We start from the raw sequence: 55,834 nt of genomic DNA, 5'->3' as shown, positions 1-55,834 counted from the left end.
CCGAACGCGGCGGTGAAACGGCCGATCACGGGGCCGCCGGGCCATTGGCGCTCCAGCTTCACCGTGGGAATCAGCACGTCCGCCGCGCCATATTGATCGAGCAGCAGCCGCCACCAATTGCGGTTGCGCCGTCCTGACTGTGCGACGTTGAGCAGCAGCGGATCGGCGCCGGTGCCCGTCGCGCGGACATAATCGATCGGGCCGGATCCGGTGCGGAACCGCGCCCAGGCCTTTTGCCATTCGGTGCGGTGCTCGAAGCTTTCGGGACGCCCGCCCGACCATTGCACGGGAATGACCAGCATCGGCAGCGAGCGCGCGACACCGCCGCTCACGCCGAGGATCTGACCGGCGCGCGCGCGATCGAACAACACGCCCAGCCGCGCGATATAACGGTTCGAGCTGATCTGCTCGTCCTCGACGACGATGCTCGACACCATCGAATCGAGCGTCCCGTCGGGCAGCGCCGGCGCGCCGGTGCCGGGATGATATTTCACCCAGAGTTCGCGCCAGGCCTTGCGCTGCGCCAGCCGCCAGCCGCCGAGTCGCGCGGCATCGGCGGTCTTGGCGTAGACATCGACCGTCACGCCCGGAACCTCCAGGCTGCCGCTGGTGTCGATGGGAATCACGCCGCGGTCGCCGCTCTCGATCTGCGCGAATACCGCCGCCGCGAGCCCGGCCAGCATGAGTAGCGCGAGGAGCAGCGGCAAGGGCTGATAAATGCGATTGGCGAGCGTCACGGCGCTCTTTTGGCGAGTTGAGGAACGAAATCCAAGTGGGATGGGATCGGTTTCGCAAATTCTTCGGTAAAAACCGGTTCCCACTTGCCCATGAAAATGCTGTAGGCGCGGCCCATGACCGATGAATCCTATACCTACGCCAAGGCAGGCGTTTCGATCGCCGCCGGCAATGCCCTCGTCAAAGCGATCGGTCCGCTCGCGCGATCGACACGCCGGCCCGGCGCCGACGCCGATCTTGGCGGCTTCGGCGGCTTTTTCGATCCCAAGGCGGCGGGTTACCGCGATCCGCTGCTGGTCGCGGCGAACGACGGTGTCGGCACCAAGCTAAAGCTTGCGATCGACAGCAGCCGGCATGACGGAGTCGGCGTCGATCTTGTCGCGATGTGCGCGAACGACCTGATCGTCCAGGGCGCTGAGCCGCTGTTCTTTCTCGATTATTATGCCTGCGGCCGGCTGGAAAGCGGCGTCGCCGAAACCGTGATCGCCTCGATCGCCGAAGGGTGCCGCCAGGCGGGCTGCGCGCTGATCGGCGGCGAGACCGCCGAAATGCCGGGCATGTATGCCGATGGCGATTATGACCTGGCCGGTTTCTGCGTCGGCGCGGTCGAGCGCGGCGAGGCCTTGACCGGCGACCGTGTCGCGGCGGGCCAGATTTTGCTGGGGCTCGCATCGTCCGGCGTACATTCCAACGGCTTCTCGCTGGTGCGCAGGCTGGCGGCGGACAAGGGCTGGAAGCTCGACCGCCCTGCCCTGTTCGACCACGAAACGCTGCTGATCGACGCGCTGATGGCGCCGACTCGTATCTATGTGCGTTCGCTGCTGCCCCAGATTCGCGCCGGCCGGATCGCCGCGCTCGCACATATCACCGGCGGCGGCCTGCTCGAGAATATCCCGCGCGTGTTGCCCGAGGGGCTGCACGCGCATGTCGATGTCGATGCCTGGGCGCAGCCGCGATTGATGGCGTTCCTGCAGGCGCAGGGCAATATCGAGCCAGAGGAAATGGCCCGCACCTTCAATTGCGGCGTCGGCATGGTCCTGGCCGTGGATGAAGCCGATGTGGCCGAATTGACCGAAGCGCTCGAAGAGGCCGGCGAAACCGTGCTGCGGATCGGCCGAATCGAGGCTGGCGAGCGTGGCTGCACCGTATCCGGCAGCGCCGAGACCTGGAGCGCGCGTGCCGACTGGACCGCGACTCACCATGGCTAAGGCGCGGATCGGCGTCCTGATTTCCGGGCGCGGATCGAACATGGCGGCGCTGGTCTATGCGGCGAAGCGCGCCGATTGCCCGTTCGAGATCGTGCTGGTCGCCGCCAACGATCCCGAGGCCGGCGGACTTGCGCTGGCCGAAGCCGAGGGCATCGCGACCTGGGCGCAGAGTCACAAGGGCATGAAGCGAGCGGAGTTCGATGCGCTGGTCGACGCCCAGCTTCGTGCCGCGCGCGTCGATTATGTGGCGCTGGCCGGCTATATGCGACTGCTGTCGCCAGAATTCGTTACGCGCTGGGCGGGGCGGATGCTCAACATCCACCCGTCGCTGCTGCCCAAATACAAGGGCCTCGACACGCACGAACGCGCGATCGAAGCGGGCGATCGAGTGACGGGCTGTTCGGTCCATGTCGTGACCGCCGAACTCGACGACGGCCCCGTGCTGGGCCAGACCGAAGTCGCGATCGTTGCCGGCGATACGCCCGACACGCTTGCCGGACGCGTGCTGATCGCCGAGCATCAGCTCTATTCGCGCGTGCTGGCCGATTTCGTGGCGCGCGAAACCACGCCCGAATGGATCGTCGCCAAGGTCGGCGAACTCGCGCTCGCGCTCCCCGAAACCGATGCACGCACCTCTCACGGTTCGCCGGGCTGGCGCGTGGGCGGCGACAAATCGGGCAAATTCTTCGCCTATGTCTCGATCCACCATCATGGCGAGGAGGCGATCGCGCTGCTCGTCAAGACGAGCGGACAGGACGAAATGGCGGCGCTGATCGAAGCCGAGCCCGATCTCTATTATCGTCCGGCCTATTATGGCGCGGCCGGCTGGATCGCGATCCGGCTCGATACCGGCGATACCGACTGGGACCATGTCGCCGAATGGCTGGACAAGAGCTGGCGCGCCGTCGCGCCCAAGCGGCTCACCAAATTGATGGATATCGCCGCGAGCTTCTGAACGAAAAAGGGCCGCCGGATGATCCGGCGGCCCTTCTTGCGTGTCCTCTGATTGAAGGATCAGCCGACGATTTCTTCGGGCTTGAAGAAATAGGCGATCTCGATCGCGGCATTCTCGTCGCTGTCAGAACCATGGACCGAATTGGCTTCGATCGACTCGGCCAGTTCCTTGCGGATCGTGCCGGGCTCGGCGTTCTCGGGGTTGGTGGCGCCCATGATGTCGCGGTTGCGCTGGACAGCATTCTCGCCCTCGAGCACCTGAACCACGACCGGGCCGGAGACCATGAAGCTGACCAGATCGTTGAAGAAGGGGCGTTCCTTGTGGACCGCGTAGAAACCCTCGGCCTGCTCCTGGGTCATCTGGATGCGCTTCGAAGCGACGACGCGCAGGCCGGCCTCCTCGAGCATCTTGGTGACCGCACCGGTCAGGTTGCGGCGGGTTGCGTCGGGTTTGATGATCGAAAAGGTGCGATTTGCGGCCATGGCCGTCACAGCTCCAATAGTCTGTAGGGTGGGAATGCGCGCCCCTTAGCCGCGAGCGCGCACAACCGCAAGCGCAGCCCTTGCACTCGATCTACGCCATCCGGCTCCATTTGCCGGCCTCATCCTGCACCCAATAGCGCCGCTCGACCCCGTCGCGGCCATTGAGCCCGCGCCAGGCCGCGCGCGCCGCATCGACCGATTCGGTATCGAAGAAGTGAAAAACGCGGTCGAATCCCAGAGCCTCGTCACGCCATGCCCCATCGGCCAGCGCGACATTCCGCGCCGCATTGGCGGCATCGACCGCACCCGAGATCAGGATCGGCTGGGCCGCATCATCATCCATGCCGGCACGCGCATGCGGCAGGAAGGACTCGGGCCGCGCCGTCCATAGCGCGGCGTCGATCCGGTTCTGCTGCGCCTCGTCCGCGGTCACCACCAGCAGGCGTGCGGCCGAATCGATCAGGCGCTGCGCGATCGCGGGCAGCACCTGTTCGACCGGCCGTCCACCGAGCTGGTAGAAATCGACCTGCATCAGCCTTCGAGCACTTCCGCGACGAAGCGGTCAAGCAGGCGCACGCCATAGCCGGTCGCACCCTTCTCCCAGGTCGGGCCGGCCTTGTCGGCCCACACCATGCCGGCGATGTCGAGATGCGCCCATTTGACACCGTCATCGACGAAGCGCTGGATGAACTGTGCCGCGGTGATCGATCCGGCGCCACGCGGGCCGACATTCTTCATGTCCGCGATAGGCGAGTCGATCAGCTTGTTGTAGGCATCGCCGAGCGGGAAGCGCCACAGCGGATCGCCCGCTGCCTTGCCCGCCGCGATCAGCTGATCGGCGAGACCATCGTCGTTCGCGAAGATGCCGCCATGCTCGTTGCCGAGCGAGATGATCATCGCCCCGGTCAGCGTGGCGAGATCGACGATCGTCCTGGGCGCATATTTGCTCTGCACCCAGGTGATGGCGTCGCACAATACCAGCCGGCCCTCGGCATCGGTATTGATCACCTCGATGGTCTGGCCCGACATCGAGGTGACGACGTCGCCCGGCCGCTGCGCCAGTCCGTCGGGCATATTCTCAACCAGCCCGCACACGCCGACGACATGCGCCTTGGCCTTGCGCAGCGCCAGCGCCTTCATCGCGCCCGCGACGGCCCCTGCACCGCCCATGTCCCATTTCATGTCTTCCATGCCCGCGGCGGGCTTGATCGAGATGCCGCCGGTGTCGAAGGTCACGCCCTTGCCCACGAATGCGGTCGGCTCTTTCTGTGCACCGTTCGTCCCGTCCCAGCGCAGGACCAGCAGTTGCGGCGCGCGCGCCGAGCCCTGCGCCACGCCCAGCAACGCACCCATGCCCAGCTTTTCCATGGCGGCGCGGTCGAGCACGTCGATCTCGACACCCAGATCGGCGAGATGCCGGCAGCGTTCGACGAAGCTTTCCGGATAGATGATGTTCGCGGGTTCCGACACCAGCGTACGCGTGAAGGCCACGCCCTCGGCCACCGCTTCCTGCGTGGCCCAGGCCGCTTCGGCGCCATCCGCCGCACCGACGATCACGACCTCGCCCAGCGTCGGCTTCGACTTTTCGGGCAGCCGCGTCCGGTACACGTCGTGGCGCCAGCTCCTGAGCACGGTGCCGAGCGCCAATGCCGCCGCATCCGACGCGCGCGACACGCTGCCCGACAGATCGACGACGAGTCGCGTTTCACCCGAGGTCAGCAGACGCGCCGCCAGCGCACCGCCGGCGCGCTCCCATGCGACGCTGTCGTCACGATCACCCAGCCCGAACAGCACGACGCGGCGGGCGCCCTGCCCCTCCGTCACCACCAGTTCGGCGGTCGCGCCGGCTTCCCCGTCGAAACGGGCGGCGGCAGCCGCCGCCTTGGCAAGCGCCACGCCCGCCGCATCGAGCCCCGGCAGAGCCGCCGGGAAATCGGCACCCTTGCGAATGGGGAGAGCCAGCGCGTGATCACCTTCGGGCTGGGCGGTGGCGAAACGGATGCGGATGGACATAGGGGCCTTTCGCTGAGGAACGATGATATGAAACGAAGTGCCTGTTAGGCCAGTCCGCCGCCGCTGGCAAAAGGCGAAGTGGCCGCACGGGGCGGCCCCGGTTGCAGCGGGCTTCGTCCGGTGCGATATGCGGCACCCTGTCGCCGGATTGTGGAGCCCAAGTGACGCGTAAGAGCCCGTTTGGAAATGCGCCTTTGGCGCATTGCTGCACCAGCCCACTCCCCCACCCGGCCTCCCAACGGCAGTATAGTCTGGGAGGCCGGGTGGGGGAGTGGGCTGGTGCAGCCTTGGAAATGTGCTCTTCCGCACATTTCCAAACCGGCGCCAAGTTCTTCCTGCTCTCGGCGACTTTGCCGTGCGCCTTGCTGGCTTCTCCGGCGAGCGCGCAGGATCTCAAGCCGCGACCGGTTTCCCCGCCACCATTGCCTGCCGCGGGCCAGACACCTGCCAATGACGAGGAGGTCACCTTCACGGCCGGCAATCTGGAATATGATTCCAACACGCAGATCGTGACCGCGAGCGGCGACGTGCGCATGTTCCGCGAAGGCAACCGGCTGCGTGCGGACAAGATCGTCTGGAATCGCGAGACCGGCAAGGTCGTGGCCGAAGGCAATGTCGCCGTGGTCAATCCGGGCGGCGACACCGCCTATGGCGACAAGGTGGACCTGACCGACACGCTGCGCGACGGCGTCGTCGAGAATCTGCTGGTGGTGCTGGACGAGGGCGGCCGGCTGGCCGCGGTCAAGGGATCGCGCAGCGGCGACATCTACACGCTCGACCGGGCGGCCTATTCCCCCTGCCCGATCACCGATGCCGAGGGCTGCCCGCGCGAACCGACCTGGAAGATCACCGCGGTCAACGTCACCTATGATGCCGGGCGCAAGCGCGTCCGCTACAAGGGCGCGCGGCTGGAACTGTTCGGCATGCCGCTCATTCCGCTGCCCGGCCTTACCCACAGCGTCGGCGATCAACCCTCGTCGGGCATTCTCGTGCCCGACATCCGATACGACCGGGTCAACGGCTTCGAGGTCGCGCTGCCCTATTATATGCGACTGGCCTCCGACCGCGATCTGACGCTGACCCCGCATGTCTATACCAACGCGCTGCCGATGATGGAGGCGCAGTTCCGCGCGCTCACCGATCTCGGCGCCTTTCAGATCACCGGATACGGCACATATGGGCGGCGCCAACCCATCCTGCCTGCCGTACCCGGAACCGCAGGGCAGAAGGACTTTCGCGGTTATCTCGACGTCAGCGGCAAGCTGCAATTCGATCCTTACTGGAGCCTGACCGGATCGGGACGACTGGCGAGCGACAAGACCTTCCTGCGGCGCTACGATATCACGCGCGAGGATCGACTGCGGTCGACGATCAACCTCGAACGCATCGATACCGACAGCTATTTCTCGATCGCCGGCTGGGCGACGCAGACCTTGCGCGCGGGCGGCGTACAGGGCCAGCAGCCGATCGCATTGCCCGTGATCGATTATCGCCAGCGGTTCCGCGAGGGGGTGCTGGGCGGGACCTTCGAGATCCAGGGCAACACGCTGTTCCTGACGCGCACCGCCGGCCAGGATACGCAACGCGCCTTTGCAAGCGCGCGCTGGGACCTCCGCAAGCTGACTCCTCTGGGCCAGGAGGTGACCTTCACCGCCTATGCGCGCAGCGACGCCTATCATACCGATGAAGTCCTCAGGACGGTGACGCCCGCCTATCGCGGCGATCCCGGCTGGTCGTTCCGGTCGGTCGCGTCGTTCGCGGTCGACGTCAAATGGCCGTTTGTCGGCGAAGCGTTCGGGGGCACCCAGCGGCTGACCCCGCGCGTGCAGTTCGTCGCCTCCCCCGTCGAAGGCAATCTCGCCATTCCCAACGAGGATGCGCGCGCCGTTGATCTGGAGGACAGCAACCTCTTCGCGATCAACCGTTTTCCGGGCTACGATCGCTATGAGGACGGCACACGTGTCACCTATGGCGTCGAATGGTCGCTCGACCGTCCGGGGCTTTCGATCAATACGATCGTCGGCCAGAGCTACCGCCTTTCAGCGCGCCCCGGCCTGTTTCCGGACGGCACGGGCCTGACCAATCGTACCTCCGATATCGTCGGGCGCACCACCGTCCGCTTCAAGCGTTTCGTCAGCCTGACGCATCGCTATCGGCTCGACAAGGACAGCCTGGCGATCCGTCGCAACGAGATCGACGCCACGATCGGCGGCCGCAACACCTATGCGATGATCGGCTATCTGCGACTCGACCGGAATATCGGCCCGCAGCTCGAGGATCTGCGCGATCGCGAGGAAATCCGGCTGGGCGGCCGCGTCCAGCTCGCCAAATACTGGTCGGTCTTCGGATCCACGACGATCGACCTGACGGGCGCGCGCGAAGACCCGCTGACCACAGCGGACGGATATGAGCCCGTCCGCCACCGTCTCGGCCTGTCCTATGAGGACGATTGCCTGGAACTCGGGGTGACGTGGCGGCGCGATTATGCGAACACCGGAGACGCGCGTCGCGGTAACACCTATCTGTTGCGGGTAGCTTTCAAGCAATTGGGCCTGTAAGCCCTAGTTCATGCGTCCATCTTTATGGACGTTGGCGGGATTCTTTGGAGATAGCCACAGGATGATGGCAGGTTTTTCCGGCATTGGGCGCATTGCGCGAGCCGGCCTTTTGCTTTCGGGCACGATCGCCACTGGCGTCGCCGTCGCCCAAACGGTGCGTGATGACGCGAGCGTGCCCAGCGCGCCGCTCAACGTGCCCGCAAATCCGCAATTCTTCGGAAAGACCGAGCCGAACGTCTACAAGGCGACCGCGCGCGTGAACGGCGAGGTCATCACCGCGACCGATGTCGACCAGCGGCTGGCGCTGGTGCTGCTCGCCAACCAGGGATCGAAGATTCCCGACGAGGAGAAGCAGCGGCTGCGCGTTCAGGTGCTGCGCAACCTGATCGACGAAACGCTCCAGATCCAGGAAGCCAAGGCGGCCGAGGTCGAAGTGAAGGCCGAGGAAGTGAATCAGCGCTATGCGGGGGTCGCGCAGAACTTCAAGCGCACACCCCAGCAGATGAGCGAATTCCTCAAGTCGAACGGCTCCTCGGAACGCTCGATCAAGCGCCAGATCGAAGGCGAACTGGCCTGGAATCGCGTGCTGGGTCGCAAGATCACGCCCTTCGTCAACGTCGCGCAGGAAGAGGTTCAGTCGATCATCGACCGGCTCAATGCCACCAAGGGCAGCGCCGAATATCATATGGGTGAGATTTATCTCTCCAGCACGCCTGAAACGCTCAACGAAACCGCGGCCAATGCGCAGCGGATCATGGAGCAGATCCAGCAGGGCGGCTCCTTTGCCGCCTATGCACGACAATTCTCCGAAGCCTCCACCGCCGCCGTCGGCGGCGATCTCGGCTGGCTTCGCGCCGAACAGCTGCCCGGGCCGCTGGCCGAGGCGTCGCAGCGCATGACGGTGGGGCAGGTCGCCGGGCCGATCCAGGTGCCTGGCGGCATCTCGATCCTCGTCAAGATCGACCAGCGCCAGGTGCTGACTGCCGACCCGCGCGATGCGGTGATGAGCCTGAAACAGGTCGCGATCAGCTTCCCCAAGGGCTCCACTCAAGCCCAGGCGACGCCGCAGGTCGAGAAATTCGCCGCCGCAACGCGCACGATCAGCGGTTGCGGCACGGTGCAGGCGACTGCGGCGCAGTTCGGCGCAGAAGTGGTCGACAATGATCAGGTGAAGGTTCGCGATCTTCCGCCGCAGCTTCAGGACATTCTGCTCAAGCTCCAGATCGGTCAGGCGACACCGCCATTCGGCTCGCTCGAGGAAGGCGTGCGCGTGCTGGTGCTGTGCGGACGCGATGATCCGCAGGTCGCGGGTGGCCCTTCGTTCGACGCGATCATGGCCCAACTCGAGGAAGAACGGATCAATCGGCGCGCGCGGCGCTATCTGCGCGATCTGAGGCGCGACGCGGTCGTCGATTATCAGTGAGGGGCGCGGCGGCGTGACCCCTCTCGCAATCTCGCTTGGCGATCCGGCAGGAATAGGCCCCGAAATCGCGGCCAAGGCCTGGGCCGAGCGCCAAGTATACGGTCTGCATCCCTTTTTCGTCGTCGGCGATGCACGTTCGGTGTGTGCGGTGTGGGACGGGCCGATCGAACGGATCAGCGACCCGGCGGAATCCGTCGCGGCGTTCGATCGCGGCCTGCCGCTGCTCAATATCGAGGACGGCGGAACGATCACCCCGGGCGTTCCCGATGTCGAAGGCGCCCGCTGCTCGCTCGATTCGCTCGAACTCGCATCCGGGCTCGCACGATCGGGGGCCGCCGGCGGACTGGTGACCGGCCCGGTTTCGAAGGCGCAACTCTACGCTATCGGCTTCACCCATCCAGGGCAGACGGAGTTCGTCGCCGAACGCTGCGGCATCGCCAAGGAAAATGCAGTGATGCTGCTGGCCGGACCGACGCTGAAGGTCGTGCCGATCACCACCCATCTGCCGCTGCGCGCGGTATCCGACCTCCTGTCGATCGACCTGATCGTGACGCGATCGGTCGCGACGGCCAAGGGGCTGGCCCGCAATTTCGGTATCGCAAGCCCGCGCCTCGCCTTTGCCGGCTTCAATCCGCATGCCGGGGAAAACGGCGCACTGGGCCGCGAGGAGATCGATATCCTGATCCCCGCGATCGAGCGATTGCGCGAATTGGGGATCGACGCACAGGGGCCGCTGGCCGCGGATACGATGTTCCATCCGCGCGCGCGCGCCGAATACGACGTCGCCATGTGCCTGTATCACGATCAGGCGTTGATCCCGCTCAAGACGCTGCATTTCGACGAGGGCGTCAACATGACGCTCGGCCTGCCCTTCGTCCGCACCTCGCCCGATCACGGCACCGCGTTCGCGATCGCCGGCAAGGACAAGGCCGAACCCGGCGCGATGATCGCGGCCATTAGGATGGCGGCGGAAGCGATGCGCCACCGCGAAGTCTCTTCCTTGTGACGGACCGGGCATGAGCGAATTACCGCCGCTGCGCACGGTGATCGCGCGGCACGGCCTGGATGCGAGCAAGGCCCTGGGCCAGAATTTCCTGCTCGACGAACAATTGCTCGATCGGATCGCGCGTATCCCCGGATCGCTGTCCGGCGAAACCGCCTATGAGGTCGGCCCCGGCCCCGGCGGACTGACGCGTGCGCTGATGCGCGCCGGTGCCGATGTCGTCGCCGTGGAACGTGACCGGCGCTGCATTCCGGCGCTGGCCGAACTCGAAACCTGGAAGCCGGGCGTGCTGCGCGTGATCGAAGGCGATGCGCTGGAGGTCGACGAGCCGAAGACCGTGCCCGGCGCCCATGTCGTCGCGAACCTGCCCTATAATGTCGGCACCGCGCTGCTGGTGCGCTGGCTGACCACGGCGGACTGGGCACCATGGTGGAAATCGCTGACGCTGATGTTCCAGAAGGAAGTCGCCGAGCGCGTCGTGGCGAAACCCGGCACCGGCGCCTATGGGCGATTGGCGGTGCTCAGCCAGTGGCGCAGCGACGCCAGGCTGGCGATGACGGTCCACCGCTCCGCCTTCACGCCCCCGCCCAAGGTAATGTCCGCCGTCGTCCATCTGACGCCGCGCGCGGCGCCGGCGGAGGTTTCGGTGAAAACACTGGAGGCACTGACTGCCGCGGCGTTCGGCCAAAGGCGCAAGATGCTGCGCCAGAGCGTGAAGGGGCTGCCGGGTGCGATCGAGGCGCTCGAAGCCGTCGGCATCGAACCGACGCGCCGTGCCGAGACATTGAGCGTGGAGGAATTCGTCGCCGTCGCGCATGCGATGCGGCGCTGAAGTTCCGTCGCGCGCCCCATCCTCCCCCCGTGAAGCGGCATGTTGGAGGGGAGTTGCAATGCCCCGTTGCTCGCCTGATTGTCGGAAGTCGCGGGACAAAGCCGCCCGATGGTGAGCGCGGCAGCGTATTTCCCCTCCACCACTGACCTTCGGTCAGCGGTCCCCTCCCCATCGAAGATGGCGAGGGGCCGGGAGACAATCACCCGGCATGCTTGCTGAAAATCCCGGACATCAATCCGCGAACGCCGGAACGACGGGTCACTCTATCTGGATATCAAAGCCTTCAGTTCGATTCCTTCGGCGTCACCACCGGCTTCGGCGTCACCGACTTGACCGTCAGCATCGTCGGCGCGGGCCCCTTTTCGATCGCGGCGGCAAGCTGGCTCTGTTCGGCGCAGCGCGTGACGCACAGCTTCTCGATCCGCGCCAGATTTTCTCGTGCCTTCTCGACAGCGCCCTTGGCGACCATCGCCTCGCCCTGGCCGGCAAGCGCGTTGAGATCGTTCGGATCGATCTTCAGCGCCTCACGGTAGAAGCGGATGGCCTTGCCGTTCAGATCCTGCTTCTTCGCGACACCGGCCAGCGCGACATAGGCCTGCCGATTGCGCGGATCCGCGACGAGCGCACTTTCGAGCGCGTCATTGGCGCCCTGAAGATTGCCGGCAGCGGCGAGTGCCTGGCCCTCTTGCAGCAAAGCAAGCGACTGCGGCGAAATCTCGGCATCGGGCCGTTGTCCGCTCACGGCGCTCGAAACGCAGGCAAGCACAAGGGCCAGAGCGCACGTCGCAGGCGTGTAACGCATGATCGTCTCCAATATCGGCGATCGGGTCATGGCTGGTCCGCCCGTCTCAGTCTCGCGACGAAAAATCCGTCGGTGCGATCCCTTGCGGGGGTTAGCATGACCCCATCGCCCCTCATCCGCCCAACATGGGGTATGGGGGTTTCTGCCGTCAAGCAGGAATGGCGGGAAAGCGCAGAAGCGACCTGATCCCGCCCCTCGGCGTCGATCAAGGAACACACGGCATAGACAAGCGATCCACCAGGCTTGAGCAACGGCACGGCAAGATCGACGATCCGTGCCTGCAACGCCGTGATCGCATCCAGCCGCTGGGGCGTGAGCCGCCAACGCGCCTCCGGATTGCGCCGCCAGGTGCCGCTGCCCGAACAGGGGGCATCGACAAGCACCACATCCGCCTGCCCGACCAGATCGGCCAATGCCGCACCTTCGCGTCCGCCATCGAGCAGCCGGCTCTCGATCTCCCCAGCACCCGCGCGCTCGGCACGCGGCATCAGGCGATCGAGCCGGGCCTTGACCACATCGCAGGCGATCAGCCGGCCGCGCTCTTCCATGTCCGCCGCCAGGGCGAGCGTCTTGCCGCCGGCTCCGGCGCACAGATCGATCACCGTCATGCCGGGTGACGCACGGCATGCCAGCGCGATGAGCTGGCTCCCTTCATCCTGAACTTCGACGGCGCCGGCTTGCCAGAGCGGATGCGCTTCCACGGCGAAACCTTCCGGAAGGCGGATCCCGTCCGGCGCGCGATCGGTCGCGACCGCCTCGGGAAGCGCCGCAAGCACCGCTTCCCGGTTCGACTTCAGACGATTGACGCGCAGGTCCAGCGGTGCGCGCTCAAGCAACGCCGCCAGTTCGGCGGGATCCGAGACAGCCAGGCGATCGACGAGCCAGCCCGGAACCGGCGTGGCGCCAGACATCGGTTCGTCCCGCCCGATCGGCGCCGGTCCGTGGGGGGAACCATCGAACAGCGCGTGATCGGCGACGCCAAGCACCGCCGCGCGACCGGTTTCGGGGCGCTCGCCCGAACGGCGGATCGCCGCATAGACCAGATCGCGCACCGCGCGCCGGTCCTTGGAGCCAGCATAGCGGCGCGACTTGAAATAGCGCGCGATCAGCGTATCCGCCGCCGCGCCGCCTTCACGCGCGGCGGCGACGATCTCGTCGAGCAGATCGATCGCGGCCTGGACTCTCGCCTGCGGTGTCATCCCGAATTCCGTTCGTCCCGAACGAAGTCGAGCGACGCCTGCGCAACCATGTCGCGACTTCGCTCGACACGAACGGGTTTATTGCCCGACCTTTTCCACTCTACCGCGTCGGATAGTTGGGCGCCTCGCGCGTGATGCTCACGTCATGGACATGGCTTTCGCGCAGGCCCGCATTGGTGATCCGCACGAAGCGTGCCCGGCTCTGCAGCTCTTCGATCGTCCTGGAACCCGTATAGCCCATCGCCGCCTTCACGCCGCCGACAAGCTGGTGGATCACGTCCTTGGCCGGGCCCTTGAACGGTACCTGGCCCTCGATGCCCTCGGGCACCAGCTTGAGCTGGTCCTTGATGTCCTGCTGGAAATAGCGATCGGCCGATCCGCGCGCCATCGCGCCCACCGAGCCCATGCCGCGATAGGATTTATAGACGCGCCCCTGATAGAGGAAGCTTTCGCCCGGCGCTTCCTCGGTGCCCGCGAGCAGCGATCCGACCATCACGCTCGACGCACCGCCCGCCAGGGCCTTGGCGATGTCCCCCGAGGTGCGCAGGCCGCCATCGGCAATCACCGGCACGCCCGATTTGGCGGCTTCTTCCGCCGATTCCATGACCGCGGTCAATTGCGGCACGCCGACGCCGGCGACGACGCGGGTGGTGCAGATCGATCCCGGGCCGATGCCCACCTTGATGCCGTCCGCCCCCGCGCCGATCAGCGCGCGCGTCGCCTCGGCGGTCGCGACATTGCCGGCGACGATCTGGACCGAGTTGGAAAGCCGCTTGATCCGCTCGACAGCGGCGGAGACCATTTTCGAATGGCCGTGCGCGGTATCGACGACGATCAGGTCGCACTCCGCATCGATCAGCGCTTCGGTGCGCTCGAACCCCTTGTCGCCCACCGTCGTCGCCGCCGCCACGCGCAGGCGGCCCGAGCCGTCCTTGGTCGCGTTGGGATAGGTCACCGCCTTTTCGATGTCCTTGACGGTGATCAGGCCGACGCAATGATAGGAATCGTCCACCACCAGCAGCTTTTCGATGCGGCGCTGGTGGAGCAGTCGGCGCGCTTCCTCCTGGCTGACACCCAGCTTCACCGTCGCCAGATTCTCGTGCGTCATCAGCTCGGACACCGGCTGATTGGGATTTTCGGCGAAACGCACGTCACGATGGGTCAGGATGCCGACCAGACGCCCTCCGGCTTCGACCACCGGAATGCCCGAGATGCGATGGCGCGCCATCAGGTCCTGCGCCTCGGCCAGCGGCCGATCGGGCGCGATGGTGATCGGGTTGACGACCATGCCCGATTCGAAGCGCTTCACCGCACGCACGGCGTCCGCCTGCTCCTCGACGCTCAGATTGCGATGGAGCACGCCGATGCCGCCGAGTTGCGCCATCACGATCGCCATATCGGCCTCGGTGACGGTATCCATCGCGGAAGACAGGATCGGGATATTGAGCCCGATATCGCGTGTGATCCGGGTCCGCGTGTCCGCCTGGCTGGGCAGGACGTCGGATTCGCCGGGGCGCAGCAGAACGTCGTCGAAAGTGAGGCCGAGGGCGATATCCATGGTCAGCAGCAGGCTCCGTCGCTGGGGCCGCCCGGAATACATTTCGCCCACCCGCGCGAAACGCGGCAGTGACTGGCGATGAAGGAATCGAGCGGCGCTCTCATGGAGAGCCACTGACAGCTAATCGGCCCGGCGTAAACCCTCCGCCTGCCCGATCAGCCTTCGCGCGGCATCGACATGCATGGATTCGATCATCCGATCGCGGAATCGCACGGCTCCCCCATCGAAGGCGGCGATCAGCGCGCGCGCATCCTCCAGTTCCGCGGCGTCGGGGCCGAACAGCCGATTGGCGATCTCGATCTGCGCGGGATGGATCACGGTCTTGCCGTCGAAGCCGAACGCCCTGCCCTGGCGGCACTCCTCTTCCAGCCCCGCAGGATCGTCGAGCCGGTTCCAGACCCCGTCGAGCGCGATGATGCCAGCGCCGCGCGCCGCCAGCACGATCGTCTGCAACGCGAGCACCAGCCCCTCCCGCCCCGCGCCCGATGGGATACGGAGTTCCGCCTTCAGATCGTTGGTGCCGGCGATCAGGCCCGCGACACCCGGTTGACGCGCGATCGTCGCAGCCGCCTGCACACCGTCCGGGGTCTCGATCATTGCCAGCAAGGGCTTGCCGGACGCCGCCAGCGTCCTGGGCGATTCGACCTTGGGCAACACCATGTAATCGGCGCGCGAATGGGCGACGGCATCCAGGTCCGCCGCATGCCATTCGCTGCCGATCGCATTGATCCGGATCGCCACCGGACAGCCGAAGCCCGTTTCCACGGCGGCGACGGCGGCGGCGCGCGCCTCGTCCTTGCGATCGGGCGGGACCGCATCCTCGAGATCGAGCATGATCATGTCCGCATCGAGCCCGCGCGCCTTCTCGATCGCGCGGGGGTTGGAAGCCGGAAGATAGAGCGCCGTGCGCGGAGAAAAGGCCGAATGGGTCATGTCCGTGCTCTTCGCCCGATTATGCTTGGCGGGCAAGCGCCGTCGGGGCAGTATCGCGTCATTGGCCTTCGGAGGGGGATGCCGTGGAATATTTCCTGCTTTTTCTCGTTATCATGGTGGTCGCGTTCGTCGTCGCGGGCGTCACGGTGGTCCGCCAGGGCTATCAATATACGATCGAGCGGTTCGGTCGCTTCACCCATGTCGCGCATCCCGGCTTCAACCTGATCGTGCCGTTCGTCGACCGGGTCGGCCGCAAGGTCAACATGATGGAGCAGGTGCTCGATATTCCGGGCCAGGAGATCATCACCAAGGACAATGCGATGGTCGCGGTCGACGGCGTCGTGTTCTTCCAGGTGCTGGAGCCCGCCAAGGCCGCGTATGAGGTCTCCGAACTCTATGTCGCGATCCTCCAGCTGACCACGACCAACCTGCGCACGGTGATGGGATCGATGGATCTGGACGAGCTGCTGTCCAAGCGCGACGAGATCAACGCCCGCCTGCTCAACGTCGTCGATCATGCGACCGGCCCCTGGGGCATCAAGATCACGCGCGTCGAAGTGAAGGATATCCGCCCGCCTCAGGATATTTCGAACGCGATGGCGCGCCAGATGAAGGCCGAGCGCGAGAAGCGTGCGGCGATCCTCGAATCCGAAGGGCTGCGCGCGTCCGAGATCCTGCGCGCCGAAGGCGAGAAGCAGTCGCAGATCCTGCAGGCGGAAGGCCGGCGCGAAGCCGCGTTCCGCGATGCCGAAGCGCGCGAACGCGAAGCGGAGGCCGAAGCCAAGGCCACGCAGATGGTGTCGGATGCGATCGCCAACGGCAATGCGCAGGCGATCAACTATTTCATCGCGCAGAAATATGTCGAGGCGGTGGGGCAATTCGCCACCTCCCCCAATGCCAAGACCATCCTGTTCCCGGTGGAAGCGACGCAGTTGATCGGCACGCTGGGCGGCATCGGCGAACTGGCGAAGGACGCGCTGGCTGGCAATCCCACCCCGCCCGCTGCACCGCCCCCGCCGGCGCCACGCAAGCGGCCCGGGCCGTTCGAACAACAGGGCTGAAGGGATCGGCGTGATGATGGATATCTTTCCGCTGGAGCCGCAATGGGTCTGGCTGATCCTCGCGGCGATACTCGGCACCGCCGAGATCATCATGCCCGGATTCTTCCTGCTGTGGATCGGCGGCGCCGCCTTGCTCACCGGCATCGCGACGCTGATCTTTGGCCTGAATGAACCTGCTCAGTTCGCCGCCTTCGCGGTGCTCGCGATCGTCGCCGTGTTCGCCGGGCGGCGCTGGTTCGCGCTCAATCCGATCGAAAGCGCCGATCCGCTGCTCAACGACCGCACCGCCAGACTGGTCGGAGAGATCGTGACCGCCGTCGAACCCTTCGAGTCGGGTATCGGCCGCGTCCGGGTCGGCGATGGCGTCTGGAGCGCCAAGGGCGGCGATTTCGCGCAGGGTGCGCGGCTGCGCGTGACCGGGGTGGATCGCGGCATCCTGCTCGTCGAGCCCATCGCCTGACGCCCGATTATTGCCCATCGATATCAAGACCACGGAGTCGCGTAGCATGACGACCGAATTTTCCCGCCGCGACATGCTCGCCGGCACTACCGCCATCGGCGCGCTGGCGATGCTCCCTGCCGGCGCACGCGCGCAATCCGGCGACGCGGCGGCAAACGCGCTGCTCGATACGATCGCGGAGAATCTGCTGCGGCTCAATCCCGAGTCCGCGACATCATTGGGTATCGACAAGGGCGCACGCGCCGCGCTCCATTCCCAGCTCATGGACAGATCCCAGGCGGGTCAACAGCGCATCGCGGACCAGGCGCGCGCCGACCTCGCCCGGCTCGACAGCATCGATGCGGCCGCACTCTCGCACGGGACGCGCACCAGCATCGACGTGGTGCGCAGCGCCTTCAGGCTCGCATTGGACGGCTTCGCCCAACCCTATGGCGACGTGGCGGTCGGCGGCTGGCGCAATACGCCTTATGTCGTCATCCAGAATGTCGGCGCCTATCTCGACACCCCCCGCTTCCTCGACAGCGAACACCAGATCGCCGGCGCCGGGGATGCGGAAGCCTATATCGCGCGGCTGGAAAGCTATCCCAACCAGCTCGACGGTGAACTGGCGCGACTGAAGGCGGCAGGCGCAAACGGCCTGATCGCCCCCTCCTTCCTGATCGACAAGGCACTGGGCCAGCTTCGGCTTGCCGCCAAGGGCGCGCGCGAGGGCGGCGGGCTGGTCGCGTCGATCGAACGGCGCACAGGTTCGATCCCGGGGGATTGGGCGGCGCGCGCGCGCCGGATCGCGGTCGAACGCGTGGCCCCCGCGCTCGATCGCCAGATCGCAGAGCTTACCGCACAGCGCGCGCGTGCCACCGCCGATGCCGGCATGTGGGCCCGTCCGGAGGGCGACGCCTTTTATGCCTGGTCATTGCGTGCGGCGACCACGACACGGATGACGCCTGAAGAGGTCCACCAGATGGGCCTCGACGAACTGCGGACATTGCAGGGCGAGATGGACGGCATCCTGCGCGGCCTGGGCTACAGCAAGGGCAGCGTTGGCGAGCGCATGACCGCATTGGGCAAGGATCCGCGCTTCCTGTTTCCCGAGGGCGATCCGGGCCGGGCCGAGATCATGGCCTTCATCCAGCAGCACCTCGCCACCATCCGCGCCAGGATGCCGCAGGCGTTCAACACATTGGTGCGCGGCAATGTCGAAGTGAAGCGCCTGCCGCCCGAGGAGGAGCCCGGCGCGCCCGGCGCCTATGGCGGCCCCGGATCGATCGACGGCACCGTGCCGGGCAAGTTCTGGATCAACCTGCACACGACCGGCCTGCACAATCGCTACAGCCTGCCGACATTGACGCATCATGAGGCGATCCCCGGCCATGTCTGGCAGGGCGAATATGCCTATAAGCTGCCGCTCATCCGGTCGATCCTGGCGTTCAACGCCTATTCGGAAGGCTGGGCGCTCTATGCCGAGCAGCTCGCGGCCGAGCTCGGCGTCTATGCCGACGATCCGGTCGGCCGGCTCGGCTATCTCCAGTCGATCGCCTTCCGCGCCTGCCGGCTGGTGGTCGATACCGGGCTGCACGCCAAGCGCTGGACACGCGAACAGGCGGTCAAATGGTTCTCGGAGACCAATGGCTCGTCCATCGATGAAGTGTCGAGCGAGGTCGACCGCTATTGTTCCTGGCCCGGCCAGGCCTGCGGCTACAAGGTGGGGCATAGCGAGATCAACCGCCAGCGCCGCCGCGCCGAAGCAGCGCTCGGCAAGGCCTATGATTTCAAGGCGTTCAACGACACCGTGGTGCTGGGCGGCAATGTCCCGCTCGACGTGCTGGCGACCAATGTCGACGCCTATATCAAGGACAAGAGATCATGATCCTGCGTCGCTGGAGGGGGCTTATCCGCACGGCGGAGCGAGACGCCTATCGCGCGTATATCGAGGGAACGGGCGGTACCGACTATACCTCGACCCCCGGCAATCTCGGCTTCCAGATGCTGTTCCGCGATCTGGGCGACGGCACCAGCGAAGTGACGACGCTGAGCTGGTGGCGTTCGCTCGACGATATCCAGGGATTCGCGGGCGACGACATCACCATCGCCCGCTATTATCCCGACGACGACCATTATCTGCTCGATCGTCCCTTGCACGTCGAGCATCACGACGTGGCGGCGAACAGCCTCGTCCTGCCCTGATCAGCTTTTTCCGCCGAAAAAGCCCTTGGCCAGATCGGTCAGGTCGTCGATCGCGCTGCCGTCGCCGTCCTTGTCGAGAAAACCTGTGACCTGACCCAGCAGGTCGCCATTGGGATCGAGCCCCAGCTTCTCCAGTGCGCCGGTGCCGCCCAGTTCGGCGAGCACGCCCTGCAGCTTTTCCAGCGTCAACCCATGCTCACCTGCCGCGTCGGCGATCGCCTGCGTCTGGCCCGCGCCGCCCTGCAAATTCGCCCCGATCGTTTCGGTGACCGACCGGATCTGATCGGGAGAGACGCCGAAGCGCGCGCCCAATTCTTCCAGATTTCCGCCCAAGCCATCCAATATGCCGCTCATCGATCGTCTCCTTACCGGGGTTGATCGAGGTTAAGCCCGATCGGGCGAGCCGTCACCTGCAAAAGGATCAACCGACAAAGGCCCGTTCGATCACATAGTGCCCCGGCGCCGCGTTGGAGCCTTCGGAGAAGCCAAGCCCCTCGAAGCGCGTGGCGAGATCGCGGATCATCGCCATCGAACCGCACATCATGATCCGGTCGGTCTTGGGATCGAGCACGCGCGGGCCGGTGCAGCGGCTGCCGAACAGCCCGCCATTGTCAATCAACGCATCGATGCGCCCCATGGTATGGAAGGTCTCGCGCGTCACCGTCGGCACATACTCCAGCTGGAGCAGCGCCTGATCCTGTACGAGCGGATCGCCGGCGAGCTGGCTTTCCAGTTCCTGCCGGAATGCCAGATCGCCGATGCTCCGCACTGAATGGACGAGCACGATCTGTCCGAAGCGGTCGTAGAGGTCGGGATCGCGGATCAGGCTGAGAAACGGCGCAAGGCCGGTGCCGGTCGAAAGCAGGAACAGCCGGCTGCCGGGAAGCAACGCGTCGGCGACAAGCGTGCCTGTCGGCTTGCGGCCGAGGAACAGCTGATCGCCCGGCTGGATCTTCTGAAGGCGCGAGGTCAACGGGCCATCCGGCACCTTGATCGACAGGAACTCCAGTTCGTCGGCATAGGACGGGCTGGCGATCGAATAGGCGCGCAGCAACGGCCGCCCTTCCCCCGGCAGACCGATCATGACGAATTCGCCCGAGCGGAAGCGGAAGCTGGGCGGCCGCGTGATCGTGAAGCTGAACAGATGCGCATTCCAATGACGCACCGAGCGCACTTCCTCCACTGTCAGCGCGGTCGAAGGGGCCAGCATTTCGGGTTTGCGATCGCTCATCGTGCTTCACTCGCGGTAGAATGGGGTGTTTCGGGGATCAGTCCGGCATCGGCCAGGCGCATGGCGAGCGCGGTCAGGGCGGTCAGCAGCGGCGCCACACTGTCTTCGTCGACGATCAGGCCGAGCGTTTCGGTGACGCGATCGGGCGTGTCGTCACGCATCGCGCGGAACAAGCCAAGCATCAGGGCTTCATCCTCGCGCACGCGACCGCAGGGCAAGGGCGCGAAAGAGATCGGATGATGCGCATGGCGGGCCAGCAATGTCATCGCCATCGCGAAATGCGGAAGCGCTTCGATCATGCCCCATTTCACGAAAGCCGGTCCAAGCGCGGCGGCCGGACAGCGTCCCTCGCCATAGCTCGCCAGCCACGACCGCATCGACCAGATCAGGAAGCGCCCGCCCCGGTCGAGCGAGGTCACGCGCCGATCGACGAAATCATACATGTCCACCTGCCGATTAATTGCGACTGAATATCAATAGCAGCAGTTAATCGGACGCGACGGATGCGTCAACCACCCACCGCCTTCACGGCAACGGCTTGAGATCCGGCGGCACGAACCCTCGCCGCGCGGTCACCGAGAACAGCAGATCGCGCGAATAATGATGCAGCGGCCAGTCGCGCGCGCCGCGCGGCGAGACCAGCAGCGCGTTGACCGAATCGACCAGCCGTTCACCGGATGGACGTTCGGCCAGATGCGCGCGAGCGGCGGCGATGAACGCCTGGGTGATGGTTTCGTGATAACCCTGATGATCGTCGTTCACCCCGCCGACGCTTTCATTATAGCGGCGGATGATGCCGGGCAGATCGGTTTCGGGCCGCAGATCGGTTCGGTCGCGAACGATATGGAGGCAGGCGGCGAGATGCGCTTCGTGCGTCCATTCAGGGCGCGGCAGCGTACACGCGATCAGGCCGTCGCCCACATGGACGACGGCGGCGTCGGTTTCGAACAGTCGGATTTCATGGTCGGTCATTTCGGGCTTCCTTGCGGAGTGGCCCGGAATGACCGGGCCGGATCAGGCGGCGGGTTCGAGTGCCAGCGGGGCGGCTTGCTTCACCCCGTCATCGACATGGCTTTCGAATTGCGCGAAATTGTCGATGAACTGGCGGACCAGCTTTTGCGCGGTGGCGTCGTATGCCTGCTTGTCGGCCCAGGTCGAACGCGGATCGAGGATCGCGCTGTCGACACCCGGCACCGCGACAGGCACCTGGAAGCCGAAATTGGGATCGGTGCGGAACTCCGCATCGTTCAGGCTGCCCTCGAGCGCGGCATTGAGCAGCGCGCGCGTCGCCTTGATCGGCATGCGGTTGCCGGTGCCATAAGATCCGCCGGTCCAGCCGGTATTGACCAGCCAGCAATCGACATTGCCCTTGGCGATCCGTTCCTTGAGCAGATTGCCGTAGACCGACGGGTGACGCGGCATGAACGGCGCACCGAAGCAGGTGGAGAAGGTGGCGGTCGGTTCGGTCACGCCGATCTCGGTGCCCGCGACGCGCGCGGTATAGCCCGACAGGAAGTGATACATCGCCTGATCGGGCGTCAGCTTCGCGATCGGCGGCAGCACGCCATAGGCGTCCGCCGTCAGCATCACGATGTTGCGCGGCACCGGCCCCATATTCTGCTCGGACGCATTGGGGATGAATTCGATCGGATAGGAACCGCGGCTGTTCTCGGCCAGGCTGTCATCATCCAGGTCGATCTCGCGCGAGACCGGATCGATCACGACATTCTCGAGCACCGTGCCGAACCGCTTGGTCGTCGCGAAAATCTCGGGTTCCGCCTCGGGCGAGAGCCGGATCATCTTGGCATAGCAGCCGCCTTCGAAATTGAAGACCGCCGTGTCCGACCAGCCATGCTCGTCGTCGCCGATCAGCGTGCGCGAGGCGTCGGCCGAAAGCGTCGTCTTGCCCGTGCCCGACAGGCCGAAGAACACCGCCGTGTCGCCCTTGGGGCCGATATTGGCGGAACAGTGCATCGGCATGATCCCGTCGACGGGCAGCTTGTAGTTGAGGATGCCGAACACCGACTTCTTCATTTCGCCGGCATAGGCGGTGCCGCCGATCAGGATCAGCTTCTCGGTGAAATTGACCGCGATCACGGTTTCCGAACGACAGCCATGGCGCTCCGGATCGGCGCGGAAGCTCGGCAGGTCGATGATCGTGAACTCGGGCACGAAGCCGCCGAGCGACTCGGCGCCGGGACGCACCAGCAAGGTGCGGATGAACAGGCTGTGCCAGGCGAATTCGGTGACGACACGCACGTTCACGCGATGTTCGGGCTGCGAACCGCCGAACAGATCCTGCACGAACAGCGTTTCCTTGGTATCGACGGCTGCGAGGAAATCCGCCTTCAGCGCCGCGAAATGCTCTGGCGTCATACCGCGATTGGTTTCGCCCCACCACACCGTGGCTTCGGTCTCGGCATCCCTGACAATGAACTTGTCCTTGGCCGAACGCCCCGTATGTTTGCCCGTCTCGACGACCAGCGGACCATCCTTGGCAAGGACGCCCTCACCACGGCGGACAGCCAGTTCGACCAGCGGCGCGGTGCCCAGATTCCAATGGAGTTGGGCGCCCGTCCTGATCCCCTGTGCCTCGAGCGAAAATTCGGGGGTGCGGTCGGTCAACGCGTGTCTCCTGATACGATAATGCCGCGTCCGTTATCCGGGCGCCGGCGGTCAATGCCCCGCGCATATCGGCTGTGGATGACAGGGTCAAACACCGGCCGGGCATGACAGCGCAGTCATGTGCGATTTGCGGGACGACGCGGCTTGCTCTACACCGCGACCGGCTGAATCCTGACGGATCAGGGGCCAGGGAGTCTGTTCTGGAATGTCCGCCACGATCGCGCTCGTCGATGACGATCGGAATATCCTGACTTCGGTGTCGATCGCGCTGCAGGCCGAAGGCTTCGTCACGCGACTCTATACCGATGGCGAGAATGCGCTGAAGGCGCTGACCGAGAATCCGCCCGACCTCTGCGTGTTCGACATCAAGATGCCGAAGATGGACGGACTCGAACTGCTTCGGCGGCTGCGCGAGAAGAGCAATGTTCCCGTAATCTTCCTGACGTCGAAGGACGACGAACTGGATGAAGCGCTGGGACTGGCAATGGGCGCCGACGATTATATCGCAAAGCCGTTTTCGCAGCGGCTGCTGATCGCACGGATCCGCGCGATCCTGCGGCGGACGGAGCTGGCGGCACAGCCACAGGGTGACGAGGAGGAGCCCGCCGAAATGCTCGTGCGCGGGCGGCTGGAGATGGATCCGGCACGTCACCGCGTGGTCTGGGGCGGCCGCGATGTCACGCTGACCGTCACCGAATTCCTGATCCTCGAATCGCTCGCGCGCCGCCCCGGCGTCGTCAAATCGCGCGACCAGTTGATGGATGCCGCCTATCAGGAAGACATGTATGTCGATGATCGCACCATCGACAGCCATATCAAGCGCCTGCGCCGCAAGTTCCGCCAGGTGGACGACGCATTCGACGCCATCGATACGCTGTACGGCCGTGGCTACCGATTTACCGAAGAATAACGAGGGCGACCTGTCGCTCGTCTGGTCGGGCCGGCTGTCGCTGACCCGCCGGATCCTTGCGGTCAATATCTTCGCGCTCGCCCTGCTCGCGGGCGGCTTCTTCTATCTCGACAGCTATCGCGCCCGGCTGGTCGATAGCCGCCGCGAACAGATCTCGCGCGAGATCGAACTGATGGCGCGCGCGCTGGACATCGCGCGCCCCGCCGATCGCGACAGCCTGTTGCTGTCGCTGGCGCGCGAGGGAAATGGGCGACTGCGGCTCTACGCGCCGGACGGGGCGCTGGTCGCCGATAGCTGGGCGCTCGGCAGCCCCAATTACACGCTGCGCGACCCCGATGCCGAACCTTGGGAGCGCCATGCCGCACGCTTCCTCGATCGCGCGATCGATGCGGTGGCCGGCGCCGACCGCCCCGCCCCCTATGTAGAGCCACGCCCCGACACCGGCGGGGCATGGCGCGAGATCGCCAGCGCCACCGCCAATCGTGGCGCCGACACGGCGGTGCGGCTGGCGCCCGACCGCACATTGATGATTTCCGCCGCCATCCCCCTGCCCCATGTCGGTCGCGGCACGCTGCTCTATGTTGAGAATGCGCGCGATATCACGCGGATCGTTCGCGCCGAGCGTTTCCGCCTGGGTGTGGTGATCGCGCTGGTGGCGCTGGTTTCGGTTCTGCTCTCGCTGTTCCTTGCGCGGACCATCGTGCGCCCCCTCAGGCGGCTGGCCTGGGCGGCGGTTCGCGTCCGGCTGGGCCGCGCGCGTGACGTCGAGGTTCCTCGCCTGCCCTCGCGCCGCGACGAAATCGGCATGCTCGCGCGCGCACTCGCCGATATGAGCCACGCGCTCAACATGCGGATCGACGCGATCGAGGCCTTCGCCGCCGATGTGACGCATGAGCTCAAGAACCCGCTCGCATCACTGCGATCCGCGGTCGAGGGTTTGCAGACCGTCAAGGATCCCGCGCTCCAGGCGCAGTTGCTGGCGATCGTGCAGGACGATGTGCTGCGGCTCGACCGGCTGATCACCGATGTCGCCGAAGCGTCGCGGCTCGACGCGCAGCTTTCGCGCGCCGCGTTCGAGCCTGTCGATCTCGGCATCCTCATCGAAACCATCCTGAAGAGCCGCGAGGCGCGCGGCACCGACGGCGCCGTTCCGATCGCCTTCGCCCGGCCGCGCAAGGGCAGCGCGGTGGTGCGCGGCGACGGATCGAAACTGGCGCGCGTCGTCGAGAACCTGCTCGACAATGCCGTCTCCTTTTCGCCGCCGGGCGGACTGGTGCGGATCGACGCCACCCATACGGGCGAACAGATCCTGATCTCGGTGGAGGATGAGGGCCCCGGCGTGCCGGAAAACGCGCGCGAGACAATCTTCCGCCGCTTCCACAGCGATCGTCCCGAGGATGACGGGTTTGGCCGCCATTCCGGGCTTGGCCTCTCGATAGCCAATACGATCGTGGAAGGGCATAGTGGCACGATCGTCGTGCAGGACCGGCCCGATTCCGGCCCGGGCGCACGCTTCGTCGTCACCCTGCCTGCCGTGGAGACTCCGGCTTGACCCCGCTTTCGACCGAATTGCTCCATGCCTCCACCGTTGCGATCGCCGGCCGCGCCGTGCTGATCGAAGGGGTATCCGGATCGGGCAAGTCGGATCTCGCCTTGCGCCTGATCGATCGCGGCGCCGAACTGGTGAGCGACGATTATACGCTGGTGAAGCGGCTGCCCCAAGGTCTCTCCGCCGCCGCCGCGCCCAATATTGCGGGCAAGATCGAAGTGCGCGGCATCGGCATCGTCGAACTGCCCTATCGCGAGGATATGCCGATCGCCCTGCTCGTGACGCTCAGTGCGCCGCCCGAACGTCTGCCCGAGCCGGGGCAAAGCCGTTCGATCATGGGGATCGAGATACCCAGCATCATTCTTGCCGGGCTGGAAGCATCGGCGCCGATCAAGGTGGAGCTGGCTCTGCAGCGGACTGGTGAGAACCGATGAACGATCCCGCGCGCCCGAAACGCATCCTGCTCGTCACCGGCATGTCCGGTGCGGGCAAATCGACGGTGATGAACTGCCTGGAGGATATGGGCTGGGAAGGCGTCGAGAATCTGCCGCTCGGCCTGCTCGACCGGCTGCTCGCCGCGCCACAGGCACTGGATTCGCAGGGTGACGACCGACCGTTGGCGCTAGGCATCGACAGCCGCACGCGCGGCTTCGATCCCGATCGGATCATCATGCGCATCAGGCAATTGCGCGAACTGCACGGGCATGATGTCGAGACGCTGTTCCTCGATTGCGCGGGCGCGGAACTGGAGCGCCGCTTTTCGGAGACGCGCCGCCGCCATCCGATGGCGCAGGATCGTCCGGTTGCCGATGGAATCGCCCGCGAGCGCGAGTTGATGGGGCCGCTGCGCCATTGGGCAGAGCACGTCATCGATACGACGGAGACGCTTTCCAACGAATTGCAGCAGCAGGTGCGCGCCCGATTCGGCGGCGCCCGGCCGGAAGAACCGACGATCACCGTGATGTCCTTCGGTTATTCGCGCGGCGTTCCGCGCAGCGCCGACCTGCTGTTCGACATGCGTTTCCTGCGCAATCCGCATTGGGACCTGGCGCTGCGCCCGAAAACCGGGCTGGATGAAGCCGTAGGCGCCTATGTCGCCAAGGATCCGGCATATGATCAGGCGCTGCGCCAGATCGAATCGCTGCTGCTGCTGCTCCTCCCCCGCTATGCGCAGGAAGGAAAATCCTATCTTACCATTGCCTTCGGCTGCACGGGCGGGCGCCATCGTTCCGTTCATGTGGCGGAGCGTGTGGCGGCAAGGTTGCGCTATGCGGGTTTTTCGCTCACGGTCGCCCACCGCGATCTGGCCTCAAAGCCGCTGGACGCGATGGAGGGAGCGCCGAAAGCAGGCTCATGAATTTCACAAGCAGGTCTGGATAGATGATCGGATTGGTGTTGGTTACCCATGGGCTTCTCGCGAAGGAGTTCGTGGTCGCCATGGAGCATGTCGTGGGGCCGCAGGAGGCGATTCAGCCGATCTGCATCGGCCCGGACGATGACATGGATCTGCGCCGCAAGGATATTGCGCGCGCGATCGCGGAGGTCGATCGCGGCCATGGTGTGATCCTGCTGACCGACCTGTTCGGCGGTACGCCGTCGAACCTGGCCATTTCGCTGATGAAGACGGGTCACACCGAAGTGATCGCCGGCGTCAACCTGCCGATGCTGATTCGACTCGAAGGGGCAAGACGGACGATGAAGGTGAAGGATGCGGTGGCGGCCGCGCGCGAGGCGGGCCGCAAATATATCAGCGTTGCTTCCGAAGTGCTGGGCGAATCGGTGTGACCGCGATCGCGCGCACGGTGCTGATCACCAACCGTCGCGGACTGCATGCGCGCGCCAGCGCCAAGTTCGTCACGCTGGCCAGCCAGCAAAGTGCCTCGGTGGAGGTGGAGAAGGACGGATCGGCCGTCACCGGCACGTCGATCATGGGCCTGATGATGCTGGGCGCGGCCATGGGCGACAGCGTCACCATCCGCGCCAGGGGCGATGGCGCGGAAAAGGCGGTGCAGTTGCTCGCCGAACTCGTCGAAGCGAAGTTCGGCGAAGACTGACGGCCCCGCCCCTTTCCCGATAGCGAGGGGTTCAGGAGACACAATGCCCCGCGAGATCACCGGTTTTTCCAACGAGACCGTCAAGCGCGTCCGGTCGCTTCGCGACAAGAAGCATCGCCGGCAGGAAGGCCTGTTCCTGGCGGAAGGACTGCGCATCCTGGCCGAGGCGGAGGAAGCCGGCTTCCTGCCCGAAATGCTGTTCTACGCGCGCGATTCGGCCAGCCATCCCATCGTCACCCGATTGATCGCGGCCACCGAGGCGGCAGGCGGCGATGTGATCGAGACGATTCCCGACATCCTCCACAAACTCTCCGGCAAGGAGAATCCGCAGGCGGTGATCGGCGTCTATCGCGAGCGGGCGACGCCGCTGAGCGCGATCGATCGCGCCAGCGCGGACATCTGGCTCGTCGCGCAGGCGATGCGCGATCCCGGCAATCTCGGCACCATGCTGCGCACCGGCGACGCGGTGGGCGCCGGGGGACTGATCCTGATCGACGATTGCGTCGATCCCTTCTCCGTCGAAGCGGTGCGGGCCAGCATGGGCGCATTGTTCACGCAGACGATCGCCACGGCACGCTGGGCGGAATTCATCGCCTGGCTGCGGACGGGGCCCGGCACGCTGGTCGGCACCAGCCTGAACGCGAGCCATGACTATCAGGAACCGCACTATCCCCGGCCGACCTTCATCCTGACGGGCAACGAGGCACGCGGGCTGCCCGCGGATTACGAAGCCGATTGCGACCTGCTGGTGAAGATGCCGATGCTGGGCAAGGCGGACAGCCTGAACGCGGCAGTGGCGACCGCGGTGATGGCCTATGAGGTGCTCAACCAGCATCGAAGGGGCTGAGTTCATCACGAACGGGAACTTCGACCGAGGCTTGTTGTTCAAGCGATATGAAACGCCTGTTACCGCTCACCCTCGCCCTGCTCGCGGGCTGCACCGTCATTCCCAGGGGCGATCCGCCCCCGGCACCAGCGCAGCCGTCGGGCTCGGGCACCTATACCGCGCTGGGAACCGAGCCGGGCTGGACGCTGAAGGTAACGCCCGGCCGCCTGTTCTATGAGGGCGATTATGGCGAGACGAAGATTGACGTTCCCCGCCCGGAACCGCGCACGACGTTCAACGGGCATCGATACGAGACCGCCCGGCTGACCGTGGATGTGACGCACGGCCAGTGCAGCGACGGCATGAGCGACCGGCTTTACGAGGACAGCGTGACCGTGACCGCGGATGGCAGGACGGTGAAGGGCTGCGGCGGCGCGATCCTGTCGCCGCAGACGCTGGAGGGCACCGACTGGACGATCCTCCGCGTCGGCGAGATGGACGCGCTGGCCGATCGCCCGGCGAACATCGCGTTCGCGAACGGTCGCGTTTCCGGCACCACCGGCTGCAACCGTTTTTCCGGCAGCTACGACGTCAACACCACCGCGCTCACGCTCGGACCGCTCGCCGCGACCAAGATGGCCTGTCCTGGCACCGCGATGGAGCAGGAGAACAAGCTGCTGGCGATCCTCAAGGGTACGATCGGCATGACATTCCGGAACGGCGATACGCTGATCCTGACCGGTGCGAACGGACGAACAGTCGTGCTCCGCCGCAAGATCTGAATCTTCGCCCGCGCAGCAAGAGGCTTGTTTATTCCGCCGCTTCCGCCCGATCGTTTTCCGGATTGGGCAGCATGTCGAGCGGCTCGCGCGCCAGCGTATCGACGCTCTCTATGTCTTCGATCTCGCGCGATCCGGTCTCGATATTCAGGTCGCGGAACTTGCGGCCGGTGACGAGCACGCGCCCCTCGAAGCTGGCGACGAACTTGTTGTAATTTTCGACGGCGCTGTTGAGGCCCCCGCCGACGCGGCGGAGGTGCGACGCGGCGGTCGAAAGCCGCTCGTACATCTCCTTGCCGAGTGCGCCGATCTGCTGCGCCTCCTCCGCCAGCTTCTCCTGCCGCCAGACGCTGGCGACGGTGCGGGCGATCGCGACGAGGTTGGTGGGCGTCGCCAGCAGCACGCGCCGATCGAACGCCCAGTCCCACAAACCATCATCCTGTTCGAGCGCGGCCGAGAGGAAATGCTCGCCGGGAATATACATCACCACATAATCGGCGGCCTTGCCGAACCGCTCCCAATAGCTCTTCTCACCAAGTTGGCGGGCATGGTTGCGGATCGATGCGGCATGCAGTTTCAGATGATGCGCGCGCGCGCCCTCATCGACCTCGTCGCTCGCATCGAGATAGGCATTGAGCGAGCATTTCGCATCGATCACCAGTTCGCGCCCGCCCGGCAGGCTGACGACGACGTCGGGCCGGAGGCGTCCATCATCGGTATCGACCGAAACCTCGGACCGGAAATCGGCGTGCGGCGACAATCCCGCCTGTTCGAGCACGTTGCGCAGCGACTGTTCGCCCCAGCGCCCGCGCGCCTTGGGGCTCGATCGCAACGCGTTGACCAGCCGCGCCGCTTCGTCCTTTACCTGCCCCTGGCCGACGCGGACCTGTTCGACCGCCTCGCGCAGTTCGCGATAGCTGCCGACGCGTTCCTTCTCGACCTGCGCCAGTCCGTCCTCATAGCGTTTGAGCGTGGTCTCGACCGGCTGGAGCAATTGCTTCAGCCGCTCCTCGCTCTTTTCGCCGGCCTGGTGGAAACGCTGGTCGGCGCGTTCGAGGAAGACGCGCTGCGCATCCTGCAGCAACCGGGCGCCCACTTCGCTGAATTGCGCCGACAGGGCATCCTTCGCCTCGATCAGCGCCTTGATCTGATCCTGCAGCGCCCGCTCGCGCGCATCGCGCTCGGCGCGCAACCCTGCCGCTTCGGTCTGGGCAAGCGCCAGCGATTCGCGCAATTGGGGCACGTCGCGCGCGCGTTCCTCCATGCCCGCCAGATCGGCGACGGCGCGGCGGAAATCCTCAAGATAGCGGTCGCGCTCGATGCGCACTGCGGCGCCGCCACGGCTGCCCAGCCACCATCCGGTCAGCACGCCGATCAGGATCGCGGCGACGATCAGGACCAGGGTGACGGCTTCGCTCATATTTGCCTCGAGAAGAACATTCAGCGAACTTTGCCCGTTCGTTCCAGCTTTGGCAATGGCCAGGCTTGGTGGACAAAGGAAACAAGATGCGGTTCGACCGTTAAATGCCCATGCGTCCCACAATCCTGCTGCCGATCACCGTCGCGCTGCTCATGCTCGCCGCCTGCGAACCGGATTCGTCGCGGCAGGCCGCCTCGAACGACGCCGTCACCGTCGACATCGCCGGCCCATCGGCGCAAGCGCCATCGGCCGACGCCTCCGCTGAGAAACCGCGCCCCGCGCCGATCGCCGTGCCGCAAACGGGTTTTGCGGGCCTGTGGGCCGTCGACGAGAAATCCTGCAAATCGCCGCCCTGGCACTTCACCGAACGCGACCTGACGACGAAGGGCGAAGTCTATTGCAGCTTCAAGCAGATCAAGCCGGTCGCGGATGGCTATGACATCAACACGGTCTGCGCCGCCGAAGGCGACGAAGTCGCCGAAACCATGCGGTTGCGGCTCAAAAATGCCGGCAGGACGATGACGGTTTCGAGCGACCAGACCTACAAGCCGATCGACCTGATCCGCTGCCAGCGCTGAAACGTCAGGCGGCGCGGCGTTCCTTGCGCGCCTTGGCGAGCTTCTTGAGGATCATGTCTCGCTTCAGCCGCGAAAGATGGTCGATGAACAGCACGCCCTCGAGATGGTCCATCTCGTGCTGGAGGCAGGTGGCCAGCAGGCCCTCCAGCCGCTCCTCATGCGGCTTGCCGTCATAATCGAGCCAGCGCGCGGTGATCGTCGCGGGGCGCTCGACATCGGCATATTGATCGGGAACCGACAGGCAGCCCTCGGTGTAGACCGACAGGTCCGCGCTCGGATCGACGATCTCCGGGTTGATGAACACCATCGGCCGGCGGACCGGCGGCCCCTCTTCCTCTTCGGGTTCCTGCAGATCGATCACCAGCACGCGCTTGGGCACGCCCACCTGGATCGCGGCCAGGCCGATGCCGGGCGCGTCGTACATGGTCTCGAACATGTCGTCGATCAGCGCGCGCAGTTCGTCATCGACCGTCTCGACGGGCTTGGAAACGACGCGCAGACGCGGATCGGGCGTCTCTAGGATAGGAAGAATGGCCATTTCGCCGATGTAGAGCCTGATATCGGCATTTTCAATCACCGTGTCGCCAGACGGTCATCGATCAGGCGCAATCATTCGGCTACGGAATCAGGCAACAAAATTCAAAATAAACACCAGCTTACATCAACAAGGTCAGAAACGACCGCGACTGTTCAACTGACCGGCCGGCGCGCGCGCAACGCCTGGGCGAGCGTTCCTTCGTCGAGATAGTCGAGCTCGCCGCCCACGGGCAGGCCATGGGCGAGCTGGGTCAGGCGAACCGGAAAACGTTCCAGTCGCTCGGCGATATAATGCGCGGTGGTCTGCCCCTCCAGCGTCGCATTCATCGCCAGCACGACCTCGTCGATACCGCCCGCCTCGACGCGCCGGAGCAGCTTGTCGATCGACAGATCTTCCGGCCGGACTCCCTCCAGAGCTGAAAGCCGGCCGCCAAGCACATGGAATTTACCGGGAAAAAGCCGCGAACGATCGAGCGCCCAAAGATCCGACACTTCCTCGACGACGCAGAGAGCGCGCACGTCGCGGCGCGGATCGGCGCAGACGGTGCATGGATTGCTGGTATCGACATTGCCGCACATATCGCAGGTCGAAAGCCGCTCGTTCACCGCTTCCAGCGCGCGCAGCAGCGGCAGCATCGCCGCTTCGCGCCTTTTCATCAGGTGCAGCACCGCCCGGCGCGCCGAACGCGGCCCGAAACCGGGAAGCCGTGCCAGCGCCTGCGCCAGCGTTTCGATCTCTTGAGAGGCCATGGCGGACACATAAGGGCTTGCGCTGCCAACTGCCAAGCGGTTGAGAGACATTCATGCGTATCGCTTTCATGGGAACCCCCGATTTCGCCGTGCCGACGCTCGACGCGCTGGTCGCGGCCGGCCATCAGGTCGTCGCCGCCTATAGCCAGCCGCCCCGCCCCGCCGGCCGCGGCAAGGCGCTCCAGCCCTCCCCCGTCCAGCGCCGCGCCGAGGCGCTGGGCATCGAAGTAAGGACACCGCTGTCGCTGAAAGGCGATGAGGAAAAGGCGGCATTCGCGGCGCTCGACCTGGATGTCGCGGTGGTCGCGGCCTATGGCCTGATCCTGCCGCGCGCGATCCTCGCGGCGCCCCGGCTGGGCTGCCTGAACGTCCATGGCTCGCTGCTGCCGCGCTGGCGGGGCGCCGCCCCCGTCCAGCGCGCGATCCTTGCCGGCGATGCGATCACCGGCGTCACCGTCATGGAGATGGAAGCGGGGCTGGACACCGGGCCGATGCGCGCGACGATCGAAACCACGATCGACGGCAAGACCGCCGGCATGCTGACCGACGAACTGGCCGCCGATGGCGCGGCGCTGATGGTGCGCGTGCTGGCCGATCCCGCCGCCCATCCGGCGATCCTCCAGCCCGAAGATGGCGTCACCTATGCCCGGAAGATCGAAAAGGCCGAAGCGCGGATCGATTTCACCGATGCGACGTCGGCCGAACGCCAGGTCCGCGCGTTCAACCCCGCGCCCGGCGCATTTTTCGAGCTCGGCGGCGAACGTGTCCGGATCCTCGCCGCATCGGTCGAACCCGGATCGGGGGTGCCCGGAACGATCGTCGACGATGCGCTCGGCATCGCCTGTGCAACCGGCATTCTCCGCCCCCTGCTCGTCCAGCGCGCGGGCAAGGCGGCGATGACGCCCGCCGAATTGCTGCGCGGATACCGGATTCCCGCCGGAACCCGGCTCGGATGACGCGTTTCGCGCTCACGGTGGAGTTCGACGGCCGACCGTTCATGGGCTGGCAGCGACAAGCGCATGGCCCGAGCGTGCAGCAGGCGATCGAGGACGCCGCGTTCGCGGTGACCGGCGAGCGCGTCGCCGTCCATGCCGCCGGCCGTACCGATGCCGGCGTTCATGCGCTGGCGATGCGCGCGCATCTCGACATCGCGAAGCCGATCACGCCCTTTCGCCTGATGGAAGCGCTCAACGCGCGCGTCCGGCCCAATCCGGTGGCGATCCTGGCGTGCGAGCCGGTGGCCGACGATTGGCATGCCCGCTTTTCATGCATCGGTCGACGCTATGTCTATCGCATTGTCGCACGGCGGGCGCAGCTCGCGCTCGATGCCGGGCGGGCCTGGCGAATCGCGCCACCGCTCGATGCTGAAGCGATGCACGAAGCCGCGCAGATGCTGGTGGGGCTGCACGATTTCACGACTTTCCGATCGGTGCATTGCCAGTCCGAAAGCGCGGTCAAGACGCTCGACCGGCTCGATGTCGTGTGCACTGGAGATCGCCTGGACGTGCATGCTGCTGCGCGCTCGTTCCTGCATCATCAGGTACGATCGATGGTCGGCTGTCTGGCGCTGGTCGGCCAGGGCAGGTGGAGGGCGCAGGATCTGCGCGACGCGCTGGAAGCGCGGGATCGCGCCGCACTCGGCCTCAACGCGCCCCCGGACGGGCTTTACTTCGCCGAAGCACTCTATCCCTGACGACAGGTCGGCCGAACAGGCATGCGTTCCTTGTCATCCCCGCGCACGCGGGGATCCAGCTTTTCCGCGAAGTATCCGAAAAAGAAGAAGAAGAAGAAGTTGGATCCCCGCATGCGCGGGGATGACACAGAGAGAGCACAACATCTCGCCTCGTGGAAAAGCATCCACTTGGCAAAGGCATCACCGCCCCATGCCGAACAGCCGGGTCAGCGACTTGTCGAGCATCATCAGTTGCCACAGCAGCCGGCCATGATCGCTGCGACCCGACAGATGCGCGCGCACGACATTTTCAAGCGCGACGCGGTCGAACCAGCCGGTTTCGGCAAGCGCGGCACCGCGCGCGATCCGTTCCGCTTCGCCTGAAAGGGCCCCGCGAAACCAGGCGCTGATCGGAGTCACGAAGCCCATTTTGCGGCGATAGAGGATATCGTCGGGCAGATAGCGGCGCATCGCGCGCTTCATCAGCCATTTGCCCTCGCCGCCGCGCAGCCGCATCGAGACCGGCAGTGAAGCCGCGAACTCGATCAGGCGATGGTCTAGCAGCGGCTCGCGCGCCTCCAGGCTCACCGCCATGCTGGTCCGGTCGACTTTGGTGAGGATATCGCCGGGCAGCCAGATCTTGAGGTCGGCATATTGCGCACGGTCGAGCGGTTCGCGCGCCGGGGCGCTGCGCATGGCGGCCTCGATCCGTGCCTCCGCGCGGTGCCCGTCCAGCAGATGGCGGGTTTCGTCGGTATAGAGACGCTGACGTAGTGCGGGCGTGGTGACGCCTACCGCCAGTGCATAGGCTTCCTCGCCCGATCGGGCGAGCCCGAGCAATGTCGATTTGGCGCGCAGCGGGCGCGGCGCCCAATCCGCCTTGGGATAGATTGCCCCCAGGCCGCCGAAGATGTGGCTGCGGAGCGCGCCCGGCAGGAAACCGCGAATCCGTTCCTCGGCATGCTGGAAGCGATGACGGCGATAACCGGCAAAGGCCTCGTCCGCGCCATCCCCGGACAATGCGACCGTCACCGTCTCGCGCGCCAGTTCGCAGACGCGATAGGTCGGCAGCGCCGACGCATCCGCAAAGGGCTCGTCGAACGCGTCGGCCAATCGATCAGCCAGCGCGAAATCGTCGGCGGCGACGATCCGTTTGCGGTGGTCGGTGGCGAAACGCGCCGCGACCTGTTCGGCATGCCGGGTTTCGTCGAGATCTGCCTGATCGAAGCCGATCGAGCAGGTCTTGACCGCCTGGGTGCTCGCTTCCGCCATCAATGCCACCACCGCCGAACTGTCGACGCCGCCCGACAGAAAGGCCCCCAGGGGCACATCCGCCACCATGCGCGATCGCACGGCCTGGCGCAGCCGCTCGGTCAGTTCTTCCTCCAGCGCGCGCGCCGAACCATTGGCACGGCGGCTGAAATCGACGTCCCACCAGCATATCGGGGCAGCCATGCCCTTGCCGCGTTCGAGCAGCAGATAATGGCCAGCGGGCAGTTTCTCGACGCCGGCAACGATACAGCTGTCGTCGGGCACGTAACCGAGGCCCAGAAAATCCTCGACCGCGCGGACATCGGGCGCGCGGCGCAGCAGCGGATGCGCCAGCAATCCCTTCAGTTCGGAAGCAAAGATGAGGCTGCCGTCGGACAGTCGCGCATGATGGAGCGGCTTCACACCCAACCGATCGCGCGCGAGGAACAGGCATTGCCGCCCCGAATCGTACAGCGCGAAAGCGAACATGCCATGGAAGCGCTGCAGGCACTGCACGCCCCATTGCCGCCAGCCATGCAGGATCACTTCGGTATCGCTGTCGGTGCGGAAAACATGGCCGAGCCCCTGCAATTCCGCGCGCAATTCCGCGAAATTGTAGATCTCGCCATTATAGGTGACGGCGATCCGTCCATCCTCGCCGATCATCGGCTGCGCGCCGCCGCCCAGATCGATGATCGACAGACGGCGATGGCCCAGCCCGACGCCCGGCGCCGTCCAGACGCCCGATCCGTCGGGCCCGCGATGCGCGAGCACATCGGTCATCATCGTCACCCGCGCCGGATCGACCGGCTTGGGCGTATCGAGATGGAAGATACCGGCAATCCCGCACATAAGGCCCGACTATCGGCCGCGTGCGTCAGCGGCAAGTGCGTCGGTCACACGCTCCACCGGCCCGAGATCGGCAAGGAAGCGATCGATGGCCGGGCGAGCGCTTCGCCCTTGCCGCTCCTCCGCCGAGACGAGCACGGCCGCGGCGATCTGTGAGCCGCCGAACAGGCGCGTTTTCAACGTCTCCAGCTTCACGCGCATCGCGCTGCCGGTGGTGGTGCCGCCAAGACGATAGAAGCTGACCACTTCGCGGGTCACCGGCCCAGGCCCGGTGATCCGTTCCGCCATGCCGTCAGCCGGGTTGCGCGCCCGTGTCGTCCACGCCCAGCCGCTTTCGGGGCCGACCGCGCCCTGCCCGTAACCGATCAGCTCGCCGCCTTCGTCCTGATGGCCATAGAGAATGATGGCGAGATCGACGGCATCGCCCCGCGCGTCGACATAGCGGCCAAGCAGCCGATGATCGGCCCCGGCGAAATGCGGCGTCCAGGGTGTGAGTGGCGCGTAGGGTGCGCGTTGCCAGCCCTTCACCGCCGGCAATTGCACGACATTGGGCAGCGCTTCCCGTCCGGTCGCGGCGATGGCGGCGGACCAGATCAGCGGCGCCGCCAATATCGCGGCGATCGCGGCCGGAACGACGAGACTCGTTGCCCGGGGCGGAGCATCTTCGATCAATCGCGCGGGATCGAAAGCGGGATCGTCGATCGAGCGATCGAAGAAGCGCCAGCCCACCGCCGTCACCAGCGCCAGCACGATCGCGAAGAAGAACCAGCCGTAGAAGACATGATCGAAGCCCGCCGCGAAATCGATGCTCGTCAGGTGCGAGATATAGATCGTGCCCCATGCGCGAACGCCGTTGGCGACCACCGATGAGGTCACGGCGAACAGCACGAAAGCGATGCGGCGCGACGTGCTGCGGAAGCAGAGATGCGCCGCCAGCACCGCATAGGCGAACATCGCGATCAGGAAATTGACGCCCGAGCACGCCTCCGCCACCTCGAAATAGCCGGTCGGTGTGGTGATGAAGACGCCGTCTATGTGCGCCGGCAGCCCGACCAGGCCGAGCAGCGCCATGCACATCTTCGCGGTGAGCGTCTGCAATGGCGGCACCAGTTCCTCGCCGAACGGCACCAGGAACAGCGCATAGCCGAGCGGGAACAGCAGTCCGCGAGAAACCGAGGGGCCCAGCAGCGAAACCACAGCGCCTTGCAGCATGAAAAGGAGGCCAAGATGCCTGGCCTGGGCAACGCCGGCAGCATCGCCCAACAGCCATCCCCCCGCCCCCATGCCGACAAGCAGCAGCCCTGGCGCCCAGCTACGCGGCGTGAGCTCTGCAAGCAGCGCGCGGCGCTGCCACACCAGCCAGCCGATCATCACAGCCACGATCGGGCAATGGCCGAACGTGTCGCTGCGCCACCAGATATCGGCGATATCGGCGGCATCGCGCCCAAAGGCGATCAGGATCACCGCCGTCGCCAGTCCGAGCAACAGCAACTGACGCCGCCATGGCGTCAGCGCGCCATCAGGCGCGGCATGGATCGGGGCATAAGCGGTCATTCGGCAGCCGCCATCAGCGGCGCATCGGTCAGGCCGACCATCGCGGACAAGGGTGCAAGCCGGGCGCCCCAGCCATAGTCCGCCTCGATCCGCGCCCGCGCCGCCATTCCCAAATTATGCGCCAATGCCGGATCATCGAGCAGGCGCAATACCGCTTCGGCCTGTGCCTGGGCACCATCCGCCACCAGCAATTCCTCTTCCGGCCGCGCTTCGATCCCCTCGAATGCCGCCGATGAGGCGACAACGGGGCGCGCCATCGCCATCGCCTCCAGCACCTTGTTCTGAACGCCGCGCGCGATGCCGAGCGGCGCGACCACCACATCGGCCGCCGCCAGCCAGCCACGAACATCTGGAACCTCGCCGGTCACGATCACGCCGGGAAGCTCCGCCAGCGCCTGCACCGCCGGATCGGGACGACGGCCGACGATGGCGAACCGGGCATCCGGCCGGCTCGCGCGGATGAGGGGCATGACGTCACGCGCGAACCCCGCCACCGCCTCGACATTGGGACGATAATCCATCTGGCCGGTGAATATGATCAACGGACCGGCAAGATCGGGGCGCTGATGGTCGCGTGACGGATCGAAATAGGCGAGATCCACGCCGTTGCAGAGCGGCTGGATCCGATCATCGGCCAGCCCCGCGCGGTTTCGAAACAGAGCAGCCTCGGCATCGCTGACGAACAAGCCCAGATCGGCACGATGCGCGACCGACCGTTCATAAGCCGACAGCAGCCGCCCCTCGCGCGCATAGATGAAACGCATCAGCGGATTGCCGTCACGCGCATAGCTTTCGAACTTCGCCGAATCGACATCGACGAAATCCATGACGAAGCGGATGCCGTCCTTCAGATCGGGCACGAACTGTGCCATCTGCACCGAATAGGCCATGACGCAGTTGATCGGCCGGGCCTCGACCAGATCATGTACATGATCGCGCAACGCCGCATTGTCGAAAAGGCTCAGCAACAGCGGCCGCCCACCAGCGAATCCGGATATGGCCGCGGCGGCCTTCCCTTTCCGGCGCGGTTCGATGCGGCATGATGCGAGCGCAAGCCCCGCAGGCGGCGGCACCGCCGCCTCGGCATCGTCATCGGCGAGGCAGGCGAGATGAACCGGCGCCAGCCGGGTCAGCCGTTCGAGCAGATGCCAGGACCGGATCTTGTCCCCCCGATCGGGCGGCCAGGGGGGGCGGTGCGACAGGAACAGAATCTCTCCCGTCATCCAAGCCCCCTGGAAATGAACGGGCCGATCAGGTTCGCGACCGGCAGGGGCAGTTTCTGCCACGCCGCGATCTTCAGGCGATATTTGGGATTGAGCGGATTGATCTCGCGCGGCGTGGCGCCATCGGCGATACGCATGGCATAGCTGAGTGGCCGGGGCTCGAATCCCCAATTCTTCTTGAAGGTGAAGGCGCCGGTGCCCGGCTTCGATCGTCCGAAGTCGAAATGCGAACAGCCGCGTGCACGCGCATGTTTCATCAGCTCGTAATACATGCGGTCATTGGCGCGCCATGTTCGCGCCGCATGCGTGCCGCCCCCCCAATAAGGCATGACGACACCCCCATGATAGAGCGACAGCACGGCCGCCACCGGCACGCCCTGCTGCCGCACGACCAATATGTCCGCATCTTCACCGAAACTGTCGAGCACCGCATCGAACAGCGCGCGCGGAAAGACCGGCGTGCCCAGGTTGCGGACACTCTCGGCATAGACCGCATAATGCGCCGCGCGCTCCGCCGCCCCTCGCCCGACCGCCACGTCCAGGTCGAAACCGAGCGACCGGCGAACCTCGGCGCGCTGCTTGCGGGGAATGGCAAGGAGATCGGCTTCATCGCTTTGCCCGAGCGGACGCGAGAAATTGGCGTAGCGATCGTCGATCACCTGCCAGTCCGGGCTTTCGGGCACGGGACCGCGCAGTTCGACGCTCGGCACACCCAGAGCTTGCGCCATCGACCATGACGCGTCGACCAGTGCGCGGCCTGCGCGTTCGTCATCGGCGAGCGGCCCGCCACGAACAGCGAAACCGTTGGAGATCAAGGCGCGGCCGAACAGGCGCGATCGCAACTCGGTCAGCGGTAACACGCCCGAAATCACACCCGTTCCGCTTTCCGCGATCAGGCAATGCGCGCGCTGGCGGCATCCCTTCGCGACCGCCCTGCCCCAGGCGGTGAGGTGAAAGGGCGAGCCATCGGGATGCGCTTGAACATAGGCGTCGATGCGCGCCAAGTCCTGAACGTCCGAGAAATCGACCGATCGGATGTTCGTCGCTGCGAGTGAGAATGGCGCGTTCATGCCGCGCGCTTCGCTTCGGCGGCGGCGACGGCATCGGTCCGCCCCCAGGGAAACTCGCCGATCAGCCGCTCCAGCTTGCCTTCCATCGCGGCAAGGTTGGTATAATGGCGCAGCTTGGATCGCAGCGGCGCATCGGCGACGCGCGGCTGGCCCGGATCCATGTCCCATGGATGGAAATAGAAGATGGCGGGCCGCTGTTCACCGGCGAAGACGCGGCCGATCGCCCAGCGCGTGAGCGCATAGGGCAGAACGCGGAAGAAGCCGCCGCCCAATGCCAATCGCCGCGCGCCGATCTCCGCGGTGGTGACGGGCAGTTCGATCAATGGACTGTCCGCGACCGGCCGAAAAGCGAAGCGCGGCGCTTCGGGCCAGCCATAGTGATCGTGACGCAAGGGTGCGACGCTCGACGAATAGGCATAGCCCTGTTCCGCCAGGATCGGATGTGCCCAGGGCGTGCGCTTGTCGATGGAGAAGCTCGGCGCGCGATAACCTGTCACCGCCTGGCCGCCGGCATCCTCCAGCGTCTTGCGCGTGCGATCGATATCGGCGCGGAACTGTTCGGCGGTCATCGTGAAGACGCGGATATGGTCCCAGCCATGGCTGGCCACCTCATGCCCCTGTTCGACGATGCGGCGGATCAGCGCCGGATAACGCTCCGCCACCCAGCCCAATGTGAAGAAGGTCGCCTTGACGCCGGTGCGCGCGAACAGCGCGAGCACCGCGTCGCTGTTACGCTCGACGCGATGCTCAAGCCGGCTCCAGTCGTCGCGCGAGATGGTCGTCTCGAACGCGCCGACCTGGAACCAGTCCTCGATATCGACCGAAAGCGCATTGTTCATCTGTGGCTCCCTACGCGCGGCGAGCCTCAGGCGGCGCTTTCCCGGATCAGCGACAGATCGGGCGACTGGCGATCGGCCTCCGCCCAGTCAATCAGCAAAGTCAGCACGCGGCGGAGCGCCGTTTCCTGCTCCTCCAGCCGCGTCTCGAGCAAGGCGATCCGGGCCGAAAGCGATTCATCGACCGCAGCCGCGGCCTGCGACGCCGTCGGCACGGCGGCTGGCCGGCGCAGCGATTCGGTCGGGGTATCCCCCTCCATGTCCGCAATCACGGTAGCGACATCATCGGCTTCGATCGTGCCAAGCTGCTCGACCGCACCGTACAGCATCACCCGGCTCGCCAGCGCGTTCAGCCGGCGCGGCACGCCCTCGCTATGGCGATACATCTCGGCATAGGCCTGCGGCGTGAACTGCGGGTTGCCGGTCCAGCCGGCGAGCGACAGACGGTGGACGATATAAGGCTCGATCTCCTCGGCCTGCATAGGTTCGAGATGATGCGTCGCGATCACGCGCTGGCGCAATTGCTCCAGCCGCTCCGATCCGTTGAGCCGCGCGCGGAACTCGGGCTGCCCCAGCAGAAAGATCTGGAGCAGTGCCTGCCCCTCGATCTGGAAGTTGGAAAGCATGCGCAGCTCTTCGAGAGCAGAGACCGTCAGGTTCTGCGCCTCGTCGACGATCAGCAGCGTCCGCTTGCCTTCCTGCGCCTGGCCGACCAGGAAGCGCTCGATCCGTTCCAGGATCTGCGCCTTTTCCAGCCCGTCGCTCGAAAGCCCCATCGCCTGCGCGGTCATGCGCAGCATGTCGTCGCCTTCGATCTGGGTGGAGACGATCTTGATCGCGGTCAGCCGCGCCGCGTCGATCGTCGCCATCAGATGGCCGACCAGCGTGGTCTTGCCGCTGCCGATCTCGCCGGTGATGGCGATGAAGCCCTCTCCCTGCGCCAGGCCATAGCCGAGATAGGCCATCGCCTTGCGATGGGTGGCGCTGTCGAAATAGAAACGCGGGTCCGGCGTAAGCTGGAAAGGCCGGGCGTTCAGGCCGTAATAGTCGCTGTACATCGTCTCAGTCCGCCTTCCGTCAATATTGCAGCCGCATCGCCAGCCAGAGCGAGGCGATCAACGAGTCCTCGAACCCGTTCTGGTCGCTCGAATAAAGCTGGCCCGTCGCGCTCGCGCTCAGGTTGCGGCTGAAATTGTGGTAATAGGTGCCCATGACGCCGGTGCCGAGCACGCTCTCCGCATTGGGAATGCCGCTCTTGTAATAGTCGAGATAGGCGTTGAAATCCAAACCGGAGTGATCGGTCAGCGCATAACCGTAATAGGCCTGGGCGAACCAGCTCTCATCCTTCACCCCATCGAGCGAGAAGGCATTGCCGAAGCGCGGCGCGAAATATTTGCGCTGCGCATAGCCTAGCCCGAACCCGAGCGAGATCGGCCCACGCGCCGCCGTGTAGATGCCCGTGATCCCGCGATTGCGGAAATTGGCGGTGTTGATGGACTGGAACACATCGTCCAGGCATCCCCCCCCACCGCCGCCATTCGCGCCGAAGACGCAGCCGTTGAAGCCGCCACCGAAGCGGCTGCTCGCCACGTTGAAATTGGTCGGCAGGCGCGAGACATTGTCCTGAAGCAACCGGCCGAAGCTCTCGACGCCGTCATAGACGACCACCGAGACGCCCGATGCGGACGACATCTGATGCGTGAACGAGCCGAAGACGGTGGTGCCGCCATAGCGCCGCCCGGCGCGCGCCTCCAACTGCGTGCGCCGGCTTGGCCGCCACATCACGCCCGCGTCGTAGATCAGGCCATCCTGATCATAGGCGAGCTGACGCGGCGACGCGGGATCGGTGATGAAGCGCCCGTCGTTTCCGACCACCGGCGCGCCATTGGTGTCGCGCAGCGCGTCGCGCTGGCTGATCTCGATATCCTCATATCCGACGCCGCCGACCAGAGCGAGCGTGGGCGAGACCGGCACGGTCAGGTCGCCGCGGATGAACTTGCCCTCGAAGCGCTGGTCGAGCTGCCCGACATTCTCGCGCTCGAACGCGCCGCTGATCTGCCAGCCGACGGGCAATTCGCCGGGCCGCATACCGACATTGGCGGTCACGAAATGCGCGGTGGCATCATCATAGCCATCCAGCCGCTGCTGCCCGGTGGGCAGGCGCAGCGTCGTCACATCCTCGACCTTGGTGTAGCCGAAACGATAGGCCGCGCCGACATCGAGCGCACCCAGATTGGTAGCCAGCGTCGGCCCCGCATAGGCCGAATAGACCTGCGTCGTGTTGTTCGAGCTCGATCCGCCGACCTGCGGCGCGGCGCCGCGAATGTCGACGCGAGAGCGCGTGGCGATGCCGCCCGCTTCGAACGACAGCAGATTGGGCACGAGTTGCTGGCTGATGCGCGCCAAGCCGGTATGCGTCTCGTTGACGTCGATATTCCGATCGTAATCGAAGCGGCGGTCGTAACGATAGCTGATCTGCACTTCGGTGCGCGAATTGCGCACGCTCGCTTCGATGCCGACCGCCACATTGGTGTAGGTCAGCACGTCGCCGCCATTATTGAGGTCGGCCTCCACCACCTGGCCGATCTCGATATAGGGCGAAATGCGCTTCTCGGCCTGTGCGGGCGCGGCGATCGCACCCGAGGCGAGACATGCGACGACGATCAGGGCTTTCTGGTCAGCCCGCATGGTCAGTCTCCATATCCATAATAGGATCCGAAATTCCGCCCGCCCGACGCATAGGTCGTGGCGTTGAGCAGAAGCTGGATGTTTTCGCAGCCCGAAAGCAGGCCGATCGCATCTCGCAGTTCGGCTTCTCCGGTCTTGTCGGCCTTCACCACGACGAGCGTCTGCCCGACGGTGAGCGCCAGTACCGACGCCGGCGACGCTGCGAGCACCGGCGGCGAATCGAAAATGACGATGCGTGACGGATTGACGTCGAGCAGCCCCTGAAGCACCGCGCGGCCATGGGCGGCGGCGAGCAATTCGGTATCGCTGTGCGTGTGCCGGCCTGCCGGCAACACCGAAAGACCCGGAATGTCGGTGCGGATCACGCAGCTTTCGACCGACAATGCCGGATCGGCCAGCGCATCGAGCAGGCCGGGGCCGGGCTCGAGACCAAGCGTCGAAACGATCTCCGGCTTGGCGAAGTCTCCGTCGACCAGCAGGACTTCCAGATCCTTCTCCGCCGCCATCGACAGCGCCAGATTGAGCGCGCAGAAGGTCTTGCCGTCATTGGGCTGCGCCGAACAGACGAGGATCATCCGGCCGCGTGACAGCGGACGGCCGCTTTCGCCGCCCATCGCCTCGGTCAGCAACTGGCGCTTGACGATGCGGAACTCTTCGCTGAGCTCGCTCGCGGGCGCATCTGGCACGATCAATCCCGCCTCACGCAGCAATTCGCGATCGACCCGGCCGTAACGGCCCGTAAAGGCGCGCGGCGCCGATGGTGCGGCGGCCGTCCGTTCGGGCTGCACGACGGGACCGGTTTCGGGTGCCGCGGGGCTAGGCGGCGCGACCGCGACCGGCGCCTCCACCACAGCCACTGGCGCCACAGGCGCGACAACGGCGGGTGCCACAGGCGCGGCGACAGCCGGTGCAGCTTCGCTGACTGGCGCTGGAACCGGCTTGGCAACAAAACCCTTGGGCAGCACGGGTGCGGTCTGTTCGATCGCCTTGCGGAAATCGAACTGCTCGGACGCGCGTTCGAGCAGAGAACCACGTTTCCTGATCGGCGTATGTTCGTTCACCATAGCCTCCTCAGGCGACCATGCCGCGCTGGACGAACTCGACCAGGATCAGCAGCACGAAAGCGCCCGCCAATCCCGCCGTTCCGCCGGCGAACCATTTCATGCGCTTGCGTCGCTCGGCGCGCTGCGCGTCGGTCAGCATCTCCGTGATCGATCCCAGCACGGGCAGCCCGCTCGCCTTGGCGAGGCGTTCTGCGGTCGTGTAGGTCGTCTTGAGTTGCCCCAGGGCAAAGGCCGTACCAAGTCCGCCGCAAATGCCGACCACCAGCACCAGGGCCAGCAGCAGGATGCGATTGGGCGCCACCGGCACGCGCGGCTGCACGGGCGGGTCGATCACTTTGAAGCTGACGGCGTCGGTTTCGCTCTGCACCTGTCCGCGCAGCTTCACCTGTTCGCGATCGGCCAGCATCTTGTCATATTGCTGCTTCAGCACTTCATAGTCGCGGTTGATCCGCGCCTGTTCGGCGACGACGCCGGGATCGGCGTCCTGCCGGGCAAGAAGCTGGTTGATGTCGGACTGGATCTGGTTCTTGCGGGCGCTGAGCGCCGCGACGGTCGATTGCTTCTCCGCCTGCATCGCGCGCAGCGAGATATAGAGCGGATTGGCGGCATTGGCCCCGCCCCCGCCACCCACGCGCCGTTCGGCGGCGGCAGCGGCGCGCGCGGAACCGAGCTGATTCTGCAGCGCGACGACATCGGGATAGGCATCGGTCCAGCCGCGCGCGCGCGCATCGGCGAGTTGACCTTCGATCTGGGCTAGCCGCGTGGCGGCCGGCCCGGCCATGCCGGGCACGCCCGGCACCGCGGTGCTGGCGGCGGTGCCAGCGATCTGGGCATTGACCGTGGTCAGCGCACTCTGCGCGGACACCAGATCGGCCTCGATCCGCGAAATCTCGGCGCGCGATGCCTGAAGCCGCTCGGCCATCGATCCGGCGCCGGGCAACAGCCCCATGAACTGCTGTTCGAACGCCAAACGCTTCTGATCGGCATCCTGAAGCTGCTTTTCGCGTTCAGCGAGCTGCGCATCGAGAAATTTGAGTGACTGGCTGTTGACCGCGCGATCGCCCGCCAGATTCTCCTCGACGAAGATGTCGATCAGCTTCTGGACGATGTCGCGCGCCAGCTTGGCGTTCTGCGCGTCGGACATGTCGGGCTGCTTGGCGGTGGCGGTGATCTGGAACGTGCCTTCCTGCAGCGGATCGGCGACGACCTTGATGCTCTTCTGCAGGCCGCCGGCGCGCGCGGTGATCGCGGCGTCGTTGGTCGCCTTCAGGCTCAGATCAGTCCCGCGCACGACCTTTTCGAGATTGACGGTCGACGTCAGCGTGCCGCGAACGCGATCGATATCCTTTTGCCGCTGAACCGCCTCGATCCCGCCGGCGTCGGGCAGGATCGACCGCATCTGCACGAACACGCGCGCCTGCGATTCATAGCTGTTGGGGATCATCGCGATGATCAGCCAGCCGACCAGGCAGATCGCCCAGGCGACGGCGAGCACGATCCAGCGACGATGCCACACGCCGTGCAGCAGGATCCGCAATTCCTCGAAAAGGCCGTTCATGAGTGTCTATCGTCCCCCTGGAGGCCGCGGTCAGAACGCGCTTTCCGGAATGATGATGACGTCGCCGGGTTCGAGGCGGACGTTGGCGGACGCATCCCCCTGCTTGAGCAGGCGGCTGATCTTGAGCTGATATTCGCGCTGCTTGCCCGTCGCCTTGTCGAAGCGGACGAGGCGCGCGCGATTGCCGGCGGCGAATTCGGAGAGGCCGCCGACCGCGATCATCGCGTCGAGCAGCGTCATATTGGCGCGATAAGGCAAGGAAGCGGGCTTTTCGGTCGCACCGACCACGCGGATCTGCTGCGAATAGGTGCCGGAGAAGTTGTCGACGATGACCGAGACCAGCGGATCCTTGATATATTCGCCGAGCTGGATCTTCAGATCCTGCGCCAGCATCGCCGGCGTCTTGCCGACGGCGGGCATGTCGGCGATCAGCGGCGTGGTGATGCGGCCATCGGGGCGAACCTGGACCTTGGCCCCGAGTTCGGGGTTGCGCCAGACGAAGATGGTGAGCTGGTCGAGCGGGCCGATGATATAATCCTCACCCGGCCCTTCCTGCATCGAAACAAAGGCGGCGGGCGGAAGCTGACCGCCGCCGGATGGGCCACTGGCGCATCCGGACAGCGAAAGCGCGGCCATGCCAGCGCCCAGCATCAGCTTGGAGATCCTGCCCGAACCACGCATCATCTTCACCTTTTCGCCCATTCCGGGCCATTTCCACCGCGCCCGTCGGCGCGCATGGAGTGGTCCGAAGATGCGATGGCTTGTGCCGGAAAAAGGTGAAAATTCTGTTAGGATCGATGGTTAATCGGCGCGATGACGTCAGTTGCCGAGCAGAATTTCCCTTGCGGGACCGTGGCCTAGGAAGCCCGAGGGGCTTGCGCTGGCACCATAGGCGCCGGCCATGAACACCGCGATGATGTCACCGACATCGGCGCGCGGCAATCCCGTTTGATTGCCCAGAACGTCGAGCGGCGTGCAAAGACAGCCGACCACAGTCGCGCTTTCCTCAACCTCTGCGCCGAACCGCGTGGCGACGGCCAGCGGATAGTTGCGCCGCACCACAGTGCCGAAATTGCCGCTGGCGGCGAGTTGATGATGCAGGCCGCCATCGGTGACCAGGAAGGTCTCGCCATGGCTTTGCTTGCGATCGATCACGCGCGCGAGATAGACGCCGCATTCGCCGACCAGCCAGCGGCCGAGCTCGATCGCGAAATCCGTATTCGCCAACGCCGCGGGCCGCAATTCCAGCGTCTCGGCCAGCGCCGCGCCGATGCGCCCGATATCGAGCGGCACCTCATTGGGGAAATAGGGAATGCCGAACCCGCCGCCGAGATTGACGTGCGGCGGGGGCATGCCCGCCTCTTCCGCCAGCCGCGCGGCGAGCGCCACGGTGGCGGCCTGGGTTTCGATCAGCGCTTCGGGATCGAGCGCCTGCGACCCGCTATAGATATGGAAGCCGCGCCATTGGGCGCCACGATCCGCGATCCTTCGGACAAGTGCGGGCACGCGCGCGGCATCGATGCCGAATGCGGTCGGGCGCCCGCCCATGCGCATGCCCGATCCCTTGAGTTCGAAATCGGGATTGACGCGCACCGCCAATCTCGGCGGCGCGCCAATGCGGTCACCAATCGCGAAGGCACGCTCCGCCTCCCCCTCGGATTCGCAATTGAGCGTGACGCCGGCACCGATCGCGGCCTCGATCTCCTCATCTCGCTTGCCCGGCCCGGCGAAGGACATATGTCCGGCCACCGCGCCGGCGGACAGGGCGAGGCGCATCTCGCCGACCGAGGCGACATCGATCCCGTCGACGATCCCGGTCATCGCTGCCAGCAGCGGCGGATAGGGATTGGCCTTCATCGCATAATGCAGAGACAGCGCCGGCGGCATCGCGGCGCGCAACGCGTCGAAGCGCCGCCGCACGATGCCGAGATCATAGACGAACAGCGGCGTACTCCCCGCCTGTTCGACGATATCGGTGACGCGGCGGCCGGCGATCAGCAATTCGCCATCCTCGCCGGTGAGATCGGCGGGAACCTGACCCATCGGCTTCATGCGCCATGCTCCTTGCGAATGGCGGCACGATCGAGCTTCCCATTCGGATTGCGCGGCAATTCCTCGCGCAGCAGGATATCACGCGGCTGCATATAGCCGGGCAATTCGGCCTTGAGCCAGGATCGCAACCGTTCCTCCGCCTCATCGCCGAAGGGCCGGACGATCAGCAGGATCGCCTGCCCCAGTCGCTCATCGGGCACGCCCAGCGCGACCGCTTCCATCGCGGCACCGCTCGATATCGCGGCTTCCTCCACTTCGGTCGGGCTGATCCGGTTGCCGGCCGACTTGATCATCTCATCCGCGCGGGCGACGAAGCTGAGCAGTCCGTTGACGTCACGCACGACGCGATCGCCCGAAAACACGGCGGTTCCGCCCATTTCCGACTCGGCCGGCGCCGGCTTGTAGCGTTCGGCGGTGCGTTCGGGATCGCGCCAATAGCCTTGCGCCACCAACGGGCCGGCATGGACGAGTTCGCCCGGCTCCCCGTCGTCGGTGATGCTGCCATCCGGACGGACGACGAGGATCTCGGCGAACGGGATCGCCTTGCCCATCGATCCCGGATGCGAATCGACCAATGCGGGATCGAGATAGGTGGAACGGAACGCCTCGGTCAGCCCGTACATCAGATAGAGATCGGCATTGGAGAACAGCGCCTGCAATTTCCTGACCAGCGGCACCGGCACCGCACCGCCCGAATTGGTGAGACGCCGAAGCAGTTGCGGCACGCCTTCGGGCCAGGACGTTTCGGCGAGTTGAACCCAGAGCGGCGGTACCCCTGCCAGCGTCGTCACGCCGTGTTTCCCGATCGCCTTGATGACGTCACGCGGCGTCAGATAATCGAGCGGGATCGCCGATCCGCCCGCCGCCCAGGTGCTGAAAAGCTGATTCTGGCCGTAATCGAAGCTGAAGGGCAGGACGCACAATGTGCGGTCCGCCGGCGCCAGCTTCAGATAATGCGCGACGCTGATCGCGCCCAGCCAGAGATTGGCGTGGCTGAGCACAACCCCCTTGGGGCGGCCGGTAGAGCCCGAGGTATAGAGGATCTCGACGACATCCGATGGGTCCGCGGAGGATGGCGGCAGCGCATCGTCGGCGAAGATCGCGTCCTCGTCGGTTTCCACCGGGCAATTCACATCGCCGCCCTGCAGGCTCGCCGCCCGGCTCTCGTTGGTGATCAACAGCCTGGCGCCGCAATCCGCCATGATGTGCGAGATCTGCGCGCGCTTCAGCAGCGGATTGAGCGGTACATAGATCAGCCCGGCGCGGGCGGCCGCGAGCGGCATGATGCAGGCGAGCCGGGTCTTGGCCAGCCAGGCGGCGACACGATCGCCGGGGACAAGCCCGCGTGCGCGCAGCCCGGCGGCGGCGCGACCGACCAGCGCATCGAGCGCCAGATAGTCGAGCGTCCCGGAACGAAGCACGAGCGCGGGCGCATGGGCATCGCCTTTGGCGAGAATATGGTCTAGCGGCTGTGGTACGGGATCGGGCTGCAGCACTGTTGCTCCGCATTTTCTGTCGTGTTCCAGAGGGACATAGCGCATTGTGGGTTAAGGGCGAGTATTTCGACGATTTCGACGCCGTGGAGGCGGCAGCACGCGGATCGCTGGATCGCGCGGCGCAGCCCGCCTTGTTCGACCGGCTCGAATGGTTCCGCAGGATATGGGCGCATTGCCCGCCCGGAGTCCGCCCGCTCGTCGTCCGCGCGGTCAGCGAGAAGGCGCAGGCCTGGCTGTTCCTGGCGCGCACCGAATCGGGCGGGCTGACGGGGCTGGCGAGCTGGTATACCCTCGCCTTCCGGCCCGTTTTCACCGGCAATCCCAGCGAAGCGGTGAAATTGCGGCTGCTGATCGCGATCGCCGCCCGATTGAAGGCCCGGCGGCTTGGCGTCAGCCGGATCACGCTGCGGCCCGTGCCCCTCGAGGACGGCACCGCTGAATTGATCGCCCGCGCCTTTTCGAAGCGCGGCTGGGCGGCATCGCGCGCGCCCGCGACGGTCAACTGGATCGCCGACCTGACCGACAAGGATTTCCCCACCTATTGGGCCGAACGCCCTGGGCAGGTGCGCAGCACCGTACAGCGAAAAGGCAAGAAGGGGATCGTCTCTGTCGAGATCCTCGACCGGTTCGAAGACCGCGCCTGGGCCGCCTATGAGGAAATCTACGCGCAAAGCTGGAAAGGCGACGAAGGTTCGCCCGAGTTCCTGCGCGCCATGGCCGAAGCGGAAGGGACAGCGGGCACGCTTCGCATGGGGATCGCCTATATCGAAGACCGTGCCGTCGCGGCGCAGCTCTGGACCGTCGAGAACGGCACCGCGATCATCCACAAGCTCGCCTATGTAGAGGACGCCGCCGAACACTCGCCCGGCTCGCTGCTGAGCGCCGCGCTGTTCCAGCACGTCATCGACGGCGGCATCGCCACGATCGATTACGGGACCGGCAATGACCGCTACAAGGCGGACTGGATGGACCGGTCACGCCCGCTGGAGCAGATCGACCTTCACAATCTCCGTACCTTGCGCGGACTGGCGGGTGCAGCGAAGGCCAGGCTCGCTCGGCTTGTCCGGCGCGGCTCGGTTGATTAGAGCGCCGTGCGGAAAAGTGGGAACCGGTTTTCCGCAAAAGCGACGCGGCAATAAATAATTACAGAATGCTGCGCGTTCACATTTCGCGCAGCACGCTATAGGCGCAACCGACACTCTAGAAACGGGAAATTCACGTGGGGTCTGGAGAAGCTGACGAAATCGACGCGGCGATCCGCGGCGTTCTGCACGATATTCTGGGGATCAGCCATGAACGGCTGGCGGGATTCACCGATTCGACGCCGCTGTTCGGCGCGCTGCCCGAACTCGATTCGATGGCGGTGGCGGGGCTGTTGACCGAGATCGAGGACCGGCTGGGCGTGATCATCGACGATGACGAGGTCGATGGCGAGATGCTCGAAAGCTTCGGCAATCTGGTCGCCTTCGCGCGCGAAAAGGCGCTTGGGTGAGCGACCTGCCTGCCGCCTGGCGCAGCTATGAATGGCGCGGCGGGCGGGAGCGGATCGCCGAGATCGGGGCGAATGGCCCAGTCATCCTGTTTCTCGCGCCCTTTTTCGAGGAAGCGAACCGGACCCGGCATCTGCTGATCGAGACGATGCGCGCGCTCGGCCGGCAGGGTTATCGCTGCGTGCTGCCCGATATGCCCGGCACGCTGGAAAGCCTGACACCCCTCGATTCGCTCGATTGGCACGACTGGACAGGCGCCGCCGCCGCCGCGGCGGCCGTGACGGGCGCCGCTCACGCCGTATCGTTTCGCGGCGGCGCGCTGCTCGATGGCGCGGTCGACGTCGAAACCCGGTGGCGCATGGCGCCTGCGGAGGGATCGGCACTGTTGCGCGATCTGGTGCGCATCCGCCTGGCTGCCGACCGCGAGGACGGCGGCGCGGCGACCGCCGCCGAAGTCGAGGCACAGGCGCTTTCCGCGCCGTTCGAGGTCGCCGGATATCGCATCGCACCGGGCTTCATCCGCGCGCTGAAAGCCGCAACGACCACCGATTCCGCGCCGCTGCGCGTGGCGCGTCTCTCGACCGATGCCCAGCCAGCCGACATCAAACTGCCCGGCCAGCCGCTCTGGCGGCGCAGCGAACCGGAACATGATCCCGTTCTTTCAGAGTCGATTGCGGCGGACATCGCAGACTGGATCAAAACATGCGCCAATGGCTGAATCTGTCCTGCCAGGGCGTACAGTTGGCGGCCGCGCTGGATGAGGCGCCAGCCCGAAGCGGATTGCTGATCGTTTCCGGCGGGAACGAAACGCTGAGCGGATCGCACGGCAATATGTCCGCCCTCGCCGCGCGGATCGCCGCCGCCGGCCATCCGGTCTTTCGTTACGATCGGCGTGGTGTTGGCGATGCGGCCGGCGAGAATGGCGGTTTCGAAACCGGGGGCGCGGATCTGGCCGCCGCCGTCGCCGCCTTCCGCGCCGCTGCGCCGCACATGTCGCGGCTGGTGGGTTTCGGCAATTGCGACGGGGCCAGCACGCTCGCGCTGTTCGGCGCGGATCTGGGTATCGATGCCTTTGTCCTCGCCAATCCCTGGGTGATCGAGACTCTCGGCGAAATGCCGCCTGCCGCCGCGATCAAGGCCCGCTATCGCGAAAAACTGCTCGATCCGCGCGAATGGCTGCGGCTGCTGCGCGGCGGCGTCAACATCGCCAAAGTCTTCAAGGGGCTTCGCGCGGTCGCCGCCAAGGCGCCATCGGGCGGACTGGCCGAACGGATGCGAACCGCGATCGCGGCCGCCCCCCGCCCCATCCGGATCGTTCTTGCCCGGCGAGACGCCACCGCCCTCGCCTTCGCCGATGCCTGGGGCAATCACAGCGCGGCTCATGTGACGATCGTCGAGATCGACAGCAATTCGCACAGCTTCGCGAAAGCCACGGATGCCGAGGCATTGACGAATACCCTGCTGGACGCGCTGTCCGGAAGTTGAGGCCTTCTCGCCCGCTCAGGTGATCGCCGGAAAACAGGCGGAGGCCCGCAATTGACGCGGAACACCGGGGAACAACAGGGCGACCACGGTTCGATAGGGCAGATTGATATCCACGCGGCGCATGCCGGCCACCGCATTGCACGTCTGGTTCACGCTGGGCGTGATCGTCGCGGCGGTCAGCGACACCCCCCAGTCACGGCCGCGCGATCGCGCATATTGGATGATCTGGGCGTTGCTGGCGCACTCGCTTTTGCCCACTGCCATGCAGCGCGCGGTATTCACCGCCACTTCCTGGATCGCCTGCCGGGTCCATTCCATCCGGCCGCCCTCGATCAGCAGCATGATGAAGGCGAACAGCACCGGCGCCACCAGCGCGAATTCCACCGCGCTCGCGCCCCGTCTGTCGGCGAACACCGCGCGCCCAAGTCGACGCACGATCATTGCAGCCGCACCGTCACCGCACGGCTGACCCTGTCGCCTTCGAGGAAGCTGCCCGGAACGACGGACGCCGAATAGGATCGGCTGGCCTGAACCGTCAGGTAGAATCCCGGCTTGGAGCCATTGCCGCACGATCCGGCACAACTCGTGCTCGAATAGGTCGAGACTCCCGTAACGCATGCACATTGCCGGTCGGCCTTGCGCGCACCGCACGAAGCGGCCCCACCATTGCAGACAACCGAAGCCGTCACACCGCTGCCGGAAGCCGCGACATAGGCGGTCAACGGCGCGGTATCGATCACATCCTGATCGCGCATGTTGAACGCCAGGATCGATGCCTGCTGCACCGTTGCCGCAAGCCGGCTCCCCGTCAGCAGATAGACGCCGAAATCCAGCACGGGCACCAGTGCGAGGAAAATCAGCGTGGACCAGAGTGCGAACTCGACCGCGGCAACACCCCGCCGGTCACGCCCCAGCCCCTTTCCATTCAGCCTCCGCCTCATTGGACCAGCCGGATCGTCGTCACGCCGTTGCTCCCGCTGCCCATGGAGTCGCAATAGGTCGCGGCGGATGGGCCGCTGGCGATCGTGATCGTCCGGGCCGCGACCATGAAACAACGGCCGGTCGCGCTGACCCCGCCCGTCATGTCGAGATCCGAATTGGGCAGGTGCAGCATGCCGCCGAACTGGTTCTGCGAACCGCCGGCCAGGCGCGTGGCCGCACTGCTGGTGGTTGCGAACAGCAGGTCCGGTATGCCCCATTGCGATGTGGTCGGGGCGGTCAGCATCACATTGGTCCCACCAGCCATGTTGAGCGTTCCCGCCAGGATGAAGGAGACGTTGCTGCCGGTGATCTTGCCGCCGGTATTGTTCGTGAACGAGCCGTTGATCGTATAGGTGCCCGCGCCGAAGGTCGAACTGCCCTGAAGCGAGAGATTGCCGTTGATCAGGTGGTTCGCGGTCGCTCCGAAGGTGATGCCGCTGCCGCCGCTCGTGGTGATCGAACCATTTGCACTGAAGGTTCCATCCCCAAAGACAAGCGTGCTGCCGCCGGACAGGTTGATCGCGGTTCCGGATCCGTTGCGGCCGATCGCGTAATTGCCGGCTCCCACCGTCATCGAACTGCCGCCGCCATCGATCAGGATGGCGCCGTTGACGTCCAGATCGCCCGCGCCGATCTGCGCTTTCGATCCGCCGCTGAGCGTGATCTGCCCGATATGATGCCGCCCCGCGCCGATCGTCATCGACGTGCCGCCACCCAGGGTGATCGGCGCCTTGATCGAAACCGGACCGTCACCGATGATCAGCTTGCCGCCGCCGCCCACGGTAACACCAGCCGAAACGGTAACGGTGGACGGCCCCTCGATCTTCAATGTCAGGCTTTGCGTATTGAGATTGCGGATATTGTAGGTCCCTGCCGGAAAGGTCCATGTGCCATTCACGAGCGATGCACTGCGCCCCTGGAAGGTCATGGTCGTCGGATAATAGCCGAGCGTCAGATCCTCGCCCGTCGGCACGCTCGGCACTTGAGGCTCGGTGAAATTGCCAAGTTTCGCCTGGGCCGCAGCGATCGCGGTGCTGCCCGCCATCGGATCCGGTGTGCTGTTCGATTGGGTTTTCTGCGATCCCGTGATGGTGCTGCCCGCCTGCACGGTCGCGCCGTTGCCTGACGTCACCGTGTCGGCGGTGATGATGCTGCCGCCGGAAACCGTCGTCGCCTTCGAAGCGCTCGTGGCCTTGGCGGTGATCCCGGATCCGCCGGTCACGGCAATGGCGGCGTTCGAATTGATGCCGCAATTCGGTGCATTGATGCGGGTTCCCCCCGAAAGCTGGATCCCCGTTCCGCTTGGCAGGAGGGCGATGAAACAGGCGGGAGTCGTGCTCGCGCTGAGCGGCGCCACGGCTTCGGACAACACCGTGTAACTCAGACCGGTCGAAAATATCCGGGCGAAGTAGAGCGGAATGTTCCGGCGAACGACAACGCGAACCGCAGCATCAACATCCGCGCTGTAATTGCTCACCTGGGTGACGGTCACGGCCGATGTCGCGATACCGTTGGCGTTGGCGACGCTGTTCGCGGTCGGGGTGAGTATCGCGTCCTGCTTGTTGTGCGAGAATGCGACGGCAGCCGCCAGAGCGGCGCTGTCCGCGACCGCCTGGGTCGTCACCTTGGCCTGATAACCTTGCCCCAGTTCGATCGAGAGCGCGGCAATGCCGATGACCGACACCAGTGACAACGCCCCGATGACCGAGACGCCACCATGTCGGTCGCGTAACAAATTGTTGAATCTGAGCATCATGACCCGATCGGTGTGATGCTTAAAACTTAACGAAATTTGTGCGTTGCACAAATTACACGTCAAAATGACCGGACAGGAAACATTTCTTTACAGTTTCGCCGGGGGGCGGCCGCCGCACAACGTGAGCGCCCCGGGGCGGAGCAA

General features: G+C 65.6%; 56 protein-coding genes (1 of these 56 cut by a window edge). 25 read left to right on the top strand and 31 right to left on the bottom strand.

Features of this window, described 5'->3' with window-relative positions; genetic code table 11:
• On the bottom strand, nt 1-737 hold the 5' portion of the coding sequence (locus K7G82_RS03445) for a heavy-metal-associated domain-containing protein (protein ID WP_222988447.1). It extends 526 nt beyond the left edge of the window; the window shows 737 of its 1,263 coding nt (coding positions 1-737); its start codon is at nt 735-737; its stop codon lies off the left edge, out of view.
• 114 nt (nt 738-851) lie between these two features.
• On the opposite strand from K7G82_RS03445, the gene purM reads away from it, so the two are divergent.
• Both purM and purN read left to right on the top strand, forming a co-directional pair.
• A complete protein-coding gene (gene purM, locus K7G82_RS03440) occupies nt 852-1,943 on the top strand; it encodes a phosphoribosylformylglycinamidine cyclo-ligase (protein WP_222988446.1) in 1,092 nt (363 codons plus the stop codon).
• Nucleotides 1,936-2,898: a phosphoribosylglycinamide formyltransferase gene (gene purN / locus K7G82_RS03435; protein WP_222988445.1), complete on the top strand. Its 963-nt coding sequence runs from the start codon at nt 1,936-1,938 to the stop codon at nt 2,896-2,898. The genes purM and purN overlap by 8 nt, the downstream gene beginning before the upstream one ends.
• A gap of 59 nt (nt 2,899-2,957) precedes the next feature.
• Here purN and ndk read toward each other — a convergent pair whose 3' ends face one another.
• The 3 genes from ndk to K7G82_RS03420 form a co-directional block, all read right to left on the bottom strand.
• Entirely contained in the window at nt 2,958-3,380 is a 423-nt protein-coding gene (ndk, locus tag K7G82_RS03430) for a nucleoside-diphosphate kinase (RefSeq protein WP_222988444.1), read from the bottom strand.
• 91 nt (nt 3,381-3,471) lie between these two features.
• The gene (locus K7G82_RS03425; RefSeq protein WP_222988443.1) at nt 3,472-3,912 is read right to left on the bottom strand and encodes a DNA polymerase III subunit chi; all 441 of its coding nucleotides are present in this window, start codon (nt 3,910-3,912) and stop codon (nt 3,472-3,474) included.
• The gene (locus K7G82_RS03420) at nt 3,912-5,387 is read right to left on the bottom strand and encodes a leucyl aminopeptidase (protein WP_222988512.1); all 1,476 of its coding nucleotides are present in this window, start codon (nt 5,385-5,387) and stop codon (nt 3,912-3,914) included. The genes K7G82_RS03425 and K7G82_RS03420 overlap by 1 nt, the downstream gene beginning before the upstream one ends.
• A gap of 299 nt (nt 5,388-5,686) precedes the next feature.
• Here K7G82_RS03420 and K7G82_RS03415 point away from each other — a divergent pair, with 299 nt between their 5' ends.
• The 4 genes from K7G82_RS03415 (at nt 5,687) to rsmA (ending at nt 11,209) form a co-directional block, all read left to right on the top strand.
• Nucleotides 5,687-7,951, top strand: a complete 2,265-nt coding sequence (locus K7G82_RS03415; protein WP_222988442.1) for an LPS-assembly protein LptD — start codon at nt 5,687-5,689, stop codon at nt 7,949-7,951.
• 61 nt (nt 7,952-8,012) lie between these two features.
• Nucleotides 8,013-9,374 carry a peptidylprolyl isomerase gene (locus K7G82_RS03410; protein ID WP_222988441.1) on the top strand — a complete coding sequence of 454 codons (1,362 nt, stop codon included), beginning with the start codon at nt 8,013-8,015 and terminating at the stop codon, nt 9,372-9,374.
• A 13-nt stretch (nt 9,375-9,387) separates the two neighbouring features.
• Nucleotides 9,388-10,380 carry a 4-hydroxythreonine-4-phosphate dehydrogenase PdxA gene (gene pdxA, locus K7G82_RS03405; RefSeq protein WP_222988440.1) on the top strand — a complete coding sequence of 331 codons (993 nt, stop codon included), beginning with the start codon at nt 9,388-9,390 and terminating at the stop codon, nt 10,378-10,380.
• Nucleotides 10,381-10,390: 10 nt separating this feature from the next.
• Nucleotides 10,391-11,209, top strand: a complete 819-nt coding sequence (rsmA, locus tag K7G82_RS03400) for a 16S rRNA (adenine(1518)-N(6)/adenine(1519)-N(6))-dimethyltransferase RsmA (RefSeq protein WP_222988439.1) — start codon at nt 10,391-10,393, stop codon at nt 11,207-11,209.
• Between the two features lie 283 nt (nt 11,210-11,492).
• On the opposite strand, the gene K7G82_RS03395 is transcribed toward rsmA, so the two are convergent.
• The 4 genes from K7G82_RS03395 to K7G82_RS03380 form a co-directional block, all read right to left on the bottom strand.
• Nucleotides 11,493-12,011 (bottom strand): hypothetical protein, encoded by a 519-nt coding sequence (locus K7G82_RS03395; RefSeq protein ID WP_222988438.1) that lies wholly within the window; start codon nt 12,009-12,011, stop codon nt 11,493-11,495.
• Between the two features lie 26 nt (nt 12,012-12,037).
• A complete protein-coding gene (locus K7G82_RS03390; protein WP_222988437.1) occupies nt 12,038-13,210 on the bottom strand; it encodes an RsmB/NOP family class I SAM-dependent RNA methyltransferase in 1,173 nt (390 codons plus the stop codon).
• Nucleotides 13,211-13,310: 100 nt separating this feature from the next.
• Complete coding sequence (gene guaB, locus K7G82_RS03385) at nt 13,311-14,768, bottom strand: IMP dehydrogenase (protein ID WP_222988436.1); 1,458 nt, start codon at nt 14,766-14,768, stop codon at nt 13,311-13,313.
• 120 nt (nt 14,769-14,888) lie between these two features.
• Nucleotides 14,889-15,701 (bottom strand): HpcH/HpaI aldolase/citrate lyase family protein, encoded by an 813-nt coding sequence (locus K7G82_RS03380; RefSeq protein ID WP_222988435.1) that lies wholly within the window; start codon nt 15,699-15,701, stop codon nt 14,889-14,891.
• 113 nt (nt 15,702-15,814) lie between these two features.
• Between K7G82_RS03380 and K7G82_RS03375 the strand changes: the two genes are divergently transcribed.
• The 4 genes from K7G82_RS03375 to K7G82_RS03360 are packed head-to-tail and all read left to right on the top strand — an operon-like array spanning nt 15,815 to nt 19,406.
• Complete coding sequence (locus K7G82_RS03375; RefSeq protein ID WP_222988511.1) at nt 15,815-16,762, top strand: SPFH domain-containing protein; 948 nt, start codon at nt 15,815-15,817, stop codon at nt 16,760-16,762.
• Between the two features lie 13 nt (nt 16,763-16,775).
• Nucleotides 16,776-17,222: an NfeD family protein gene (locus tag K7G82_RS03370; protein WP_222988434.1), complete on the top strand. Its 447-nt coding sequence runs from the start codon at nt 16,776-16,778 to the stop codon at nt 17,220-17,222.
• A 46-nt stretch (nt 17,223-17,268) separates the two neighbouring features.
• A complete protein-coding gene (locus K7G82_RS03365; protein ID WP_222988433.1) occupies nt 17,269-19,089 on the top strand; it encodes a DUF885 domain-containing protein in 1,821 nt (606 codons plus the stop codon).
• The gene (locus K7G82_RS03360) at nt 19,086-19,406 is read left to right on the top strand and encodes a hypothetical protein (protein WP_222988432.1); all 321 of its coding nucleotides are present in this window, start codon (nt 19,086-19,088) and stop codon (nt 19,404-19,406) included. Before K7G82_RS03365 ends, K7G82_RS03360 begins: the two co-directional genes overlap by 4 nt.
• Here K7G82_RS03360 and K7G82_RS03355 read toward each other — a convergent pair whose 3' ends face one another.
• From K7G82_RS03355 to K7G82_RS03335, 5 genes are all read right to left on the bottom strand, one after another.
• Nucleotides 19,407-19,760, bottom strand: a complete 354-nt coding sequence (locus K7G82_RS03355) for a hypothetical protein (RefSeq protein ID WP_222988431.1) — start codon at nt 19,758-19,760, stop codon at nt 19,407-19,409. It abuts the gene before it with no gap.
• A gap of 67 nt (nt 19,761-19,827) precedes the next feature.
• A complete protein-coding gene (locus K7G82_RS03350) occupies nt 19,828-20,637 on the bottom strand; it encodes a ferredoxin--NADP reductase (protein WP_222988430.1) in 810 nt (269 codons plus the stop codon).
• On the bottom strand, nt 20,634-21,080 hold the full coding sequence (locus K7G82_RS03345; protein WP_222988429.1) for a hypothetical protein: 447 nt from the start codon (nt 21,078-21,080) through the stop codon (nt 20,634-20,636). Before K7G82_RS03345 ends, K7G82_RS03350 begins: the two co-directional genes overlap by 4 nt.
• Nucleotides 21,081-21,162: 82 nt before the next feature.
• On the bottom strand, nt 21,163-21,609 hold the full coding sequence (locus K7G82_RS03340) for a hypothetical protein (protein ID WP_222988428.1): 447 nt from the start codon (nt 21,607-21,609) through the stop codon (nt 21,163-21,165).
• Nucleotides 21,610-21,651: 42 nt separating this feature from the next.
• Complete coding sequence (locus tag K7G82_RS03335) at nt 21,652-23,262, bottom strand: phosphoenolpyruvate carboxykinase (protein WP_222988427.1); 1,611 nt, start codon at nt 23,260-23,262, stop codon at nt 21,652-21,654.
• Between the two features lie 205 nt (nt 23,263-23,467).
• Between K7G82_RS03335 and K7G82_RS03330 the strand changes: the two genes are divergently transcribed.
• The 8 genes from K7G82_RS03330 to K7G82_RS03295 are packed head-to-tail and all read left to right on the top strand — an operon-like array spanning nt 23,468 to nt 29,383.
• On the top strand, nt 23,468-24,172 hold the full coding sequence (locus K7G82_RS03330; RefSeq protein ID WP_222988426.1) for a response regulator transcription factor: 705 nt from the start codon (nt 23,468-23,470) through the stop codon (nt 24,170-24,172).
• A complete protein-coding gene (locus K7G82_RS03325) occupies nt 24,147-25,724 on the top strand; it encodes a sensor histidine kinase (RefSeq protein ID WP_343228520.1) in 1,578 nt (525 codons plus the stop codon). Before K7G82_RS03330 ends, K7G82_RS03325 begins: the two co-directional genes overlap by 26 nt.
• Nucleotides 25,721-26,155, top strand: coding sequence for an HPr kinase/phosphorylase (locus K7G82_RS03320; RefSeq protein ID WP_222988425.1), 435 nt, complete (start codon nt 25,721-25,723; stop codon nt 26,153-26,155). The genes K7G82_RS03325 and K7G82_RS03320 overlap by 4 nt, the downstream gene beginning before the upstream one ends.
• A complete protein-coding gene (gene rapZ / locus K7G82_RS03315; RefSeq protein ID WP_222988424.1) occupies nt 26,152-27,078 on the top strand; it encodes an RNase adapter RapZ in 927 nt (308 codons plus the stop codon). The genes K7G82_RS03320 and rapZ overlap by 4 nt, the downstream gene beginning before the upstream one ends.
• Before the next feature lie 23 nt (nt 27,079-27,101).
• On the top strand, nt 27,102-27,506 hold the full coding sequence (locus K7G82_RS03310) for a PTS sugar transporter subunit IIA (protein WP_222988423.1): 405 nt from the start codon (nt 27,102-27,104) through the stop codon (nt 27,504-27,506).
• The gene (locus tag K7G82_RS03305; RefSeq protein WP_222988422.1) at nt 27,503-27,775 is read left to right on the top strand and encodes an HPr family phosphocarrier protein; all 273 of its coding nucleotides are present in this window, start codon (nt 27,503-27,505) and stop codon (nt 27,773-27,775) included. The genes K7G82_RS03310 and K7G82_RS03305 overlap by 4 nt, the downstream gene beginning before the upstream one ends.
• Nucleotides 27,776-27,818: 43 nt before the next feature.
• Complete coding sequence (locus tag K7G82_RS03300) at nt 27,819-28,622, top strand: TrmH family RNA methyltransferase (RefSeq protein ID WP_222988421.1); 804 nt, start codon at nt 27,819-27,821, stop codon at nt 28,620-28,622.
• A gap of 47 nt (nt 28,623-28,669) precedes the next feature.
• Nucleotides 28,670-29,383 (top strand): META domain-containing protein, encoded by a 714-nt coding sequence (locus tag K7G82_RS03295; RefSeq protein WP_222988420.1) that lies wholly within the window; start codon nt 28,670-28,672, stop codon nt 29,381-29,383.
• Nucleotides 29,384-29,411: 28 nt separating this feature from the next.
• On the opposite strand, the gene K7G82_RS03290 is transcribed toward K7G82_RS03295, so the two are convergent.
• Entirely contained in the window at nt 29,412-30,800 is a 1,389-nt protein-coding gene (locus K7G82_RS03290; RefSeq protein ID WP_222988419.1) for a DNA recombination protein RmuC, read from the bottom strand.
• A gap of 110 nt (nt 30,801-30,910) precedes the next feature.
• Between K7G82_RS03290 and K7G82_RS03285 the strand changes: the two genes are divergently transcribed.
• On the top strand, nt 30,911-31,378 hold the full coding sequence (locus tag K7G82_RS03285) for a hypothetical protein (RefSeq protein WP_222988418.1): 468 nt from the start codon (nt 30,911-30,913) through the stop codon (nt 31,376-31,378).
• 4 nt (nt 31,379-31,382) lie between these two features.
• Here the strand turns inward: K7G82_RS03285 and def are convergent, their stop codons facing one another.
• Nucleotides 31,383-31,916, bottom strand: a complete 534-nt coding sequence (gene def, locus K7G82_RS03280; RefSeq protein ID WP_222988509.1) for a peptide deformylase — start codon at nt 31,914-31,916, stop codon at nt 31,383-31,385.
• Between the two features lie 152 nt (nt 31,917-32,068).
• On the bottom strand, nt 32,069-32,665 hold the full coding sequence (recR, locus tag K7G82_RS03275; RefSeq protein WP_222988417.1) for a recombination mediator RecR: 597 nt from the start codon (nt 32,663-32,665) through the stop codon (nt 32,069-32,071).
• Between the two features lie 53 nt (nt 32,666-32,718).
• On the opposite strand from recR, the gene fmt reads away from it, so the two are divergent.
• Both fmt and truA read left to right on the top strand, forming a co-directional pair.
• Nucleotides 32,719-33,621: a methionyl-tRNA formyltransferase gene (gene fmt, locus K7G82_RS03270; RefSeq protein WP_222988416.1), complete on the top strand. Its 903-nt coding sequence runs from the start codon at nt 32,719-32,721 to the stop codon at nt 33,619-33,621.
• Nucleotides 33,618-34,358, top strand: a complete 741-nt coding sequence (gene truA / locus K7G82_RS03265) for a tRNA pseudouridine(38-40) synthase TruA (RefSeq protein WP_222988415.1) — start codon at nt 33,618-33,620, stop codon at nt 34,356-34,358. Before fmt ends, truA begins: the two co-directional genes overlap by 4 nt.
• Before the next feature lie 180 nt (nt 34,359-34,538).
• On the opposite strand, the gene K7G82_RS03260 is transcribed toward truA, so the two are convergent.
• From K7G82_RS03260 to K7G82_RS03205, 12 genes are all read right to left on the bottom strand, one after another.
• On the bottom strand, nt 34,539-36,440 hold the full coding sequence (locus K7G82_RS03260; RefSeq protein WP_222988414.1) for an XrtA/PEP-CTERM system amidotransferase: 1,902 nt from the start codon (nt 36,438-36,440) through the stop codon (nt 34,539-34,541).
• 9 nt (nt 36,441-36,449) lie between these two features.
• The gene (gene xrtA / locus K7G82_RS03255) at nt 36,450-37,991 is read right to left on the bottom strand and encodes an exosortase A (RefSeq protein WP_222988413.1); all 1,542 of its coding nucleotides are present in this window, start codon (nt 37,989-37,991) and stop codon (nt 36,450-36,452) included.
• Nucleotides 37,988-39,214 (bottom strand): TIGR03087 family PEP-CTERM/XrtA system glycosyltransferase, encoded by a 1,227-nt coding sequence (locus K7G82_RS03250; protein WP_222988412.1) that lies wholly within the window; start codon nt 39,212-39,214, stop codon nt 37,988-37,990. Before K7G82_RS03250 ends, xrtA begins: the two co-directional genes overlap by 4 nt.
• Nucleotides 39,211-40,284: a FemAB family XrtA/PEP-CTERM system-associated protein gene (locus tag K7G82_RS03245; RefSeq protein WP_222988411.1), complete on the bottom strand. Its 1,074-nt coding sequence runs from the start codon at nt 40,282-40,284 to the stop codon at nt 39,211-39,213. Before K7G82_RS03245 ends, K7G82_RS03250 begins: the two co-directional genes overlap by 4 nt.
• Nucleotides 40,281-41,123: an XrtA system polysaccharide deacetylase gene (locus K7G82_RS03240; RefSeq protein WP_222988410.1), complete on the bottom strand. Its 843-nt coding sequence runs from the start codon at nt 41,121-41,123 to the stop codon at nt 40,281-40,283. The genes K7G82_RS03245 and K7G82_RS03240 overlap by 4 nt, the downstream gene beginning before the upstream one ends.
• A 26-nt stretch (nt 41,124-41,149) precedes the next feature.
• On the bottom strand, nt 41,150-42,178 hold the full coding sequence (locus K7G82_RS03235; protein ID WP_222988409.1) for an XrtA/PEP-CTERM system-associated ATPase: 1,029 nt from the start codon (nt 42,176-42,178) through the stop codon (nt 41,150-41,152).
• Between the two features lie 19 nt (nt 42,179-42,197).
• Nucleotides 42,198-43,808: a hypothetical protein gene (locus K7G82_RS03230; RefSeq protein ID WP_246623234.1), complete on the bottom strand. Its 1,611-nt coding sequence runs from the start codon at nt 43,806-43,808 to the stop codon at nt 42,198-42,200.
• A 2-nt stretch (nt 43,809-43,810) separates the two neighbouring features.
• Nucleotides 43,811-44,872, bottom strand: coding sequence for an AAA family ATPase (locus K7G82_RS03225; protein WP_222988408.1), 1,062 nt, complete (start codon nt 44,870-44,872; stop codon nt 43,811-43,813).
• 7 nt (nt 44,873-44,879) lie between these two features.
• The gene (locus K7G82_RS03220) at nt 44,880-46,430 is read right to left on the bottom strand and encodes an XrtA system polysaccharide chain length determinant (protein WP_222988407.1); all 1,551 of its coding nucleotides are present in this window, start codon (nt 46,428-46,430) and stop codon (nt 44,880-44,882) included.
• 30 nt (nt 46,431-46,460) lie between these two features.
• Nucleotides 46,461-47,081 carry an XrtA/PEP-CTERM system exopolysaccharide export protein gene (locus K7G82_RS03215; RefSeq protein WP_425517241.1) on the bottom strand — a complete coding sequence of 207 codons (621 nt, stop codon included), beginning with the start codon at nt 47,079-47,081 and terminating at the stop codon, nt 46,461-46,463.
• A 168-nt stretch (nt 47,082-47,249) separates the two neighbouring features.
• On the bottom strand, nt 47,250-48,482 hold the full coding sequence (locus K7G82_RS03210; protein ID WP_222988406.1) for a pyridoxal-dependent decarboxylase, exosortase A system-associated: 1,233 nt from the start codon (nt 48,480-48,482) through the stop codon (nt 47,250-47,252).
• Nucleotides 48,479-50,023 (bottom strand): acyl-CoA ligase (AMP-forming), exosortase A system-associated, encoded by a 1,545-nt coding sequence (locus K7G82_RS03205; protein ID WP_222988405.1) that lies wholly within the window; start codon nt 50,021-50,023, stop codon nt 48,479-48,481. Before K7G82_RS03205 ends, K7G82_RS03210 begins: the two co-directional genes overlap by 4 nt.
• Here K7G82_RS03205 and K7G82_RS03200 point away from each other — a divergent pair.
• The 4 genes from K7G82_RS03200 (at nt 50,023) to K7G82_RS03185 (ending at nt 52,953) form a co-directional block, all read left to right on the top strand.
• On the top strand, nt 50,023-51,063 hold the full coding sequence (locus K7G82_RS03200; RefSeq protein ID WP_222988404.1) for a GNAT family N-acetyltransferase: 1,041 nt from the start codon (nt 50,023-50,025) through the stop codon (nt 51,061-51,063). The two genes, K7G82_RS03205 and K7G82_RS03200, sit on opposite strands and share 1 nt — an antisense overlap.
• A gap of 134 nt (nt 51,064-51,197) precedes the next feature.
• Nucleotides 51,198-51,470, top strand: coding sequence for an acyl carrier protein (locus tag K7G82_RS03195; protein WP_222988403.1), 273 nt, complete (start codon nt 51,198-51,200; stop codon nt 51,468-51,470).
• The gene (locus K7G82_RS03190) at nt 51,467-52,186 is read left to right on the top strand and encodes an alpha/beta hydrolase family protein (RefSeq protein WP_222988402.1); all 720 of its coding nucleotides are present in this window, start codon (nt 51,467-51,469) and stop codon (nt 52,184-52,186) included. Before K7G82_RS03195 ends, K7G82_RS03190 begins: the two co-directional genes overlap by 4 nt.
• Nucleotides 52,171-52,953, top strand: a complete 783-nt coding sequence (locus tag K7G82_RS03185; RefSeq protein ID WP_222988401.1) for a hydrolase 1, exosortase A system-associated — start codon at nt 52,171-52,173, stop codon at nt 52,951-52,953. Before K7G82_RS03190 ends, K7G82_RS03185 begins: the two co-directional genes overlap by 16 nt.
• Nucleotides 52,954-52,968: 15 nt before the next feature.
• On the opposite strand, the gene K7G82_RS03180 is transcribed toward K7G82_RS03185, so the two are convergent.
• Genes K7G82_RS03180 through K7G82_RS03170 form a run of 3 tightly spaced genes read right to left on the bottom strand, consistent with a single transcriptional unit; the run spans nt 52,969 to nt 55,690 of the window.
• Nucleotides 52,969-53,394, bottom strand: a complete 426-nt coding sequence (locus K7G82_RS03180; RefSeq protein ID WP_222988400.1) for a TadE/TadG family type IV pilus assembly protein — start codon at nt 53,392-53,394, stop codon at nt 52,969-52,971.
• The gene (locus tag K7G82_RS03175; protein ID WP_222988399.1) at nt 53,391-53,894 is read right to left on the bottom strand and encodes a TadE/TadG family type IV pilus assembly protein; all 504 of its coding nucleotides are present in this window, start codon (nt 53,892-53,894) and stop codon (nt 53,391-53,393) included. The genes K7G82_RS03180 and K7G82_RS03175 overlap by 4 nt, the downstream gene beginning before the upstream one ends.
• Complete coding sequence (locus K7G82_RS03170; protein WP_222988398.1) at nt 53,891-55,690, bottom strand: pilus assembly protein TadG-related protein; 1,800 nt, start codon at nt 55,688-55,690, stop codon at nt 53,891-53,893. The genes K7G82_RS03175 and K7G82_RS03170 overlap by 4 nt, the downstream gene beginning before the upstream one ends.
• Nucleotides 55,691-55,834 lie beyond the last annotated feature (144 nt).

Origin of the sequence: Sphingomonas colocasiae (assembly GCF_019880585.1) — a bacterium.
GTDB lineage: Bacteria > Pseudomonadota > Alphaproteobacteria > Sphingomonadales > Sphingomonadaceae > Sphingobium_A > Sphingobium_A colocasiae.
The sequence above is the reverse complement of the archived record's forward strand: the minus strand, read 5'-3'. Positions and strand labels throughout refer to the sequence as shown.

Excerpts from the sequence above, each read along its gene's own strand:
- purM (WP_222988446.1), top strand. The coding sequence starts at position 852 with ATGACCGATGAATCCTATACCTACGCCAAGGCAGGCGTTTCGATCGCC.
- purN (WP_222988445.1), top strand. The coding sequence starts at position 1,936 with ATGGCTAAGGCGCGGATCGGCGTCCTGATTTCCGGGCGCGGATCGAAC.
- ndk (WP_222988444.1), bottom strand. The coding sequence starts at position 3,380 with ATGGCCGCAAATCGCACCTTTTCGATCATCAAACCCGACGCAACCCGC.
- K7G82_RS03425 (WP_222988443.1), bottom strand. The coding sequence starts at position 3,912 with ATGCAGGTCGATTTCTACCAGCTCGGTGGACGGCCGGTCGAACAGGTG.
- K7G82_RS03415 (WP_222988442.1), top strand. The coding sequence starts at position 5,687 with ATGTGCTCTTCCGCACATTTCCAAACCGGCGCCAAGTTCTTCCTGCTC.
- K7G82_RS03410 (WP_222988441.1), top strand. The coding sequence starts at position 8,013 with ATGATGGCAGGTTTTTCCGGCATTGGGCGCATTGCGCGAGCCGGCCTT.
- rsmA (WP_222988439.1), top strand. The coding sequence starts at position 10,391 with ATGAGCGAATTACCGCCGCTGCGCACGGTGATCGCGCGGCACGGCCTG.
- K7G82_RS03395 (WP_222988438.1), bottom strand. The coding sequence starts at position 12,011 with ATGCGTTACACGCCTGCGACGTGCGCTCTGGCCCTTGTGCTTGCCTGC.
- K7G82_RS03390 (WP_222988437.1), bottom strand. The coding sequence starts at position 13,210 with ATGACACCGCAGGCGAGAGTCCAGGCCGCGATCGATCTGCTCGACGAG.
- guaB (WP_222988436.1), bottom strand. The coding sequence starts at position 14,768 with ATGGATATCGCCCTCGGCCTCACTTTCGACGACGTTCTGCTGCGCCCC.
- K7G82_RS03380 (WP_222988435.1), bottom strand. The coding sequence starts at position 15,701 with ATGACCCATTCGGCCTTTTCTCCGCGCACGGCGCTCTATCTTCCGGCT.
- K7G82_RS03375 (WP_222988511.1), top strand. The coding sequence starts at position 15,815 with ATGGTGGTCGCGTTCGTCGTCGCGGGCGTCACGGTGGTCCGCCAGGGC.
- K7G82_RS03370 (WP_222988434.1), top strand. The coding sequence starts at position 16,776 with ATGATGGATATCTTTCCGCTGGAGCCGCAATGGGTCTGGCTGATCCTC.
- K7G82_RS03365 (WP_222988433.1), top strand. The coding sequence starts at position 17,269 with ATGACGACCGAATTTTCCCGCCGCGACATGCTCGCCGGCACTACCGCC.
- K7G82_RS03360 (WP_222988432.1), top strand. The coding sequence starts at position 19,086 with ATGATCCTGCGTCGCTGGAGGGGGCTTATCCGCACGGCGGAGCGAGAC.
- K7G82_RS03355 (WP_222988431.1), bottom strand. The coding sequence starts at position 19,760 with ATGAGCGGCATATTGGATGGCTTGGGCGGAAATCTGGAAGAATTGGGC.
- K7G82_RS03350 (WP_222988430.1), bottom strand. The coding sequence starts at position 20,637 with ATGAGCGATCGCAAACCCGAAATGCTGGCCCCTTCGACCGCGCTGACA.
- K7G82_RS03345 (WP_222988429.1), bottom strand. The coding sequence starts at position 21,080 with ATGTATGATTTCGTCGATCGGCGCGTGACCTCGCTCGACCGGGGCGGG.
- K7G82_RS03340 (WP_222988428.1), bottom strand. The coding sequence starts at position 21,609 with ATGACCGACCATGAAATCCGACTGTTCGAAACCGACGCCGCCGTCGTC.
- K7G82_RS03330 (WP_222988426.1), top strand. The coding sequence starts at position 23,468 with ATGTCCGCCACGATCGCGCTCGTCGATGACGATCGGAATATCCTGACT.
- rapZ (WP_222988424.1), top strand. The coding sequence starts at position 26,152 with ATGAACGATCCCGCGCGCCCGAAACGCATCCTGCTCGTCACCGGCATG.
- K7G82_RS03310 (WP_222988423.1), top strand. The coding sequence starts at position 27,102 with ATGATCGGATTGGTGTTGGTTACCCATGGGCTTCTCGCGAAGGAGTTC.
- K7G82_RS03300 (WP_222988421.1), top strand. The coding sequence starts at position 27,819 with ATGCCCCGCGAGATCACCGGTTTTTCCAACGAGACCGTCAAGCGCGTC.
- K7G82_RS03295 (WP_222988420.1), top strand. The coding sequence starts at position 28,670 with ATGAAACGCCTGTTACCGCTCACCCTCGCCCTGCTCGCGGGCTGCACC.
- K7G82_RS03290 (WP_222988419.1), bottom strand. The coding sequence starts at position 30,800 with ATGAGCGAAGCCGTCACCCTGGTCCTGATCGTCGCCGCGATCCTGATC.
- K7G82_RS03285 (WP_222988418.1), top strand. The coding sequence starts at position 30,911 with ATGCGTCCCACAATCCTGCTGCCGATCACCGTCGCGCTGCTCATGCTC.
- def (WP_222988509.1), bottom strand. The coding sequence starts at position 31,916 with ATGGCCATTCTTCCTATCCTAGAGACGCCCGATCCGCGTCTGCGCGTC.
- recR (WP_222988417.1), bottom strand. The coding sequence starts at position 32,665 with ATGGCCTCTCAAGAGATCGAAACGCTGGCGCAGGCGCTGGCACGGCTT.
- fmt (WP_222988416.1), top strand. The coding sequence starts at position 32,719 with ATGCGTATCGCTTTCATGGGAACCCCCGATTTCGCCGTGCCGACGCTC.
- truA (WP_222988415.1), top strand. The coding sequence starts at position 33,618 with ATGACGCGTTTCGCGCTCACGGTGGAGTTCGACGGCCGACCGTTCATG.
- K7G82_RS03260 (WP_222988414.1), bottom strand. The coding sequence starts at position 36,440 with ATGTGCGGGATTGCCGGTATCTTCCATCTCGATACGCCCAAGCCGGTC.
- xrtA (WP_222988413.1), bottom strand. The coding sequence starts at position 37,991 with ATGACCGCTTATGCCCCGATCCATGCCGCGCCTGATGGCGCGCTGACG.
- K7G82_RS03250 (WP_222988412.1), bottom strand. The coding sequence starts at position 39,214 with ATGACGGGAGAGATTCTGTTCCTGTCGCACCGCCCCCCCTGGCCGCCC.
- K7G82_RS03245 (WP_222988411.1), bottom strand. The coding sequence starts at position 40,284 with ATGAACGCGCCATTCTCACTCGCAGCGACGAACATCCGATCGGTCGAT.
- K7G82_RS03240 (WP_222988410.1), bottom strand. The coding sequence starts at position 41,123 with ATGAACAATGCGCTTTCGGTCGATATCGAGGACTGGTTCCAGGTCGGC.
- K7G82_RS03235 (WP_222988409.1), bottom strand. The coding sequence starts at position 42,178 with ATGTACAGCGACTATTACGGCCTGAACGCCCGGCCTTTCCAGCTTACG.
- K7G82_RS03230 (WP_246623234.1), bottom strand. The coding sequence starts at position 43,808 with ATGCGGGCTGACCAGAAAGCCCTGATCGTCGTCGCATGTCTCGCCTCG.
- K7G82_RS03225 (WP_222988408.1), bottom strand. The coding sequence starts at position 44,872 with ATGGTGAACGAACATACGCCGATCAGGAAACGTGGTTCTCTGCTCGAA.
- K7G82_RS03220 (WP_222988407.1), bottom strand. The coding sequence starts at position 46,430 with ATGAACGGCCTTTTCGAGGAATTGCGGATCCTGCTGCACGGCGTGTGG.
- K7G82_RS03215 (WP_425517241.1), bottom strand. The coding sequence starts at position 47,081 with ATGCTGGGCGCTGGCATGGCCGCGCTTTCGCTGTCCGGATGCGCCAGT.
- K7G82_RS03210 (WP_222988406.1), bottom strand. The coding sequence starts at position 48,482 with ATGAAGCCGATGGGTCAGGTTCCCGCCGATCTCACCGGCGAGGATGGC.
- K7G82_RS03205 (WP_222988405.1), bottom strand. The coding sequence starts at position 50,023 with ATGCGCTATGTCCCTCTGGAACACGACAGAAAATGCGGAGCAACAGTG.
- K7G82_RS03185 (WP_222988401.1), top strand. The coding sequence starts at position 52,171 with ATGCGCCAATGGCTGAATCTGTCCTGCCAGGGCGTACAGTTGGCGGCC.
- K7G82_RS03180 (WP_222988400.1), bottom strand. The coding sequence starts at position 53,394 with ATGATCGTGCGTCGACTTGGGCGCGCGGTGTTCGCCGACAGACGGGGC.
- K7G82_RS03175 (WP_222988399.1), bottom strand. The coding sequence starts at position 53,894 with ATGAGGCGGAGGCTGAATGGAAAGGGGCTGGGGCGTGACCGGCGGGGT.
- K7G82_RS03170 (WP_222988398.1), bottom strand. The coding sequence starts at position 55,690 with ATGATGCTCAGATTCAACAATTTGTTACGCGACCGACATGGTGGCGTC.